The following is a 57,671-nucleotide window of genomic DNA, read 5'->3' as shown; positions in this document are numbered from 1 at the left end:
CCGTCCGTGGGGTGTCGTTCAGTGTTGACCGGGGGCAAACCCTCGGCATCGTCGGCGAGTCCGGCTCAGGTAAAAGCGTGTCCACCCAGACGCTCCTCGGGCTCACGGCCGGCGCACGGATCGAAGGACAGGCTCTGTTCGAAGGTCAAGATCTCTTGACCATGAGCGATGAGCAGCTCCGGCGGATCCGCGGCAAGGAGATCGCGGTGATCTTCCAGGATCCGCTGTCCAGCCTGCACCCGCTGTACAAGGTGGGTCGGCAGATCGTCGAGATGATCCGGAACCACGAGCCCGAGGTCACGAAGGCACAGGCCCGCAAGCGGGCGGTCGACCTCCTCGGCATGGTGGGCATTCCGCAGCCGGACCGGCGGGTGGACGACTACCCGCACCAGTTCTCCGGCGGTATGCGGCAGCGCGCGATGATCGCGATGGCGCTCGCACTGAATCCCAAGCTGATCGTCGCCGATGAGCCGACGACCGCGCTGGACGCGACCGTCCAGGCGCAGATCCTCGACCTCATGCTGCGCCTGCAGCGGGAGTTCGACAGCGCGCTGATCATGATCACGCACGACCTGGGGGTGATCGCCGACCTCGCCGATGACGTGCTGGTGATGTACGGCGGAAAGCCCGTGGAGTTCGCCGATCGGCGCACGCTCTACTACCGGCCGCACCACCCGTACACCAAGGGGCTGCTCGAGTCGATCCCCGGCTCCAGCGGAGCGAAGGACCGGCTCAAGCCGATTCCGGGTCAGCCGCCCTCCCTCATCAACCCCCCGACTGGCTGCACGTTCCATCCTCGCTGCGCGTACATCATGGACCGCTGCGTCACGGATGAGCCGCAGCTGAGGCCGGTGCTCGACGCGGACGGCGGCACCGATCCGAACCACCGGTCCGCGTGCTGGCTGCCCATCGAGGCCACGGGGCTGAAGCCCGAGGCGGAGGAGCTTCGCCGGCAGGCGGTCGCGACGGGACGTACCACGGCGGCCAACATCACCACCCAGGGCGTGGAGGCACAGTGAGCGAGAGCGGTGACGCCCTCGTCAAGCTCGAAGGCGTCTACAAGCACTTCCCCATCAAGCAGGGGGTCTTCTTCAAGAGGGAGGTCGGCCGCGTTCACGCGGTCGACGGTGTCGACCTGGAGGTACGGCGCGGGGAGACGCTGGGCATCGTCGGTGAGAGCGGCTGCGGCAAGTCGACGCTGGCCCGGTGCATCACCGGGCTGCACCCGATCACGAAGGGCCGCATCCTCTTCGAAGGCCAGGACATCGGCACGTCGCCGAACAAGGCGTTCCGGCGCGACGTGCAGATGATCTTCCAGGACCCGTACGGCTCGCTGAACCCGCGCCGCCGGGTGGGCTCGATCATCGGCGACCCGTTCGACATCCACGGCACCGCCTCCGGCGCCGAGCGGAAGCGGCGGGTGCAGGAGCTGATGGAGCTCGTGGGTCTCAACCCCGAGCACTACAACCGGTTCCCCGCGGAGTTCTCCGGCGGGCAGCGGCAGCGTATCGGCGTCGCACGTGCCCTTGCGCTCAAGCCCAAGCTCATCGTCTGCGACGAGCCGGTCTCGGCGCTCGACGTGTCGATCCAGGCGCAGGTCATCAACCTGCTGAAGGACCTGCAGGACGAGCTCGGCCTCACCTACATCTTCATCGCCCACGACCTGTCGGTGGTCCGTTACGTGTCCAACCGGGTCGCCGTGATGTACCTCGGCAAGATCGCTGAGGAGGCGGACGGTGAGGAGCTGTACGAGCGCCCCCGGCACCCGTACACCAACGCGCTGCTGTCGGCCGCGTCGGTGGCCGACCCGGACGCCGCCGAGCGGCGGGACCGCATCGTCCTCATCGGCGACGTCCCGTCGCCGATCAAGCCGCCGTCCGGCTGCCGGTTCCACCCGCGCTGCCCCAAGGCGCAGGAGGCGTGCGTCGGGGACGTCCCCGAGCTCATCGCGCGTGCGGGCGATCCCGCCGATCACCTCACCGCGTGTCACTTCCCGGTCGAGGCCGGGGAGCACCTCGCCCGTGAGACCGCGGGGATCGAGCAGCTGTCCACCGAGCCCACGCTCCCGAGTGCATAGGCGACGACAATGAGCCTCACTGATCTCGAAGCCGACGCATCGCTTCCGGCCGCGGGAGAAGCACAGCCGACCGGTCGCATCGAGGGTCGCAGCCCGTGGCAGCTCGCCTGGGCCCGACTACGCCGCGACAAGGCGGCGATGATATCCCTCGTGATCATCGTCCTGCTCGTCGTCATGGCGTTGGTCGCCCCGCTGATCTCCAAGTGGATCGGGTATGCCCCCGCGTTCGGCGACCGGAAACTCGGCGTCACCGTGGACGGCCTGCCAGTCGGCCCCAACGGGCATCACCCGCTCGGCACCGACCGTCTCGGGCGTGACCTGCTCGTCCGGGCCGTGTACGGCGCGCGCATCTCCCTCATCGTCGGCCTGGTCTCCACTGCCGCGGCCACCATCCTCGGTGTCGTCGTCGGCTCGGTGGCGGGCTACTTCGGCGGTGTCGTCGACACGGTCCTGGCCCGCTTCATGGACGTGACGCTGTCGTTCCCGTACCTGCTGTTCGCCATCGCCCTGGCGGCGGCGTTCGGGGCCAGCACGCCGCTGACGATCTTCGTCATCACCTTCTTCTCGTGGGCCTCCATCGGCCGGATCGTGCGCGGCCAGGTCATCTCGATCAAGCAACGGGAGTTCGTCGAGGCGGCACGGTCTCTCGGCGCGAGCAACATGCGGATCATCTTCATCGACGTGATCCCGAACCTGCTCGCCCCGCTGATCGTGCTGGCCACGATGACGATTCCGGTCGCGATCGTCTTCGAGGCGACGCTCTCGTTCCTGGGAGCCGGCATCGACCCCCGTACGTCGAGCTGGGGCAACATGCTCAGCGACGCCACCGAGACGTACCAGGTCGCCTGGTGGACGCTGTTCGTGCCCGCCGCCTTCCTGCTGATCACGACGCTGGCGTTCAACATCCTCGGCGACGCCGTCCGCGACGCCCTGGACCCGCGCTCCGAGCGTCTCTTCGCGGCCCAGAAGGCCGGCCGGAAAAACCGGAAAAAGAAGAAGTAAGGGACCACCGACATGCTTCGTTTCCTGATCCGGCGGATCGTCTTCGGTGTCGTGGTGCTGTGGATCGTCACCCTGGGCGTCTTCCTGCTGTTCTTCGCCACCTCGAAGGACCCAGCCGCCCGCTTCGCCGGCAAGTCGGCGACGGCGGACACGCTCGCCCTGGTGCGCCACAAGCTCAGCCTCGACCAGCCCCTGACCGTGCAGTACTGGCGCTTCCTGACGCGCCTGCTGAAGGGTGACCTGGGGCAGTCCTTCGTCACCCAGAGCCCGGTCACCGACATGATCAAGAGCGCTCTGCCCGCCAGCCTGTCCTTGATCCTCGGTGCCGCGGTCATCTGGCTCGTCACCGGCGTCGTCACCGGGGTGCTCAGCGCGACCAAGGCGCGGACGCTGCTCGACCGCGGCATCACCGCGGCGGTCCTCGTCGGCATCTCGATGCCCGCGTTCGTCGTCGCGCTGACGCTGGCGTTCCTGTTCGCCAACAAGATCCAGATCTTCCCGGCCTCGGGCTATATCCCGATCCAGCAGAACCCGGTCAGCTGGTTCCAGCACCTGGTGCTGCCGTGGCTGACGCTCGCCCTCCTGCAGTCGGCGATCTACACTCGGCTGACCCGGGGCTCGCTGCTCGACGTGCTCGGTGAGGACTACATCCGCACCGCGCGGGCGAAGGGCCTCCCGGAGAACAAGGTGATCTACCGGCACGGCCTGCGCTCCGCGCTGACCCCGGTGCTCACCCAGTTCGGCGTGGACATCGGCGTCCTGATCGGCGGCACGCTCGTCACCGAGACCGTGTTCGGCCTGCAAGGCATCGGCCAGCTGACCGTACGCTCACTGACCACCGGCGACCTGCCGGTGATCATGGCCGTCGTGCTGATCGCGTCGTTCTTCGTGGTCCTCGCGAACATCATCGTCGACGTCGTGTACTCCTTCCTCGACCCGCGCGTCCGTCTCGAGTAGCGGCCGCGTCGAAGCAGCACCGGAACGGCCGGTCGTCCCCTCAGGGACGACCGGCCGTTTCGCTGCCTTAGGCTTGGGCGGTGTCCTACGCCGCCGACCTGCGCCTGGTCATCCGGGGTCAGGACTTCCGCCGCCTGTTCACGACCCGCGTGATCTCGCAACTCTCCGACGGCGTGTTCCAGGTGGGCCTCGCGGGTTACGTCCTCTTCTCCCCGGAACAACAGGCCAGTGCCACCGAGGCGGCCGCCACCGCCGCGGTGCTGCTACTGCCGTACTCCGTGCTCGGCCCGTTCGCCGGCGTCTTCATCGACCGGTGGCGGCGCCGCCAGATCCTCGTCCACGCCCCGCTCATCCGCGCCGTCGCCGTGGTGGCGACCGCGCTGCTGCTGATGCGCGGCAACGACGGCCTGTTGTTCTTCCTCGCGGCGCTGATCGTGTTCGCCGTCAACCGGTTCTTCCTGTCCGCGCTGTCGGCGGCACTGCCCCGCGTGGTCGGAACGGCCGAGCTCATCACCGCCAACGCCGTGTCGGTGACCTCCGGGACGATGATGACCTTCGCCGGCGCCGGAGTGGGGTACGTCCTGCGGGTGCTGTTCGGCGCCGGCCGAGGCGGCACCGCCGGTGTCCTCCTCGCCGCCGCCGTCCTCTACGTCGCCACCGCGCTCGTCGCCACGCGCATGGGCCGCGACCGGCTCGGCCCGGACCAGAGCGAACTGCGGACCGACACCCGCGAGGCGCTCGGCCGGGTGCTGAACGGACTGCTCGATGGCGCCCGGCACGTACGGGACCGGCGCCCGGCCGCCGCAGCCCTCGGCGCGATCGGCGCCCACCGCTTCCTCTACGGCATCGCGACCATCATGACGGTGCTGCTGTTCCGGAACTACTTCTCGAGCAGCGCGGAGGCCGGCCTCGGCGGGTTCGCCGTCGTCCTCGTCGTCTCCGGCGTCGGATACTTCCTCGCCGCCGTGATCACCCCGGCTGTCACGGGGCGGATCCGCAAGGAGGCCTGGATCGCGATGCAACTGGCGTTCGCGGGCGTCGCCGAGGTGGTCCTCGCGGCGCCGTTCTCGCCGCTGCCGTTCATCCTGGGCGCCTTCGTGCTCGGGCTCGTCTCCCAGGGCGTGAAGCTCTGCGTGGACACGATCGTGCAGACGTCCATCGCCGACGCCTTCCGCGGCCGGGTCTTCTCCATCTACGACATGCTCTTCAACGGCCTGTACGTGGCCGGCTTCGCCGTCGCCGCCGCCCTGCTCCCCGCCAACGGCAAGTCCTACGGCGTCCTCGCCCTCATCGGCGGCGGCTACGCCCTGGCAGCACTGCTCTACTGGCTGTCCATGAAAAACGCGTCGAGGGTTGCCACCGCCGATAGCAACCTGGCCTAGCGGCGCCGACCCGCCGGCCCCGGAGGCGCTGGTTCTGCCGCCGCCCGGCCTTGACCCCCAGCACGCCGCCCTTCGGATCTCGCGCCGCTATGCCGCCTTCTCGGGCTCTGTCCCGTGAGTGGTTCGTCAGCCGGTCGTGGCGTGCTGCCGGGCGGCGGTGACCATCGCGGTCGTGACGCGTGCCAGGTCGGCCTCTGAGGTCACGTAGGGCGGCATCGTGTAGATCAGGTTGCGGAACGGCCGCAGCCACACGCCGTGGGCCATGACGGTGTCCTGGACGGCGGCGACGTCGACGGGGCCGGTCAGCTCGATCACGCCGATCGCGCCCAGCACCCGGACGTCCGCGACACCCGGCAGGTCTCGGGCGGGTTCGAGGCCGGCCGTGAGCAGCTTCTCGATCCCGGCGACCTCGGCCTGCCAGTCCCGCTCGCGGAGGAGTTCGAGGGATGCGGTGGCGACCGCGCAGGCGAGCGGGTTGGCCATGTACGTCGGGCCGTGCATGAGCACGCCGGCCTCGCCCTCGCTGATCCCCCGGGCCACCCGGTCGGTGCAGAGGGTCGCGGCCAGTGTCAGGTAGCCGCCGGTCAGCGCCTTGCCGACACACATGATGTCCGGGCTCACCCCGGCGTGCTCGCAGGCGAACAGGGCGCCGGTCCGGCCGAACCCGGTGGCGATCTCGTCGAGGATCAGCAGCACGTCGTGTTCGTCGGCCAGGTCGCGCAGCAGACGCACGTACGCCGGGTCGTAGAACCGCATGCCGCCCGCCCCTTGGACGACCGGCTCGACGATGATGGCGGCCAGTTCGTGGGCGTGGGCGGCGACGAGGCGTTCGAGGTCGGCGGCGTACGCCGGGTCATGCGCGGCCGGCGGCACAGGGGCGAACACGTGTCGCGGCAGCAGGTCGGTGAACAGGTGGTGCATGCCGCCGACCGGGTCACAGACCGCCATCGCGCCGAACGTGTCGCCGTGGTACCCGCCGCGGACGGTGAACAGCCGGGTCTTGTCCGTACGGCCGCGCGACCGCCAGTACTGCAGGGCCATCTTGATCGCGACCTCGACCGAGACCGATCCGGAGTCGGCGAAGAAGACCTTCGTGAGCGGCTCCGGCGTCGCGTCGATCAGCAGCTCGGCGAGGCGGACGGCGGTGGGATGGGTGAGGCCGCCGAACATCACGTGGGCCATGGCGCCGAGCTGACGGGTGACGGCCGCGTCGAGGACGGGGTGGGCGTACCCGTGGATCGCCGCCCACCACGACGACATCCCGTCGATCAGCTCCCGGCCGTCGGCGAGGGTCAGGCGTACGCCCGTGGCCGACACGACGGGGTGCACCGGCGTGGTCGCGGACATCGAGGCGTACGGATGCCAGATGTGCTCCCGGTCGAACGCGAGCAGCTCCTCAGAGGCCATGCGCCATCATGGCATCCCCGATCAGCCCGGGAGCGTCCGGTGGATCTCCGGCTCCCCTAGCCCAGCTCCTGCTCGCGTGCCCACTCGCGAAGCGCCTCGCTGGCGGCCTCCTTGCCGATCGGGCCGCGGTCCAGGCGCACGTCGAGCAGGAACTTGTACGCCTTGCCGACCGCCGGGCCGGGCTTGATGCCAAGGATCTGCTGGATCTCGTTGCCGTCCAGCTCGGGACGGATCTTGGCGAGCTCCTCCTCCTGCTGCAGCCGGGCGATCCGCTCCTCGAGCTGGTCGTACGTGCGGGCCAGCGCGGCGGCCTTGCGCCGGTTGCGGGTCGTGCAGTCGGCGCGGGTGAGCTTGTGGAGGCGGGGCAGCAGGTGCCCGGCGTCGCGGACGTAGCGGCGCACCGCCGCGTCGGTCCACTCGCCCGTGCCGTACCCGTGGAAGCGCAGGTGCAGCTCGACGAGGCGGGAGACGTCGGCGACGACGTCCTTGGGGTACCGCAGCGCGGTGAGGCGGCTCTTGGTCATCGACGCGCCCACGACCTCGTGGTGGTGGAAGGTGACGCGGCCGCCGTCGACGAAGGAGCGGGTCTTCGGCTTGCCGATGTCGTGCAGCAGGGCGGCCAGGCGCAGGACGAGGTCCGGGCCGTCCTCCTCTTGGGCGATCGCCTGCTCGAGCACGATCAGCGAGTGCTCGTAGACGTCCTTGTGCCGGTGGTGCTCGTCGATCTCGAGTTTGAGCTTCGGGACGTCGGGCAGCACCCGCTCGGCCAGGCCGGTGTCGACGAGCAGCGCGATGCCGGTACGGGGGTGCGCGCCCAGCAGCAGCTTGGACAGTTCGTCGCGGATCCGCTCGGCCGACACGATCTCGATGCGGTCGGCCATGGCCTTCATGGCGGCGACGGTCTCGGGGGCGACGCTGAATCCGAGCTGCGCGGCGAACCGCGCGGCGCGCAGCATCCGCAGCGGGTCGTCGCCGAAGGAGTCCTCGGGGCGCCCGGGGGTCCGGATGACCTTGAGCTTCAGGTCGTGCAGGCCGCCGAAGGGATCCACGAACTCGTGGCCGGGCAGGCGGGCCGCCATGGCGTTGACCGCGAAGTCGCGGCGGGCGAGGTCGCCTTCGAGGGAGGTGCCGTACGTCACCTCGGGCTTGCGCGAGTCGCGGTCGTACGACTCGCTCCGGTACGTGGTGATCTCGAGCTGGAGGTCGCCCTTGCGCAGCCCGATCGTGCCGTACTCGATGCCGATCGTCCAGACGGCGTCCGCCCAGCCCTTGACGATCTCCAGGACGCGGTCCGGGTGAGCGTCGGTGGCGAAGTCGATGTCATTCACCGGACGGCCGAGGAGGGCGTCCCGCACGGGACCGCCGACGAGGGCGAGTTCGTGGCCGGCGGCCGCGAAACGTCGGCCGATCTCGTCGGCGAGGGGTGTCACGCACCGTAGCAGATCGCTGACTGCTACCTGGTGGTCGGAGGTCACGTCGTGGTCGTTCGGCACGGCAATCGAGAGTAGGTCCTCGCACGTGGCGGGCAAAACGCGAATCACCACTTCCGTGATCCGCTAATGCCACGAAATCCGGGTAAATTGCCTGAACAAGGCACGGAGACCACGATGAAGGACGCACTCTCCATCCATCGGCTCTTGCTCGAGCGCCAGACGGCCCACGAGATCGTACGCCTGCCCAAGCACATCAGCGGCGCGGACGATCTTCCTGAGGTGCTCGGCCTGCCGCCGTTCCGCTGCCTGTGCACGCGCGTGTATCTTGCGCACGAACCGCACCGCGCGTACACAGAAGGTCACCACCTCGTCGCGGTGATCGTCACGGCGGGTGCCCGGCCCACGCCGGAGGTCATCGCCGACGCCCTCGGCGTGTCGGAGGTGCGTCCCGCCCCGGCCGACCTGGTCAACGAGGTCACCGACTACGCGGCCGACCTGGTCGCGCCCCTGCTCCTCCCGGCCGGCATGACCATGTTCGTGGACCAGCAGGCCGCCTGCGTCGACGACATCGTCTACACGACCACGGGCGAGGCCTGGACGGCCCTCGGAATCCACACCCTGGACCTGTTCGCGCTCTGTGACGCAAAGCCGACGCCGATCCCCTGCACACACGCCCCAGATGCCCCGCGTCCAACGGATCACTGACCGAGAACGTACGCGTGGCTACTACGATTGCGGCCGTGTCCCGCTCGCGCAGACCGAGTCGTCGTCGGCCCGCCGGCCCGCCGGGCCGTCACCATGAGGAGACGTCGGCGGGCGGTCTGGTCGTCGACCTGACGGCCTCCCCGCGGGCCGCGTTGATCGCCAGATACGACCGTGACGGCCGGCTCCTGTGGTCGCTGCCGAAAGGGCATGTCGAGGCCGACGAGACGATCGAGGAGGCGGCCGTGCGCGAGGTCGAGGAAGAGACCGGCATCCGCGGCCGGATCATCGCCCCACTCGGCACCGTCGACTACTGGTTCTCCGCCGACCGGAGACGCGTGCACAAGACCGTGCACCACCACCTGCTCGTCGCCGTAGGAGGGGATCTGTCCGACTGCGACGCGGAGGTCGCCGAGGTCGCCTGGGTGCCCCTCGACGAGGTGGCCGGGCGGCTCGCCCACGCCGACGAGAAGGCGCTGGTCGCCAAGGTGCCCGAACTGCTCACGGGCGCCGCATGAAGCGGGCGCTCGCCCTCGTGGTCCCACTGGTGCTGACCGGCGGGCCGGCGCTCGCCGCGACCCCGCACCCGCATCACGGCACGATCTCCTCCAGCCACGCCGCGCGCACCACGCGATCCTCCGGCGGGCTGGGTGCCACCCGGGCCTCCCGGGAGAGGCAGCCCACTGGGAAACTGCCCATCGGCGTCGTCATCGGCTCCGTGGCCCCTAATTACCTCGTACGGCCGTCGCAGACGCTCAAACTGAGCGGGGTGCTGCAGAACCAGTCCGACAGCGCGTACCAGCGGCTGTCGGTGCGCCTGCGCTTCTCCACAGCGTCGGTGCAGAGCCGCGGGGCGCTCCAGGCGTACTCCGACGGAAAGCTCAACGATCCGGTCGGAGTCGGGGTGACCCAGGTGGTGCCCGGCGCGGTGCAGCCGGGTGGCCAGCAGCCCTGGCTGCTGAAGATGCCCGTCAGCAAGATGGGCCTCATCAAATTCGGCGTCTACCCGATCTCCGTCGAGGTTCTCAGCGCCGGGGTGGTCGTCGGCCGGCAGCGCACGGTGATCACCTACTTCCCGAAGGGCACGTTCGGCGCCAAGACCAAGGTCTCGTGGGTCTGGCCGGTGGTCGACCAGCCGCACCGCGCCGACGACTCGACCTTCGTCGACGACAAGCTCGAGCGCATGCTCAACTCCGGAGGACGGCTCTCCGACCTGGTCACCGTGGCCGCTCGCTCGAAGGTCAGCTGGCTCGTCGACCCTGGGCTGGCGGACGACGCCGCGGCCATGGCGGGCAAGGACGGCTACGCCATCAAAACCGCCAAGGGCACCGCGCACCAGCCGCAGAGCGTCGCCGCGAACTCCTGGCTGACCAGCCTGAAGCAGGCGCTCGCCGGCAACAAGCGCGTCATCGCCACGCCGTACGCCGACCCCGACGTCATGGCCCTCTCCCGGGCCCGGATGTCCTCGCACATCAAGGCGGCCACCGGCGCGGTGTCCCAGGCGCTGACGCGGGCCAAGCTGCCCATGGAGAGCACATCGGTGGCGGTCCCTCCGGACGGCCTCGCCGACCAGCAGACCCTCAACAACCTCGTCAATGCGGGCGCCCGGACGATCCTACTGAACAGCACCGTCCTGCCTCACCAGGAACAGCGCTACACCGCCGACCCCCTCGCCAAGAAAAAGGTCGGCGGGCAGAACGTCAAGCTCGTCGCATACGACGACACGATCAACAAGGTCCTCGCGACCGAAACCGACGAGCCGGGCGGAGTCGCCCTGGCCGAGCAGCGCTTCCTCGCCGAGACCGCCATGGTCACCAGCGAGCGGCCGGCCATCTCCCGCACCGTGGTGATCGTGCCGCCACGCCGCTGGGACCCGGGCCCCACCTTCGCCGGTGACCTGTTGAAGTTCTCCGCCCATGCGCCCTGGATGCAGGAGATCCCCCTGAGCCAGGTCGAGCGGCAGCCGGCGCAGCCGCGGACCTTCCAGCCGCAGAAGAGCCAGAACGGGCTCTCGAAGCGCTACCTGGGGCAGGTGAAGGACCTCAGCGTGAACGTGGGGCGGTTCACCAGCGTCTTCGAGCCGCCGACCAGCGGGTTCACGCTCGGCGTGTCGCGGCTCGAGTCCTCGGCCTGGAACGACCAGACCCGGGCCGGGTCGAAGCTGCGGCAGACCCTGGACAACGAGCTGCGCAGCGCCCAAAGCAAGATCAAGGTGCTCAAACCCAGCCTCGACCTGGCCGGCAAGTCCGGGCAGGTGCCGATCACGGTCTCCAACGAGCTCGAACACGGCACGGTCAAGATACGGCTGCGCGCCACTTCGCAGAACGCCGCCAGGCTCCGCGTCGAAGGCCCCGGGCCGAAGCAGAGCGAGATCACGCTCGAAGCCGGCCACAAGGAGACCGTCAATCTGTACATGAAGGCCGCCGCCAACGGCCCCGCCTACGTCAACATCGATCTCCTGGGCCCCGACGGCGAGCCGATCACCCAGCCGCTCATGCTCCAGATCCGCGCGACCGCCTACGCGCAGACCGCGCTGCTCATCACCGGCATCTCACTTGCCGTACTCTTCGTCGGCGTCGGATATCGCGTGATCCGGCGTCGAGGTGAGGAAGCGGAGGATACGACCGGTGGCTGAGGCCGAACCCAATCCCGAGGTCGCCGTGACGGCGACCGATCTCCCGGCGATCTCCCTCGAGGAACCCAGCGAGGAGCCCGGCCGCGGCCGGGTGAGCGGGCTGCTCAAGTCCAGCGCCGTCATGGCCCTGGGCACCATCGCCTCCCGTCTCACCGGTTTCCTCCGCACCGCGGTGCTCGTCATGGCCATGGGCACTCTTGCGCTCGGCGACGTCTACAACACCGCGAACACCTTCCCCAACGTCATCTACGACCTGCTCCTCGGCGGCGTGCTCACCGCCGTGCACGTGCCGATGCTGGTCCGCGCGCTGGAGAAGGACCGCAAGTACGGCGAGGAGTACGAGGCGCGGCTGCTGACGCTCGTACTCGGCGCGCTGCTGGCCCTGACCGCGATCGCGATGCTGTGCGCGCCGCTGCTGGTCGACCTGTACGCCGGCTCGTACAGCAAACAGAAGCACGACCTGGCCGTCATCTTCGCGCTCTTCTTCCTGCCGCAGATCTTCTTCTACGGCGTCGGCGCGCTGGCCGGCGCGTCCCTCAACGCGCGCGGCAGCTTCGCCGCGCCCATGTGGACGCCGGTGCTCAACAACATCGTCGTGATCGCGGTCGGCGTCGCGTTCCTTTTCATGGCCGGTCCGGGAGTCAACCCGGCGAACATCACGCACACCGAGATCATCCTGCTCGCGGGCGGCACCACGCTCGGCATCGTGATCCAAACGATCGCCATGTGGCCGTCCCTGCGCAAGGTCGGATTCCGGTACCGGCCGCGGTTCGACTTCCGCCGTGAGGAGCTCGCGCCGGTCGGTGGCATGGCACTGTGGACGCTGCTGTACGTCGCGATCCAGCAGGTCGGCTTCGTCGTCAACACCAACATCGCCAACGGTGCCGGTGACCGGGGCGCACGCGAGGGCATCCGGTACGGCGTCGGGCTCACGCCGTGGACCAACGCGTACCTGCTGTTCCAGCTGCCATGGGCGATCGTCGGCGTCTCGGTGGTCACGGCGCTGCTGCCGCAGATGAGCCGGCACGCCTCCGACCGGCGGTACGACCTGGTCCGAGAGAACATGTCCTCCGCGCTGAACCTGTCGTCGGTGGTCATCGTCCCGTCCGCCGCGCTGCTGTTCGCGCTGGCGCCCGAGATGACCACGTTGTTCTTCGCGCACGGCGCCACTCACGTCTCGGACGCGCTCATGATCGCCAACGTGCTGCAGGCGTTCACGTTCGCGCTGGTGCCGTTCGCCATCTACCAGTTGCTGCTACGAGTCTTCTACGCGCTCGCCGACACACGGACGCCCGCCATCATGGCGATCTTCAACGTCGCGATCAGCATCAGCCTCGGGCTGGTCGGCTACTACACGCTGCCCACGGACAAGATCGTGGAGGGCATCTCGATCGCCCTGGGCATCTCCTGGACGTTCGGCTGCGTCGTGGCCGCCCTGATCCTGCGCCGTCGCCTGAACGGGCTGGGCACCCGCCAGATCGTCACGTCGCACCTGAAAATCGCGATCGCGACCATCCCGGCGTTCGCGTTCGCGTTCGGGGTGCACCTGGCGTCCTTCAAGTTCTTCTACTACCACGCGATCTCGTCGCTGGGCACACTCGTGATCGGTGGAGGAGGAGCGGTGGTCCTGTATGCGCTGGTCGCACGCATTTTGCGGGTCCCAGAGGTGGAGACACTGCAGCGAACCGTGATGGCCAGATTGCCCGGTCGTGGGGCGAGTTAGGATGCGCTGCCCGTAAGGTGGGAGAGCGCGACTCGCGCCGGGTAGTAATCCAACGACGCTCCTCGAGCGTCCTACCATCGGGCGGGAATGTGATGAAGTCTTCCTCTGCCTCCGCAGGAGTGAGGGAGGGTCGAAGGCGCAAGGGAGCCACGGCACTGAATATGGGATGCGACCACCTACGCCGGACGCCGCGTTGAGCACGTCCGTCATCGAACCTGGAACCCGCCTCGCCGGTCGATACCGCTTGGACGACCGCGTAAGCGAAGCGGGTGGTTCCACATTCTGGAAGGCAACGGACGAGATCCTCGCCCGTTCCGTCGCCGTGCTCACGTTCGCCCCGGGCTTCCCCCGGGTGAACGACGTGGTGACCGCGGCCCGCGCCGCGAGCCGGCTCACCGACCCGCGTCTCACCCAGGTCTTCGACGCCGACGACAGCGGCGAGCGCGCCTATGTCGTCAGCGAGTGGGTCACCGGGGAGACCCTCGAAGATCTCCTAGCCCAGGGACCGATGGCGGCCGACCGTGCTGCGGCCTTCCTGCTCGAGGCGGGCGAGGCGCTGACCTCCGCGCACGCCGCCGGCCTGGCCCACCTCTGCCTGACCCCGCACAACCTCGTCTGGACCAGCGGCGGCACCGTCAAAATCACGGGTCTCGGCGTCGAGGCCGTCCTGTCCGGCGCGAACTCCGACACTCCGGCGCTGGACGACGTCCAGGGGCTCGGCGCCATGCTCTACGCCGCGCTCACCGGCCACTGGCCGGGCGGAGAGGGCACCATCCTGCCGCCCGCGCCCACCGGGGCCGACGGCCGCCCGCTCACGCCCGCCCAGGTCCGCGCCGGCATCCCGCACAACCTCGACGCGATCGTCAGCCGGTCGCTGGGCCTCCCCGTCCACGGCGCTCCGGAGCGGTTCGACTCTCCCGCGGCCTTCGCGGACGCCCTCGCCAAGGTCCCCCGGTCACCTCTGCCGTTCGTGCCGCTCGTCGGCTCCACCCCGCCGTCGGTCGTCCCGCGGCCCGAGAGCACGGACCACCGTACGGCCGCCATGGCGTCCCAGCCGATCCCGCCGGTGCAGACCGTGCCGGACAGCGCCCGCATGCGCCCCCCACAGCCGCCCCAGCACACAGGCGGCGGTCACCGCGCCACTGGTGGCGGCGGCCAGGGCTCGGTCAACAAGCCCGTGATGGCCGCGATCGCCGCGATCGTGCTCGTCGTCGTCGCCATCGGCGGCTGGGGCCTGTCCCAGATGAACGACGATAACGCCGCCAAGAACACCAAGAGCCGCGTCCAGACGACGCCCACCCAGTCCAGCAAGCCGACGACCCGAGAGCTCAAGGTCTCCGACGTCCTTCTCGACAACCGGCCGCCGAACCCGGACTCGACCGCGCCGAAGGACCTCCGCAAGGCGGTCGACGGTAGCCCGTCGTCGTACTGGACCACGCAGTACTACTACGGTGCCGAGTTCGGTGGGCAGCGCAAGGGCATCGGCCTGGTCCTCGACATGGGCAAGAGCGTGACCGTCGACAAGGTCACCGTGGCGATGCCGTCCGGCTCACCTGGCCACGTCGAGCTGAGGGTCGGGGACTCCGCGACGCACGAGTCGGACACCAAGGTCACCACCGGTGACGCGGTCGACACCTTCGATATGAAGGCCACCACCCCGGCCAAGGGCCGCTACGTCATCCTGTGGTTCACCAAACTGCCGAACGTCGGGCAGTTCCAGATCAAGGTCAAGGACGTCAAGGTCTTCGGATCCGCGTGAGCCGTTTCCGTCTCGCTCGGCTGAGTTCCGGCCGGCGAGCCGGGGATGCGTACGGATCGTCACGATTCGGTCACGCCGGACGCAAACGTGGCGAGACGGCCATCTTCGTGCGCGCGTTGAGGCCCCTCTACTCGTAGCCGAGCTTTCTCATCGGTAGGGACGTGCCAGGTCGGTCGCGCAACCGAACAAACGAACATTTCCCGGGAGTAAAGAATCTGTCAACGCTTACCCCGCGGACCTGCGGATGCGTGCGGATCGGCATGATCCGGTCACGGCGGACGGGAGGGTACGGGGACGGCTACCATCATGAGCGTGTTGAGGCCCTCCCAATCCGTGCACTCACGTGCTCGCCGGTCGTGCGAACACGGCGGTGCGGCACGACGGGGACGGATGGAGGTCTTCGGGGGGCACGCTGGGCGAGAGCGGCACACCATCGGCGGGGTCGCCGGTTACGGAGCGGGCTGACGGATATGGCGGTCATGCGCGGGGGACGTTCGGTCGAGGCGATCCCGGACAAAGAGCTGCTGTCGCGGCATGCGAATGGGGATCCGTACGCGTTCGCGGAGCTGGTGCAAAGGCACCGTGATCGCATGTGGGCCGTCGCGCTGCGCACGCTCGGCGACCACGAGGAGGCCGCTGACGCACTGCAGGACGCCTTCCTGTCGGCGTACCGAGCGGCGGGCCGGTTCCGCGGTGACGCGGCCGTCACGACGTGGCTGCACCGCATCGTGGTCAACGCCTGCCTCGACCGGGTACGGCGCCGCTCGATCCGGCCGGTCGTGCCGATGGGCGACGACGCCACCCTCGACTCCGTCGCGCCGAAGAACTCCGATCCGACCGCCGCACACGAGCTGTCCCTTGACGTGAGCGAGGCGCTGCAGCGCATACCCTTCGAACAGCGGGCCGCGCTCGTACTGGTCGACATGATGGGATACGCCGTCGACGAGGCCGCCAAGGTCCTGGAGGTCCCACCGGGCACGATCAAGAGCCGGTGCGCCCGTGGCCGGGCCCGGCTCGCACCGCTTCTCGGGCACCTGCGGAACCAAGGACGCGGCTCGGGCGTCGAATCTGCGGAGGAAGGAGGTGGCACATCCGCGTGACTGCCGCACACCTTGACTACGATGCACTGGCCGACCTCGCCGAGGGGATTCTCGACGATGCCACGGCCACATCCGCAGAAGAACACCTGACCCAGTGCGCCCAATGTCGTGAACGGGCCACCGAGGTCGCGGAGGTGTCCCGCGCTCTCGCGGAGGCACCGACTCCGCCGATGCCCGCTCACCTGGTCGAGCGCCTCGACGCGGCGATCGCCGCTGAAGCGGCCTCGCATGTGCCGGGGCATCGGCACGCCCGGCGATTTCAGTTTCTCGCAGCGGCGGCGGCCGCGGTGGTGGTCGTCGGCGGCGGGTCCGTCGTGGCCCGCACCGTACTGGAGAACGGAGACTCCGACAGCGCGACGGTCTCCCAGCGTCCGGTGGAGGAGCCCTCTCGCCCACACGTCGAAGGCAGCCAGCCTCGGCCGCGGGGCGAGCAGACCGCTCCGTACACCGCTCTTCGGAGCGGGACGCGCTACACGTCGGCGGGGCTGGAGTCCCAGCTCGCCTCGGCGCTGTCCTCGGTGTCGGCCGCCGGACACCCTTCACTGAACGCGGCGACCGACGGCGCGCTTTCGGCCTGCGTCGGCCGGGTCAGTGGCGGGAAGGCCCCGCTGCTGGTCGACTCGGCCACGTACAACGGCCGGCCGGCGACGGTCATCGCCTTGGCGGGGGCCGACAGCGGGCATGCCGAGGTCTGGGTCGTCGGACCGAAGTGCTCGGCCGACGACACCGATCTGATCGTCCACCGGCAGATCGCTCGCTGATCTCCGAGTGTCGTACGGCCGTGCCGCTTCGAGCGGGATGGCCGTACGATGCGCGGTCGGCCTACCCGGGAATGCCCGCACCCTAGGATCGGTTTAGGGTCACTGCGAGCGAAGGTGACCGGCAATCGGGGCCGGGTTCGGCTTCGCGGATGCATGCAGAGAGAGGCACTGTGGTGAGCGACGTCCGGAACGTGATCATCATCGGTTCGGGGCCGGCGGGGTACTCAGCAGCGATCTACGCCGCCCGCGGGGACCTGCGGCCGCTGGTGTTCGAGGGTTCGGTGACGGCCGGTGGCGCTCTCATGAACACCACCGACGTGGAGAACTTCCCGGGCTGGCCCGACGGCATCATGGGCCCTGACCTGATGGACAACCTGCGCAAGCAGGCCGAGCGCTTCGGCGCCGAACTGGTCACCGACGACGTGACCGAGGTCGACCTGGCGGCGTCGCCGAAGGTCGTGAAGGTCGGCGAAGACACCTACCTCGCCAAGACGATCGTGATCGCCACCGGGTCGAAGTACCGCGAGCTCGGGCTGCCGACAGAGAAGCAGCTGTCCGGCCGCGGTGTCTCCTGGTGCGCCACCTGTGACGGGTTCTTCTTCCGCGACAAGGACATCGCGGTGGTCGGCGGCGGCGACTCGGCGATGGAAGAGGCGATCTTCCTGACGCGGTTCGCGCGGTCGGTCACCATCATCCACCGGCGGGACAAGCTGCGCGCCAGCAAGATCATGCAGGACCGGGCGTTCGCCAACGAGAAGATCCGCTTCGAGTGGAACAGCGAGGTCGCCGAGATCGTCGGTGACGACAAGCTGACCGGTGTCGTCCTCCGCGACATCAACACCGGCGAGCAGCGCACGCTGGAGATCTCCGGCCTGTTCATCGCGATCGGGCACGAGCCGCGTACGGAGCTGTTCGCCGACCAGCTGGACCTGGACGAGGAGGGCTACCTCAGCGTCAAGGCTCCGACGACCCACACCAACATCCCCGGCGTCTTCGGCGCGGGCGACGTGGTCGACCACCGCTACCGCCAGGCGATCACCGCGGCCGGCACCGGCGCGGCGGCGGCCATCGACGCCGAGCGCTGGCTCCAGGACGAAGGCATCGCCGAGCTGACGCCGCAGCAGGTCTGATCCGGCCCGTCAACCGCTCGATCCGGACTTTTTTCCCAGCCTCCCGCGGCTGGAATAGGACGGCCCCGCGTTCTCACGCGGGGCCGTCGCCATTTCACGCCTCTGGCCTGCAGAAACTCGTCAGAGCCGCAGTGTGCCGCGAACGCCGGTTCCCTGGTGTGATCGGATCAATCCGGGGGTCCGGCGGCTTCAGGAGCCTCTCAGGCCACAGAATGCCCTTACCCCACTCACGGCACATTACGACCCCTCCCGACGGGCGTCTCTCATCGGCGAATTCGCGATCTGACCGGTGTGTCGCCTTGCGTCAAACAGCATTCGGCGCACTCCGACGCTCATCACCATGATCACGGCAGTGGTTCCGCCGAGCAGCATGACGGTCGGCAGGGACGTGCGATCCACGATGACGCCGCCGACCAGAGCACCGGTTGAAAGCGTCGCCTGAAACGACGCCGTGAACAACACCGAGGCCGCCTCCCTCGCGTGCGGGGCCGCCTTGACGAACCACGCCTGCGAACAGACCGGGACGGCACCGTAGCCCACACCCCAGACGATGAGCAGTGCGACGGCACCCGGCTCCCACCGGCCGAAGGACGGGAGCGCCAACGTAGCCCCGGCGATCAGAGCTCCGGCGACCCCGAAGGCGGCGTACGGGTGACGGGCGACGACCGCGCCCGCCAGGAAGTTGCCCACGATGCCCGCGACGCCGTACGTCAGCAGGAATACCGTGATCAGGCTCGCGGGGACGTGTGTGCTCCGTTCCAGGAACGGCGTCACGTAGGTGTAGGTACCGAAGTGCGCGAGCACGACGAGCACCGTCACCAGTAGCGCGAACCGGGTGTCGACGCTGCGGATCATGCCGCGCAGGGCGGTGAGGCGCGTGACCTGCTCGGCGGGCAGCGGCGGCAGCAGGGTGGCGAGGGTGATGAGCACAGCGACGGACAGCAGGCCCAGCACCACGAAGGCGACCCGCCAGCCCTCGACATCTCCGATCAGCGTCCCCAACGGCACGCCGAGAACCGACCCCAGCGGAACGGCCGAGAAGATGACGGCCGTCGCCCGGCGCGTGGATCGCGCCGGGACCAGACGGTCGGCCAGGCCAGCGCCGATGGACCAGAAGCCGCCGATGACGACCCCCACGAGCACGCGCGAGATCAGCACCGCCCAGTACGCCGGCGCGCCTGCGGCGATGAAGTTCGCCGATGCCAGAAGGAACATGAAGGCGCACAGCATCAGCCGCCGGTCGAGCCGGGCGGTCGCGACGGTGACCGCGGGTGCGGAGACCGCCGCGAGATAACCGGGCATGGTCATCATCAGCCCGGCCGTTCCGTCGGAGATGGTGAAGCTGGAGCCGATGGACGTCAGCAGCCCGATCGGAAGGATCTCGGTGGTGACGATCGAGAAGATCCCCATCATCACCGTGAGCACCGCCGGCCAGCTGGTCGGTGCCGGCCTCGCCGACCTGGCGCCACCGGCCGAAGTGGTGAGCGTGGACATCGATCCCGTCCTGTTGGGTGGATGGCAGTGCCTTCCACCCAACAGGCGCCGTCGGCCGAGAACCGGCGGATTCACGACGTCACCGTGGCCACCGAAGGGTGTCGTCGGATTGTCGCTCGCCGGACGGGAGTGACTAAGAACTCGTCCGGTGGATGCTCGCGAGTCACCTACGACAGAGCCGACGGCACGACAAGCCGCGGAGTAGCGGGCCTGAGCGTCGCTTGACACCGGGTCCGGGCCCGGAGACGCCCTCAGACGGGTCGGAGAGCGCCCTCCGGGGACATGGAGCCCAGGAGGCGTTCCAAGGCGACCTCGACGTCCTCACGCCAGGAGATGGCGGACTTCAGCTCCAGCCGCAGGCGCGGGAACCGGTGGTGCGGCCGCACCGTCTTGAAACCGACCGCGAGCATGTACTCGGCGGGGAGAACGCAGGATGGCTTCTCCCACTTGAGATCGCCGAAGGCCTCGATCGCGCGGATGCCCCGCCGGGTGAGGTCCTTCGCGACACCCTGGACGAGCATCCGGCCGAGACCGCCGCCCTGGAACTCCGGGACGATGTGCGCGGTCATCAGCAGCGCGGCGTCGGCGCTCACCGGGCTCGTCGGAAACGCCACGGAGCGCGGGACGTAGAGCGGCGGTGCGAACAGGACGTACCCCGCGGGCACCCCGTCGACGTACACGATCTTGCCGCAGCTGCCCCACTCGAGGAGGGTGGCGGAGATCCAGGCTTCCTTCTCCAGCTCGGGATCGCCGCAGTCCTCGGCCCGCTGCATGCTGACCGGGTCGAGCTCCCAGAACACGCACCTGCGACACCGCGATGGCAGGTCCTCAAGATTGTCGAGCGTGATATTCACCAGACGACGCGACACCGGCCAGGCCCCCTTCTAGGGCGGAGCGCCTTCACTCTCAGGAACCTATTCCCGCTCCAGGAGGAGCTTAGAGCTTCCGCTTGAACTGTGGCTCGATGGCGGATGGCCGCTGTTTCACGTGAAACCATCCGCCCGATCCGAGCCGGGGGTGTCACCCTCGGGTCTGAATCAAAGCCCCCGTCCGTAGCGAGCGGCGTCCAGGTGCTGCCTCGCAAGGCCGAGGAGGGAGTCAGCCCGGTGTTGGCTGGCGACCGACGACAACGTGGCGAGGCGGCGCCTGGGCGCCGCGCAGTAGGGCAGCGGGGCTTTGAGACTGACCCTAGGAACGGCCGTCCGGCGTCATCGCGTCGACGATCCGCTCGAGGTCCTCGAGCGTGGCGAACTCGACCACGATCTTTCCCTTGCGCTGTCCGATGTCGACGCTCACCTTCGTTTCGTAGAGCTCTGACAGCTCCGAGGCGAGCTCCCTGATCCGTGGGTTCTCCGGCTTGCTGGGCGCCTTGCGTCGGGCGGCCTTCTTGGTCTCGCCGCCCTCGCCGAGCGCGATGAGCTCTTCGACCGCTCGGACCGAGAGGCCCTCCTCGACGATCCGCTTGGCGACATGCTCCTGGCGCTCGGGGCTCTCCAGTCCGAGTAGCGCGCGGGCGTGACCGGCGCTCAGCACCCCGGCGGCGACGCGCCGCTGCACGGCCGGCGGGAGGTTCAGCAGCCGCAGGGTGTTGGTGATGTGCGGGCGGGAACGGCCGATACGGGTGGCGAGCTCCTCGTGCGTCGCACCGAAGTCGTCCAGCAGTTGCTGGTACGCGGCGGCCTCCTCCAGCGCGTTGAGCTGCTGCCGGTGGAGGTTCTCCATGAGGGCGTCGCGCAGCATCTCGTCGTCGCCGGTGTCCCGGACGATCGCCGGGACCTTCTCCAGACCGGCCATCTTGGAAGCGCGCAGTCGCCGCTCGCCCATGATGAGCTCGTAGCCGTCCGGCCCGAGCTCGCGAACGACGATCGGCTGGAGCAGCCCGACGATCCCGATCGACGCGGCCAGCTCCTCCAGCGCCTCCTCGTCGAACGTCTGCCGCGGCTGTCGCGAATTGGGAGTGATCTCCGCGATGGGCACCTCGGCGAAATGCGCCCCGGCCACCGCCTGCGGCTGGTTCCCGCCGTCGGTCGACGCCGACGTGGGGGTGCCAGTGGGCGGCGACGCCGGCTGCGCGGGCGCCGTCGGGATCAACGCGCCCAGGCCCTTGCCCAGGCCTCGTCGTGGCTGACTCACTTGCGACCTTCCCTACGTCCTTCTGCGGTGTCGGCGGACCCGGTCGAGGCCCGCACCGCACGCCTCGGCGCGAATGATCCGGTCATGCGGCACCCTCCGCTCCCCGGTAGGCCATCTCGCGGGCGGCCTCCGTGTAGGCGAGCGCACCGCTGGAACTCGGGTCGTAGGTCAGCACGGACTCGCCGTAGCTCGGCGCTTCGGACACCCGGACGCTCCGGGGGATCACCGTGCCCAGGACCAGCTCGCCGAAGTGGCTCCGCACCTCGTCCGCGACCTGGGCGGCCAGGCGGGTTCGCGCGTCGTACATCGTGAGCAAGATGGTCGAGACGGCGAGGTTGGGGTTGAGGTGCTGCCGGACGAGGTCGACCGTGTGGAGGAGCTGGGTGAGACCCTCCAGGGCGTAGTACTCCGTCTGGATCGGGATCAGCAGTTCGTTCGCACCCGTCAGGGCGTTGACGGTGAGCAGGCCCAGGGACGGCGGGCAGTCGATGAGCACGAAGTCGAACTTCTCGGTGTCGTACGCCTCCAGCGCTCGCCGCAGGCGACCCTCGCGCGCGACCATCGGCACGAGGTCGACCTCCGCTCCGGCGAGGTGAAGGGTCGCCGGAGCACAGTAGAGATTCGTCAGCCCTTCGGCCGGCACGACGATCTCATCGAACGGCGCGCCTTCGAGGATCACGTGATAGACGGACGGGATGTCCGCGTGATGCTCCACACCCAACGCGGTGGAGGCGTTCCCCTGGGGATCCAGGTCGACCACGAGCACCCGGTTGCCGTGCATCGCCAACGCCGCCGCCAGGTTCACGGCGCTCGTCGTCTTGCCGACGCCGCCCTTCTGGTTGGCGATCGTCATGATGCGGCACTGAGGCGGCCTCGGCCACTCCTTCTCGTTCCGCTTCGCAACCGCCTTGAACGCGGCCGCCGTCGCTTGCACCATCGGCTGCGCTGTTTCACGTGAAACATCGGCCGACTTGAGCGCCTCACTTACCAACTTCGACTCCCCATGGACCGGGTCACGTTGCGACGTCTCATTGACAGGATCGACAGCGGGCGGGATCTCGGCGGCGAGATCTCCCGCCGGTTCTTCGTCGGGTCTTGCGGCCAGCGGGACCGCGGGCGGGGCCGCAGGCGGGGCCGATGCCTCCGCGGCAGGTGCGGGCGGCACGACCGGGGTGGCCGATGACGTCACCGGCGTCGAGGTGTGCGCCGTCGAGGGAGTCGCGGGCGGAGACGGGACCGCGGCTCTCGGCGCCGCGACCGTCGACGGGGACGAGGCCGCCGTCACACCCGGCCAACCGAGACCGGACGCGTCCTGCCGTGACGCTCCGGCGGTACGGTCCGGCCATCCCAAGCCCTCTGCTGTCGTCAAGGACCGTCACCTCTTCCGTTCGCCGCGCCGGTGCCCGCCGCGACGAGAACTCGTCCGTTTCCCCGAGGGTTGCGGAGCCTTGCCGGCGACGACACGGACGATCGTCGCCGGAGGCTCGACTTTACCGTGACCCACGTGGAGCACTTCTGCGGCGCGAACACCGAATTGCTTCAGAACGGGGCCCGCCTCCTCGAGCTCGGCCGCCGCTCGCTCCCCCTTCAACGCCAGGAGCTCACCGCCCGGCCGCAGCAGGGGCAGCGCCCACCTCGCCAGCCGCTCGAGCGGCGCGACCGCCCGAGCCGTGACGACATCGGCAGCGAATTCGCCGACGACCTCCTCCGCGCGGCCTCGCCGAACCTCGACGTTCGGCAATCCGAGCAGATCGACGCACTCCTGGAGGAAGACAGTGCGGCGAAGAAGCGGCTCGAGAAGCGTCACCGACAGGTCCGGACGGGCGATCGCCAACACCAGCCCGGGCAGCCCGGCGCCCGAGCCGATGTCGACGATGGACGCCTCTGCCGGGATCACTTCCGCCATCACGGCGCAGTTCAGCAGGTGGCGCTCCCACAGTCGCTCGACTTCGCGCGGCCCGATGAGGCCGCGTTCGACCCCGGGGCCGGCGAGGAACTCGGCGTACCTCTCAGCGGAAGGCAGTGCGTCGGTGAAGATCTCGCGGGCGATCGACGGTGCAGGAAGTAGTGGCATGGCTCAGCGGCTCAGAAACGTCGTATGGGTCCCCACAGTGTTGGAATGCTTCCACATCGCACGGCGTCCGGGAAACGCCGACCCGCACGGCCCGCCCCCGAGCGTGACATCGATGCCCCTGTTCCCTGCCCCTCGGTGACGCCCCTGAACGCCGCAGCCGGACGATCCGCGCGGCACCGACGTCGCCCTGGTCGTACGGGCTGATGGCGGTTCGTTCGGATTTCGACTCGGCTTCCCCGCCGGAAAATCCGGTCCTTTGCATATCTCTCGTGGACCGGGTAGGTCTTCGGCCGGCCGATCCATCCCCGGAAGGAGCCGTCTCAGATGGGGCATCGGAACGGGCCTGGCGTTCATCGCCATGGGAGCGATCCTCGCCTTCGCCCTCAACTTCCACGTCAGCGGGATCGACATCCAGATGATCGGATGGATCCTGATGTTCGTCGGCGCGGCATGGCTGGGGATCACATTCGCCTACACCCGACCGCGTCGCCGTCGGCAGGTCACGGAGATCGTTCAGGATGATCCGCTGTATGTCAGCGAGGAGGAGCGCCCCCAGACGATCATCGTCCGGGAGCCTCCCGCGGAGCGCGCGCCGGAATCGTCCGCCCGCCCGCGGTCCGTCTCGCAGGCCCGCCGTGATGTCACGAGGTACGAGCCGGAGTAATCGGAGAAGCCGCCACGACCAACCGCGGACCGGCCAGCCGACCTGTACCAAAAAGATACGGCCCCGCCACCGAGTGGCGGGGCCGTTCGTCTTCGGATGGTTCGGCGAGCGCGTTCGCGCAGGGCGCCGGCGGGTCAGGCGCGGGCGCCCGGCCGACTCACTCCGCGTAGACGACGACGTAGCGGTTGGGCTCTTCGCCCTCCGACTCGCTGCGCAGTCCCATGGCGGCGATCGCGTCGTGCACGACCTTGCGCTCGAACGGCGTCATGGGCGACAGGGCCTTCGGCTCGCCCGTGCGCTTGACGTCTTCGCCGATCTCGCTGCCGAGCTTGGACAGCTCTGACCGGCGGCGCTCCCGGAAGCCGCCCACGTCGAGCATGAGCCGGCTCCGTTCGCCGGTCTTGCGGTGCACCGCCAGGCGGGTGAGCTCCTGGAGCGCCTCCAGCACCTCGCCCTTACGACCGACGAGCTCGTCCAGCGTGGCGCCGACGACGGACACCAGGGCCCGCTCGCCCTCGACGTCCATGTCGATGTCGCCGTCGAGGTCGGCGATGTCCAGGAGGCCCTCGATGTAATCCGCCGCGATCTCGCCTTCCTGCTCGAGCGCCTTGATGTCGACCTTCACGGTCTCCGCGGTCTCGGCTTCGGCTTGGCTCACTCCGGACTCCTCATGCGTACTGCGACTCGACTGGGAAGTCACGCTATCGCTTCCTCTTGCTCCGCGGCTGGCGTGTCGGCTGTTGCCGTACGACCTTCGGCGTGTCGTCCACCGACTCCACCGGCTCCTCCGCCTCGGCCTTCTTCTTTGCCTTACCCGCTGAACCGTTCGCCGTCGCGGACTTGGTGAGCGCGGTCCGGGGGGTCGCCTTCGTGGCGGACTTCACGGCGCCGCCCTTGGCGGTGCCGGTCTTGCCGGTCGCGGACTTCGTGGTGCCCGTCTTGGCCGCGCCGGCGCCGTCGCCCTGGGCGGCGGGGGTGGCCATCGGGTACTTCTTGTAAACGTAGTGCGACTGGGCCAGGGTCCACGAGTTGGTGGTGACCCAGTAGATCAGGACGCCCAGCGGCAGGGTGAGACCGAAGAGGCCGAACAGCGGCGAGAGGTACACCAGGTACTTCTGCGACGCCATCATCGGGTTGTCGGCCGTCATCGTCTGCATGGACCGGCCGACGCTCGACTTCATCGTGAAGAAGGTCGTCGTCGAGCTGATCAGGACGGCGAGGCCGGTGACGACCATGGCGCCCGCGTGCCCACTGGAGAAGGCGTCCTTGAACGTCGACGGGATGTGCGCGCCGAAGATATCGGCGTTCTGGGCGCTCTGGATGAGGTGCGAAGAGATGCCGAACTTCGACTGGCCCTTCGGCGTCGTGGAGATCGCCCGGAGCACGTTGTACAGCGAGATGAAGATGGGGAACTGCACCACCAGCGGAAGGCACCCGGACAGAGGGTTGGCCCCGGCCTCCTGGTAGAGCTTCATCATCTCCTGGTTGAGGCGCTGCTTGTCCTTCTTGTACTTCTTACGCAGCGCCTGCACCTGCGGCTGCAGCTCCTGCATCTTCCGCGACGCGTGGATCTGCTTCACGAACAGCGGGAAGAGGATGAGCCGCATGAGGACGGTCAGCAGGAAGATCGACAGGCCCCACGCCCATCCGCTGTCCGCCGGGAAGATCAGGCTCAGGCCGGCATGGATCTGTACGATCACCCACGCGACGGCCTTGAACAGCGGATCGAGGAAACTGAGACTCACCGGCCGGCTCCTATGTGCTCTCCGAAACAGTGCCGCCGGGGGGCGGCGTTACGTCGTGTGGTTCGCCCTTCCGCGGCGGCACCGGGTCGTATCCGCCGGCGTGAAAGGGGTGACAGCGGGCGATACGCCGTACCGCGAGCCAGCCGCCGCGCAGGGCGCCGTAGGTGCGGAGCGCCTGCAGGGCGTAGGCGCTGCAGGTCGGCTGGTAGCGGCACACCGGGCCGAAGAGCGGGCTGATGAACCGACGGTAGAAGACGATGGGCACCGTCAGGGCCCGAGCCGCTAGCGTCGGCTTGTCCGTCATGTCCGCCTCTTGACCTGTCGCCGCAGGAGCCGGTCGAGTGCCGCGTCGAGATCCGCTGCGAGTTCGTCGTGGCGTGCGGCCGCCGCCTTGGCGTTGGCCCGCACGACAAGCAGGCTACCTGGTGCGAGCCGATGCAGGTGTTCCCGGACGATATGCCGGAGCCTGCGACGCACGCGGTTGCGGACGACCGCGTCACCGACCTGACGGCCGACGGTGAAGCCGACCCGGGCGGGTTCGTCGACGTCATCCCGGAATTGCAGGTGAAGAACGAGATGAGGCCGTCCGGCACGATCGCCGCGCCGGACGGCCGAAGTGAACTCTTCTCGCCGCCGCATCCGGTGTCCGGACGGCAGCATGGATCGCCGCTGCTCAGACCGCGATCTGCGCGCGTCCCTTGCGGCGGCGCGACGACATGATCGCGCGCCCCGCTCGGGTGCGCATGCGGAGCCGGAAGCCGTGCTTCTTGTGACGGCGGCGGTTGTTCGGCTGGTACGTGCGCTTGCTCACTCGAGACTCCAGTGGGGTGCTGCGGTCAATGTGCTCATGTCGCATCGGGCACCTGAGCCCGTACGGGACGGGACCCGGCGTCCTGCGGGCGCGCAGCACCGCCGTCGATGCGACTCGACCGTCGTACGTTACGGTCTGCGCCGCCCTCCGGTCAAACCGAGCACGCGTATCCCCAATAACCCCGGGGGTTGTGCACAAGTTGTGGACAACCCTGTGGATGACGCGTGAGAGAGTGTTCGTCTGACGTTGTGCGGGAGGACAACGCCCATTAGTGGGGCGCCGGCCGCTTCGAGGGAGGGGAACCAGGATATGGACGGGCTGGATCTTGCGCTCGTGTGGACGAGGGCCCTGGAGGCGCTCCCCACCGATCTGCCCCCGCAGCATCGCGCCTGGCTCTCCATGACCCGGCCGCTGGCCCTGGTCGAGGACACCGCGCTCCTCGCGACGCCGAACGAGTTCGCCAAAGAGGTCCTCGAGAACCGCCTCCACCCGTTCATCACCGAGGTGCTGTCCGCGCAGCTCGGACGCGACATCCGTGTCGTGGTCACCGTGCAGCCCGACCCGGCGCCGCCCGCCGAGCGCCAGATCCCGGCGGAGCCGGAGACCGATCACGAACAGTCCGCCCACGGCTCCGGCGGCTACCGGCTGGAGGGCCCGCGGTTCCCCACCGCGCCGCACCGCGGTCCGTCCGCCGACCCCGGCCCCGGGTCGTACGGCGACCCGAACGCCGGGAACTACGGCGAACGCGGACCCGCGCCGTACGGCGACCCGAACACCACGGGTCCGAACACCGGGGGTTACGGGGAGCCCGGCCCCGCCTCCTATAAGAACGACCAGTACGGCGGCGGCGAGCGGTTCAGCTCCGAGCGGTACCGCGCGGAGCACCAGTACGGCGGTGACCCCTATCGCGGGGAGGGCTACCGCGACCAGTACGGCGCGCCGTACCAGCCTGAGCCGCCCTACCAGCCTGAGCCGCCGCGCCGCCTCGAGCAGCCGGGCATGCCGCCCGTCCCGGGGAACCAGCGGGACCCGTTCGTGCCGACGCCCGGCGCGGCGCCGGGCGGAGGCTGGCAGTCCCGCCCGCCCTCGGACTCGGGTGCGAAGGCGAGCGCGGAGCCCGCTCGGCTGAACCCGAAGTACACCTTCGACACGTTCGTCATCGGCTCGTCCAACCGGTTCGCGCACGCGGCGGCCGTAGCGGTCGCGGAGGCGCCGGCCAAGGCGTACAACCCGCTCTTCATCTACGGCGACTCCGGGCTCGGCAAGACGCACATGCTGCACGCCATCGGCCACTACGCCCAGAGCCTGTTCAACGCGGCCCGGGTGCGATACGTGAGCTCGGAGGAGTTCACCAACGACTTCATCAACGCGATCCGCGACGGCAAGGCCGACAACTTCCGCCGCCGCTACCGGGATGTGGACATCCTCCTCGTCGACGACATCCAGTTCCTGGAGAACAAGGAGCAGACGCAGGAGGAGTTCTTCCACACCTTCAACACCCTCCACAACGCCAACAAGCAGATCGTGATCTCCAGCGACCGCGCGCCGAAGCAGTTGGTGACGCTGGAGGACCGGCTCCGTAACCGGTTCGAGTGGGGCTTGATCACGGACGTTCAGCCGCCGGAGTTGGAGACCCGCATCGCGATCCTGCGCAAGAAGGCGGTGCAGGAGGGTCTGGTCGCGCCGCCGGAGGTGCTGGAGTACATCGCCTCGAAGATCTCCACGAACATCCGTGAGCTGGAGGGCGCGCTGATCCGCGTCACGGCGTTCGCGAGCCTGAACCGCCAGTCGGTGGATCTTCAGCTCGCCGAGATCGTGCTGAAGGATCTCATCCCCAACGACAGCGGCCCGGAGATCACCGCCGCGACGATCATGGCGCAGACCGCGACGTACTTCGGTATCGACATGGAACAGCTGTGCGGACCGTCGCGCTCGCGGGTGCTGGTGACCGCCCGCCAGATCGCGATGTACCTGTGCCGGGAGCTGACGGACCTGTCGCTGCCGAAGATCGGGCAGCAGTTCGGCGGCCGGGACCACACGACGGTCATGCACGCCGAGAAGAAGATCCGCAAGCTGATGGCGGAGAAGCGGCCGATCTACAACCAGGTCACCGAGCTGACGAACCGCATCAAGCAGCAGGCCCGCAACGGCGGTGCGTGACGTGGCCTTCCCGGATCGGCCGGCCACGGATCTGTCGGTGCGGGTGGGCAGGCTGTCCCCAGGAGCCGGTCCGTACGTGCCGGGTCGTCCACAGCGGTCCACAGACGTCCACAGGACATGCACAGTGGTTATCCCGAAGTCGTGGATTACACAGGGTGGGGATAACTCTGTGGATGAATCACCGTGGACAACCCTGTGGAACGACGGGGAAAAACGGTGGACGACGTGGGGACGGACGGTGGACACCCGGTGGACAGATTCTCGTCATCCCCAGGCATCCACCGGATCCACAGGGTCGATGCACACCGGGGGTGGATACTGAAACACGGTCTGAGCTGCGAAGACTAGGCTTCTCCACAGTATCCACGGTCCCTATGACGATGACTCTCCTTGTATCTACAAAGAAAGAAAGTCAAAACGTAGAGGGGCATGCGGGCTCACGAGCCCGACCCGTACGGTTTCTTAAGTTCCACCACACAAGGTGATCAAAACCTCAGGAGACGGTCCAAAGTGAAGTTCCGCATCGAGAGAGACGTTCTCGCCGACGCCGTTGCCTGGACCGCGCGCTCGTTGCCGGTCCGTCCGCCCGTCCCGGTGCTGGCCGGGATGCTCATCGAAGCCGGCGACCAGCTGAAGCTGTCGTCGTTCGACTACGAGGTCTCGGCGCAGGTGACCATGGACATCGACGCCGACGAGGCGGGCACCGCGCTCGTGTCGGGCCGGCTGCTGTCCGAGATCTGCCGCAGCCTCCCCGCCGCTCCCGTCGAGATCACCACCGACGGCGCCAAGGTGACGCTGAAGTGCGGGTCGGCGAAGTTCACACTGCTGACCATGCCTGTGGAGGACTACCCGAGCCTCCCGGAGATGCCTCCGGCCGCGGGCACGATCGGCAGCGACGCGTTCGCCGCGGCCGTCTCCCAGGTGGCGATCGCCGCGGGCCGGGACGACACCCTCCCGATGCTCACCGGCGTCCGCGTGGAGATCGAGGGCGACACCGTGACCCTGGCCTCCACCGACCGCTACCGTCTCGCGGTCCGTACGCTCCGCTGGCAGCCGGAGCAGGCCGACATCTCCGCGATCGCTCTCGTGCCCGCCAAGACGCTCTCCGACACCGCCAAGTCCCTCACGTCGGGGGCGGAGGTCTCGATCGCCCTGGCGGCCAAGGGCAGCGGCGAGGGCATGATCGGCTTCGAGGGCGGCGGCCGCCGTACGACGACGCGTCTGCTCGACGCGGAGTTCGTGAAGTACCAGTCGCTGTGGCCCAAGGAGACCTCCGCCGTGGCGGAGATCCAGACGGGTCCGTTCGCCGAGGCCGTGAAGCGCGTCGGCCTGGTCGCCGAGAAGAACACTCCCGTCCGCCTGTCGTTCCGGCAGGACGAGGTCGTGCTCGAGGCGGGCAGCGGCGATGATGCACAGGCTGTGGAAGTTCTCGGCGCGTCCCTCGACGGTCAGGACATCGACATCGCCTTCAACCCGAACTTCCTGCTCGACGGCCTCAGCGCCATCGGCTCGGACGTCGCCCGGCTGGCCATGACGACGTCGACGAAGCCCGCGGTGATCACCGGGAAACCCGCCGACGAGGCCGACCCGGACTACCGCTACCTGATCATGCCGATCCGGCTGTCAAGCTGATTCTCCGGGGTAACTAGGCTCAGACGGACACGGGAGCGCCATCTGAGGAGATGTTCATGGAACTGGGGATGATCGGGCTCGGCCGCATGGGCGGCAACATGGCCAAACGCATTCGGCAGGCCGGGCACACGGTCGTCGGCTACGACCGTGACCCGGCCGTTACCGACGTCGGCTCCCTGGAGGAGCTCATCCAGCGGCTGAACGCGCCGCGGGCGATCTGGGTCATGGTGCCCGCCGGCGACCCGACGCGGGCCACGGTCGACCGGCTCGGCGAGCTGCTGGACGCGGGCGACACCGTCGTCGACGGCGGCAACTCGCACTACCAGGACGACCAGAAGCACGCCGGGCTGCTGGCCCAGCACGGCATCGGCTTCGTCGACGCGGGCGTCAGCGGCGGCGTCTGGGGCCTGCAGAACGGCTACGCGCTGATGGTCGGCGGCGACGACGAGCACGTCAAACACCTCATGCCGATCTTCGAGGCGCTCAAGCCCGAGGGCGAGTTCGGGTTCGTCCACGCCGGCGCGGTCGGGGCCGGGCACTTCGCGAAGATGGTCCACAACGGCATCGAGTACGGCATGATGCAGGCCTTCGCGGAGGGCTGGGAGCTGCTCGAGGCCAGTGGCGTCGTCAACAACGTCCCCGAGACCTTCCGCAGCTGGCGCGAGGGCACGGTCATCCGTTCCTGGCTCCTCGACCTGGCCGACCGCGCGCTGGAAGAGGACCCGGAGCTGGCCCAGCTGAAGGGTTATGCACAGGACTCCGGCGAGGGCCGGTGGACGGTGCAGGCCGCTGTGGACCTCGCGGTGCCCCTGCCCGTCATCACCGCGTCCCTGTTCGCGCGGTTCGCCTCGCGGCAGGACGACTCCCCGGCCATGAAGATGATCGCCGCGCTGCGCAACCAGTTCGGCGGCCACGCTGTGGAGACGCTGAAGGGCGCCGACTCGCCGGGCGCCGACGTCACCCCGCCGCAGCCCTGATCGCCGGTGCGCCGGGGTCGCGGCGCACTCGGTAATCCACAGGATTGTGGAAAAGCGCGCCCGATCTGGGGACGAGCCGAGAGGCGTCGGCCGCCTACGTGTCCGGCCGTGTATCTCCCGGCCTCGTGGTCTCCACGGCCGCACCCGCCGCTCTGCGAAGGGCCGGTGTGCGGCCGGGCAGCGCGGATCGTCCACAGGCCCTACCCTCGTCTGGGTGTACGTCGCCCACCTCACGCTGCAGGACTTCCGGTCGTACGAGTCGGCGGAGATCGCCCTCGACTCCGGGATCAGCGCCTTCCTCGGCCCGAACGGCCAAGGGAAGACCAACCTCGTCGAGGCCATCGGGTACGTCGCACTGCACGGCAGCCACCGCGTGTCCACAGACGCGCCGCTGGTCCGGCACGGCGCGCAGCGGGCGATCGTGCGGGCCGGGATCGTCCGGGACGAGCGCAAGGCGCTGATCGAGCTGGAGATCAACCCGGGGCGGGCCAACCGCGCCCGGCTGAACCGGTCGCCGGTGCAGCGGCCCCGTGAGGTCCTGGGGATGCTGCGGACCGTGCTGTTCGCCCCGGAGGACCTGGTCCTGGTGAAGGGCGACCCAGGGGAGCGCCGCCGGTTCCTCGACGAACTGCTGACCGTCCGCGCCCCGCGGTTCGCGGGCGTCCGGTCCGACTACGACCGTGTCCTCAAGCAGCGCAACGCCCTGTTGAAATCCGCGGCCGCGCACCGGCGGGCACCCGGTCCGGAGGTGCTGAGCACGCTCGACGTGTGGGACACCCACCTCGCCCGTACGGGGGCGGAGCTGCTGGGCGCCCGCCTGGAGCTCGTCGCCCTGCTCGAGCCGCTCGTCGCCAAGGCGTACGCCGCGCTCGCCCCCAGCGGGGTCGCCGCCCTTGAGTATCGGTCCTCTATAGAGACCGGGTTGTCCACAGACCGTGCACAGCTTGCCGAGGCCCTGTTGAAAGGCATGGCGGAGACGCGGCGCAATGAACTGGAGCGGGGCGTCAGCCTCGTCGGCCCGCACCGGGACGAGCTGTTGCTCAAGCTCGGTGACCTGCCGGCGCGCGGGTACGCCAGCCACGGCGAGTCCTGGTCGTTCGCGCTCGCGCTGCGCCTCGCGTCGTACGAGCTGCTGCGCTCCGACGGCGACGACCCGGTCCTGATCCTGGACGACGTGTTCGCCGAGCTCGACACCGGACGGCGCAACCGCCTCGCCGAGCTGGTGGCCCAGGCCGAGCAGGTGCTGATCACCGCGGCGGTCCCCGAGGACGTACCCGAACGGCTGAGCGGCGCGACGTACGAGGTCGCGAATGGGGAGGTCACACGTGTCCGATGACCAGGGCGATCCACAGCCTGTGGAAAAGCCGAAGTCGGGGATCGAGCTGGCCCGAGAGGCCCTCGCCCAGGCCAAGGCCGACGCGAAGCGGCGCGGTGCTCAGCCGGGACAGACTCGGAAGAAGCGGTCTCGGGGCGGCGGCCGCGAGCCGGGGCGCGGGGGCGATCCGACGGCCTTCGGGCCCGCCATCCGGGAGCTGCTCGCGGCCCGGGGCTGGGAGGAGCGCGTCGCGGTCGGCGGCGTGTTCGGCCGCTGGCCGGAGATCGTCGGGCCTGAGCTGGCCGAACACACCGAGCCGCAGACGTTCGAGGACGGCATCCTCGTCGTGGCCGCCGACTCGAACGCCTGGGCGGCGCAGCTGCGCCTGCTGGCCGCGACGCTGGTGAAGCGGCTCAACGAGGAGCTCGGCCACGGGAGCGTGCAGCGCGTCAAGGTCATCGGACCGTCGTCGGCGTCGCGCAGCCCGGGGCGGCTGCGGGTGACCGGCGGTCGGCGCCGTACGTGAGGAATCGTTTTCCACAGGGTGTGGGAGACGGCTTGCGCAGTCCGGCCCGATTCGTTTTCGTCGTCCGTAGGCCTTGTCACCCCCCTGGACCGGTAGGGGGACTTCCGGGCGACTCTGTTCGTCGCTTATACGCCTTGAGAACGCCCTACATGGCCCAAGAAGGGGTCCGGGACGGATAGAATGGAGGCCGGATACAGGACACGATCGCCGTTGCGGGCCGCCCGTGGATCGGGCGCCCTGCTTGTGTGTTACGGGGTGCTGCGCGGCGCGTGTCCTCCGGCAGGAGGATCTCCACTTGGCGTACGACGCTAGCTCGATCACTGTCCTAGAAGGCCTCGAGGCGGTTCGCAAGCGCCCGGGCATGTACATCGGTTCTACGGGAGAGCGTGGTCTTCACCACCTGGTCTACGAGATCGTCGATAACTCCGTCGACGAGGCGCTGGCCGGATACGCCGACACCATCGAGGTGACGCTGCTGGCCGACGGCGGCGTCCGGGTCCGGGACAACGGCCGTGGCATTCCGGTCGGGGAGCACCCGGTGGAGAAGCGACCGGCCATTGAGCTGGTCCTCACCACGCTGCACGCCGGCGGCAAGTTCGACAGCAAGTCCTACGCCGTCTCCGGGGGTCTGCACGGCGTCGGCTCCGCGGTGGTGAACGCCCTGTCCACCCGGCTCGAGGCCGAGGTGCGGACCGACGGCCACGTCTGGCGGCAGTCCTACACCTGGCAGGGCGCCGAAGGGCCCCTGCAGAAGGGCGAGCCGACCGACGAGACCGGCACCGTCATCACCTTCTGGCCGGACGGGTCGATCTTCGAGACGCTCGACTGGAACTTCGAGACGCTCAGCCGCCGCATGCAGGAGATGGCCTTCCTCAACCGCGGGCTGACGATCACTCTGCGCGACGAGCGGCCGGACCACATCAACGGCGAGCCGCGTGTGGTCACGTACCACTACGAGGGCGGCATCGAGGACTTCGTCCGCTACATCAACGCCAAGAAGGACTCCGTCCACAACTCGGTCATCGCGTTCAGCGAGGAGACCGAGGGCATGTCGGTCGAGGTCGCCATGCAGTGGAGCGGGTCCTACTCCGAGTCCGTCCACACCTTCGCCAACACCATCAACACGGCGGAGGGCGGCACGCACGAAGAGGGCTTCCGCGCGGCGCTGACGACCGTCGTCAACAAGTACGCGCGCGAGCAGAAGCTGCTGCGCGAAGGCAAGGACGACAACCTGGCCGGTGAGGACGTCCGCGAGGGCCTCACCGCGATCATCTCGATCAAGATGGCCGACCCCCAGTTCGAGGGGCAGACCAAGACCAAGCTCGGCAACACCGAGGCACGGTCCTTCGTCCAGCGCGCGATGTACGAGAGCCTTCGCGACTGGCTGGACCGTAACCCCGGCGAGGCCAAGGAGATCATCAGCAAGGCCACGCAGGCGGCCCGCGCCCGCATCGCCGCCCGCCAGGCGCGCGACCTCACCCGGCGCAAGAGCCTGCTGGAGTCGACGTCACTGCCGGGCAAGCTGTCGGACTGCCAGTCCACCGACCCGAGCAAGTGCGAGATCTACGTCGTGGAGGGCGACTCGGCGGGCGGCTCGGCCAAGGGTGGCCGTAACCCGCAGTACCAGGCGATCCTCCCGATCCGCGGCAAGATCCTCAACGTGGAGAAGGCCCGCATCGACCGGGTCCTGAAGAACAACGAGGTCCAGGCGATGATCACCGCCCTGGGCACCGGCATCCACGACGAGTTCGACATCGAGAAGCTGCGGTACCACAAGATCATCCTGATGGCCGACGCCGACGTCGACGGCCAGCACATCCGCACGCTGCTGCTGACCCTGCTGTTCCGCTTCATGAAGCCGCTCGTCGAGGCCGGCCACGTCTACCTCGCCCAGCCCCCGCTCTACAAGATCAAGTGGGACGCGCGGGGCAACGAGTCCGACTACGCCTACTCCGACCGCGAGCGCGACGCGGTCATCGAGGCGGGGATGGCCAACGGCAAGCGCGACCCCCGGCCGCGCGACGGCGTGCAGCGCTTCAAGGGTCTCGGCGAGATGAACGCCAGCGAGCTGTGGGACACCACCATGGACCCGGAGCACCGCATCCTCCTCCAGGTCACGCTCGACGACGCCGCCCAGGCCGACGAGTTGTTCACCGTTCTCATGGGTGAGGACGTCGAGGCGCGGCGCTCGTTCATCCAGCGCAACGCCAAGGACGTGCGCTTCCTCGACATCTAGCCAGTGCGCGGGCACCGGGGTTCCGGTGCCGCCCGGCCACTGACTCAACAGCGGAAGAGGTTTACAGGTGACGGACGTTACCTTGCCGCCGGAAGGCCCGGCAGACCGGATCGAGCCGGTCGACATCCAGGTCGAGATGCAGCGCAGCTATCTCGACTACGCGATGTCGGTCATCGTCGCGCGGGCGCTGCCCGAGGTGCGCGACGGTCTCAAGCCGGTGCACCGGCGCGTGCTCTACGCGATGTACGACGGCGGCTACCGCCCCGACCGCGGCTACTTCAAGTGCGCCCGCGTCGTCGGTGACGTCATGGGTAACTACCACCCCCACGGGGACAGCTCGATCTACGACACCGTCGTACGCCTGGCGCAGCCGTGGGCGATGCGCTACCCGCTCGTCGACGGCAACGGCAACTTCGGCTCCCCGGGCAACGACCCGGCCGCGGCCATGCGGTACACCGAGTGCCGGATGGCGCCGCTGGCCATGGAGATGCTGCGGGACATCGAGAAGGAGACCGTCGACTTCTCGCCGAACTACGACGGGCGCTCCCAGGAGCCCGACGTCCTGCCCAGCCGCTTTCCCAACCTGCTGGTCAACGGCTCGGCCGGCATCGCGGTCGGCATGGCCACCAACATCCCGCCGCACAACCTGCGCGAAGTGGCGGCCGGCGTCGAGTGGTACCTCGACAACTACGGGGCGAGCGACGAGGAGCTCCTCGACGCGCTCATCGAGCGGATCAAGGGCCCGGACTTCCCCACCCACGGCCTCATCGTCGGCCGCCGGGGAATCGACGAGGCCTACCGTACGGGCCGCGGCCTGATCACCATGCGCGCGGTCGTCGAGGTCGAGGAGATCCAGGGCCGCACCTGCCTCGTCGTCAGCGAGCTGCCGTACCAGGTCAACCCCGACAACCTCGCTCTGAAGATCGCGGAGCAGGTGAAGGAAGGGAAGATCAACGGCGTCGCCGACGTACGGGACGAGACCTCCGGCCGTACCGGCCAGCGCCTCGTCATCGTCCTGAAGCGGGACGCGGTCGCCAAGGTCGTCCTCAACAACCTGTACAAGCACACCCAGCTGCAGGAGACCTTCGGCGCGAACATGCTCGCCCTGGTCGACGGCGTGCCCCGTACGCTCCGCCTCGACCAGTTCGTCCGCCACTGGGTCGACCACCAGATCGACGTCGTCATCCGGCGCACGCGCTTCCTGCTGCGCAAGGCCGAGGAGCGCGCCCACATCCTGCGCGGTCTGCTCAAGGCCCTCGACCGGATCGACGAGGTCATCGCGCTGATCCGGCGCTCGCCGTCCGCGGCTGAGGCGCAGACCGGCCTGATGCAGCTGCTGGAGATCGACGAGGTCCAGGCGCAGGCCATCCTCGACATGCAGCTGCGCAAGCTGGCCGCCCTGGAGCGTCAGCAGATCACCGATGAGTACGACAAGCTCATGGCGGAGATCGCCGACTACAACGACATCCTCGCCTCGCCGGAGCGGCAGCGCGCGATCGTCGGTGACGAGCTGAAGGCCATCGTCGACAAGTTCGGAGACGACCGCCGTACGCAGATCATCCCCTTCGAGGGCGATGTGTCGATGGAAGACCTCATCGCCGAAGAGGACGTCGTCGTCACCATCACCCGCGGCGGCTACGCCAAGCGCACCAAGACCGACATGTACCGCGCGCAGAAGCGCGGCGGCAAGGGCGTACGCGGCGCTCAGCTCAAACAGGACGACATCGTCGACCACTTCTTCGTGACGACGACCCATCATTGGATTCTGTTCTTCACGAATAAGGGTCGGGTATATCGGGCAAAAGCGTACGAACTGCCCGAGGCTGGCCGGGACAGCCGTGGTCAGCATGTGGCCAATCTGCTGGCATTCCAGCCCGACGAGCGCATCGCCGAGGTTCTCGACCTGCGCGACTACGGCGTCTCCCCGTACCTCGTGCTCGCCACCAAGCAGGGCCGCGTCAAGAAGACCGATCTGTCGGCGTACGACTCGCCGCGTTCCGCCGGCCTCATCGCGATCAACCTCGATGAGGGCGACGAGGTCATCGCCGCCCGCCTGGTCTCACCCGAGGATGACCTGCTCATGGTCAGCAGCGGTGCGCAGGCCATTCGCTTCCCCGCCCGCGACGACGTCCTGCGTCCGATGGGACGCGCCACCGCGGGTGTTATCGGCATGCGTTTCGACGATGGCCAGGAAGTCCTCGACATGCACGTCGTCCTCGAAGGCGAAGACGTCCTGGTCGCGACCGAGGGCGGGTACGCCAAACGCACCCCCGCCGACCAATACCCGATCCACGGTCGTGGGGGAAAGGGCGTACTGACCGCTAAGATCGTGGAGAATCGCGGCAGGCTGGTCGGTGCCCTCATGGTCAGGCCCGAAGATGAGGTGTACGCCATCACTGCCAGCGGTGGCGTGATCCGTACGCGAGCGGCCGAGATCAAGCAGTCTGGGCGCTCCACGATGGGGGTACGCCTAATGAATCTCGCCGATGGGGACAGCGTGGTCGCCATCGCGAGGAACGTGGAGTCCATCGAGGACACCGACGCTGAGCCGGACACAGAGTCCGGGGAAGGGAGCGACGCGTGAGACGCCTGATGGCGCGTCGCCTCCCCGGGGAGGTTATATGACGGCCAACGCCGGAAAGGACGCCGACGGGAAGTCGGGGCGTTCCACCGGGGCAGGCGACAAGGGCGGTACGGGGAAGAAGACCAGCGCCGCGAACAAACCACCGACCGACGAGGTCACGGTCAAGAAGACCGACGACAAGGAGAAGGGTGTCGAGTCGGCCGACAAGGCCGATAAGCCTGACAAGGCCGAGGACACCGTCGTCGACCTCGCGGCCAAGAAGGACGGCACCGAGGACACCGTCATGGACCTCAAACTGCCGTCCAAGAAACCCGACCCCACGGGCGACGCCGCCGGAAGCAAGGACCGGCTCGTCTCCCGTGGATCGGCGAGCGATGGGTCGGCCAAGGAAAAGTCGAACACCGGAGAACCAGGCTCCGCCTCGGGTAGGACGACGTCCATGGACATTCCGAAGACGAGTCCAGGCTTCGGCGGAACCGGCTCCACGGCCGGCTCCACGCCGTCGTACGGATCCGCCTCCACGTCGTACGGGTCCGGCTCCACGACGGCCATCGAGCCCGCCCGGCGGCCGGCGGGCACCCCTCCGCCGCCCGACAAGACGGCCGGCCGCAAGGCCCCGCGCAAGGCCCACCTTCAGGTCGCGCGGTTCGAGCCGTGGTCGGTGATGAAGTTCAGCTTCATCATGTCGCTGGTGTGCTTCCTCGTGCTCTTCGTCGCGGTCACCGTGCTCTACCTGATCCTGTCGGCGCTCGGCGTCTTCGACGCGCTCACGCACACGATCCAGGACCTGCAGGGCAAGACCAACGGCAAGGACAGCCTGAACCCCGCCAGTTGGTTCTCCGCGGCTCGCATCCTCGGCTACACCGCCCTGATCGGCACCCTCAACGTCCTCCTCATCACCGCACTCGCGACCGTCTGGTCGGTCATCTACAACATGGCCGCCGACCTCGTCGGCGGCGTGGAGGTCACGCTGAAGGAGGCCGACCAGTAATCCCGCGGCCGCCCCAGGACGGAAGACCGGATTCGATTTCCTGTTGGGGCCGACGATCGGGTACTGTTTCTCGACGTCGCCTCCTGGTCGTCCGAGCCGGGAGCAGCTGCACGGGCCTATAGCTCAGTCGGTTAGAGCGCATCCCTGATAAGGATGAGGCCGGTGGTTCAAGTCCACCTAGGCCCACCCAGGTCAAAGCCCCCATCGGTTCGCCGGTGGGGGCTTTTGACGGCAACGGTGACGGCAACGGCTAGCTTTCCGAGTCTCCGAACAGCTCCCCTGCCACTTTCCCGAGTCCTTCGCGGTGACTGGCGTTGTCGCCGTGGGTGTAGATCTCCAGCGTCACCGCGATACGGGCATGACCAAGGATCTCCTTGGCGTCGCTTGGCGGAACGCCGAGCCTCTTGAGCAGTGACGCGGTGGTGTGCCGGAGGTCGTGCAGCCGGATCCGGCGCAGGCCCGCTTTGGCGGTGTTGCGCTCGAAAGCGCGGGCGAGGTTACGAGGCTCGACCGGCCGCCACGTCTTGGTCGTGAAGACGAGCCCGGTTTCCTGCCAGTCGGCACCGGCCCGACGTCGCGCGAATAGCTGCCGTTCGGCCAGTTCGATGAAGCCGTCTCGGATGATCGGGAGCAGGGGAAGGTCCCGCTTGCCCGCCTCCGTCTTGACCTCGGTCCGGGTCAGCTTGCCGTCCACCCGCTGAAGCTGCCACAGCACCCGGATGACATCGTCGTCCAGGTCGACGTCATCCCAGCCGAGCCCGAGCACCTCACCACGGCGCAGCCCGTAGACGAGAAGGAGCACGAACGCCGGGTAGAGCGGTTCGTTGCGGGCAGCGGAGAGGAAGGCCCGCGCCTCGTCCGCCGTCCACGGCTTGACGTTCTTGGAGGGAGGAGCGGGCAAGGTGGTCAGCCGGGCGACGTTCACGGCGATCAGTTCTTCCCGCATCGCCCGCGTCAGCGCGGCACCCAGCACCATCCGCATGATGTGGACCTTGGCCACCGAGTGACCGGCCGCGATCTGCGAATTGAGGAAAGACTGAACCTTGGCGACCCGCAGCCGCTCCAACCGCTGATTGCCGAGACCCGGCTTGAGGTAGAGCCGTACCGTCTGCTCGTACTTCTTGTAGGTGTTCCAGCGCTTGGCCGGACGCACGACGTGCTCAAGCCAGTAGTCCAGGTACTCGCCGAGCTTCCAGGGCTTGTCCGCGACGGGGATGCCCCGGTTCGACTTCCCCTGAGCGTCCACCAGCTTCTTGTGAACCTCATCGCGGGTCTTGCCGTACATGCGAACGCTGGTGCCACCAACGTACTGCCCGACCTGACAGACACAGCCGCGCTGGCGGCGGCCATCACCGAGCAGCATCAACGCTGACGCGACGCGAGCCACGTTTTTTGCCGAATTTCGCTGTATTAGATCAAGGCGGCGGCGCAAGCGCCGCCGCAGGCCGCCCGCTCCGGCACGCCCTACGGGCGTGCGGCGCGGGCGCCGGTCCCTCCAGCCGTGCCGATCGGGCGGCCGATCGGACGAAGACCTCACCGCGGATTCTCTCCAGCGTCATCTGGTCGGATCGTTTGCGCGGGACGGGCGCACGGCCGCCGGCAGACTCGCTCCGCTCGCCCTACGGGTGGCCTACGGCCATCGGACGGCAGCCCCGCTTACGTCGTCCCGAGAGAGTTGGTTGATCGAGAGCCCCTGGGGGCTCCTCCGCCCCCAGACCCCCGCGAACCGGAGCACTCGTCCGCGCGAATAGGTCTGTCACAACGTCCCGCCGTTCGCGCGGACGAGCACTCCGGACCGGTGCGACGAGGTTGCGGATATACGCGGAATGGCCCCCAGGGAGCAGGCCCTCAGCTATCCGCCGGGTCGCTGGTCAGGGCGTCGCCGTTCTACCGACACGTCGGGAACTCGTGGAATCCTGCGGCGCGGATGGGCACTCCGGGCCGAAGCGCGAACATCGGCCAATGCGCACCCAACGGATGAGCCCACGAGTTGATCTCGGACCGGTCGCGGTCCGGCGGCAAGACGCGGTTACGAATGTGGTGTTGAATCCTCGGGCTCCGTCAATCGCCCAGTGCCGGAACAGATCCTGCGGAGCTCTGCGGATGCAGGTGACCACTGATGGCCGCTCAGCACGTGCAGGTCAAGGGTGGCTGGTCTGCGGCGGCTCAGGTCGGGTTACCCAGAAACGGACGACAGAGCGCTTGCCCTCACAAGGTTCATCGGAACGGTAACCAGCGCAAAGGCATGCACGCAAACTAGATCGCTACCCGAAAGGACTTCGCCATGAGCGAGATCCAGTCCCCCGACCTGACCTGGTCGGCGGATGTGAAGCTGAACGGCACCGCGCTCACCGACATCCGCTACCTCCTCGAACGGGTGCTGAACGAGGCGAGCAAGGCCGCCCTCCTCGGCTCCGAGGAGGCGTCCCGGTTCGTCATCTGGGTGATCGCCACGATGGCGGGCGCCGAGACGGCCAACATCAAGCAGCACCTCGGCGAGCCGGGAATCGAGCTGAGCATCAGCTTCGCACGCAACCCCTGGTCGAAGGTCTGGCTCACGGGCGGCCGGACCAAGCGCTACACGGTGCACATCGTCGCGTCGGCCAAGCCGCAGCTCCCGCAGAGCTGAGGCCAACCACGGCTGGCATCTCCCACTCCACTGTGGGAGGTGCCAGCTACTTTTCCTATGAGCAGCCCGGAATTGTCCGGCGGCACGTCCGGAGCCGACGCCCTCGGGTTCTATGACGGCAGTGACGGCAACGCTGACGGCAACACCAGCAGACGCCGCCCGCCGACCGAGGACACCGGCACACAAGCGACGTTGGGGCGTCTACTGATCACCTCGGGCGTGATCGAACTGATAAGGATGAGGCCGGTGGTTCAAGTCCACCTAGGCCCACGAGTCGGGCCATCGCGGTCGGCGCTTCGCGCCTTCCCCGGTGGCCCGCAATGCTTTTCGGGGGACGACCGCCTGCCGGGGCCGGCCAGATCCTGGGGGCTCGGGTCGGCGACGACCACGCACCGAACGGAAGGATGCATCGGCTCGGCCGGTTCAATGCCGACGAGACGCCGGATGCCCGCGATCACTTCTCGGCCCCGGCAGGCTCGGCGACGTGCAGGACGTCCGCCAGACGGCGGGCCGCCTCGTCGACGTTCTCGACGGCCACCATCGGCTCGTACTCCGGCGGCGCGTCGCGGGTCGGCCCCGACCAGACCCACCACCACCAGAGCACGCCCTGGTGTTCGCGTACGACGATCGGTTGCGTCATCCGTGTGTCGCCGGGGTTCTGGACCTCGACGACGCCGTCTCGGCGAATGGCGACGTTTAAGCCGTCGCGCAGTAGCAGCGGTGCGAGCTTGAGCACCAGGGCCCTGACGGTGTCGACCGGTGGTGAGGGATTCGTGTCCGGTGCGTGCACTTGATGCCTCCTAGCGTCCGCGTGGTCCGGTAACGACAGGTCACGCTAGGTAGGCGAGAGGCCAACAATGCACACGAGTTGTGCGCATCGGAGTCCTTGACGGGCCGCTCAGGACAGCGACATATGCTCCTGAATCGCGCGTAGCGGTTCGGGCAGCGCTCGATAGTGGTCGACCAGGCGGCCGACCGTTTCGCGGGCCATGGGGTGATACCAGGTCATCTGGGGGGCTGTCTTCTCGGCGGACTGGATACGACGGAGCGCGCGGTCGTACTGGCCAGTCGAGACGAGGGCACGGCTCACGTCGATCTCATGGTGAGCACGCCGCTCCGCCGGCAGAGAGGATGGCAGCGATAGGCGGGAGTCCCGCCGGACCGCCTCGTCGAAGTCCGTGAGCTCGACCGCGACGGCCACACCGTGAATGTAAACGTTCGGGGCCGTGAGCTGGACCCCGTACTCGTCACGTACGCGCGAGCCGATGCGCCGGGCCGCGTCGTCGGCAATGGCGTGGTGCTCCCACGCCTCCGTTTCCCGGCCGGAGCGTGCGGCGACGATCGCGGCGCGCAGATGCAGAGCGCCGAACACCGTGACCGACTCCGGGCGATCCTGCTCGACGTGGTCGGCAGCGCGGTCGAGCAGTGTGAGCGCAGGGTCCCACGCGCCGATCGTCAGGAGCAGCAAAGCGCGCGACAGAGTAACGAGTTGCGGGAGGTTCGGGTCGTCGGACCGCTCGGCGGACCGCGCCGCACGCTCCATCGCCAGTTGCGCGAGGTCGGTGTATCCGAGGCGGCGCGAGAGCGAGTTGGCGAGGCTGTGTGTCTGGTTGAGCAGCCGCCAGACACGAGGCGAGTCGGTGTCGTGGGCGTGCACGGTCAGCTCGTCGATCAGCGCGGGCAGCCGCGCGCCGAGCTGTTCGTGACGGGCCTGCTGCTGCAGCCGCTTGGCCTCGGTGACTGCCTTAGCCAGTTCGGCGAGCGGTCGAGGTGGTGTGTCGAGCGTCGGGGCCAGATCGACGTACGTCAGCGCCTTGCGGATGTCGGGGATCGCCGCGTGGACGCGATCCTTGCGCATCGTGGAGCCTCGGTACGGCTGTCCGTACAGCGTGACCGGGTCGATGTGAAGCGCCGAGGCTACCGCCGTGACGAGTGAGGGGGTCGCTGGCTTCCGGCCGGTCTCGACCTGTTGGATCAAACTCCGGCTGACGAACGCGCGGTCGGCGAGATCCTGCTGTGTCAGGCCGCGGGCGCTACGTTTCCGGGCAATTCGACGGCCGATGCCCTCGTCAGGGTCCGGTGTCGTGTTAGCGGCAGACACAAGCCCTGCACCTCCTGAAGTCCGCAAACGACAGGCTACGGTGCAGGGCCTTGCGTTGTGTAGATAAGCAGGCACAACAGAGCGCGCCGCCAGGTCCAGCCCGGCGGGGCGTCTCTGTCGTACGGGTTACTCGCTGCGGACGAGGCGCAGGTGCCGCGCGGGTGCCCCGTCGCGGTCCTGACGGGCGCTCAGCAACGCGTACTGACCTCACCTCATCCAGATCCACCCACGCGGCCATCAGCGTGTCCGATATCGTCTCCTGCGTCTTGAACTGCTGCCGGAGACCGGCGACCAGGAGCTCATCAGCGGTCTTCACTCACCGGCCTCCTTGCCGCGTCCGATCCTCACCAGGCGTCTTAGGTGCTCAGCCAGTTCCTCCGCCTCGAGCGTGAGGTGGCCGCCCTGGTTCGTGCCGGTGCGGCTCAGCCAGATGCGCGGCTCGCGTTCGCAGTGGTGCTGGAGGAGGTACAGCCGTATCTCCTCCAGCTCGCCGTCGAGGTCGCGCCGGTCGGCGGGCGGCCCCGGAATGCATTACCGCCCGCAGTCCGGCGTGGGCTGGCTGCCCTCATCGGGGGTCCAGACGTACGCGTGAGGCATCAGGTCCTTGACCGTCACCCGGCGGATCCCGTCCACGGTGGGGATGAGAACGGCGATGCCCGGGTGGTAGTCGAGGAGAACCTGGCAGTCGCGGCCGCATGGCGGGATCACGCCGCGCCCTCGGTCCGCGTACGCGACGATCGCGGTGAGCTCACGGGCGCCGGAGGCGCGAGCGTGGCCGAGCGCCACGAGTTCGGCGCACGGACCGCCGGTGAAGTGGTAGAGGTTGATGCCGCCGAAGATTCGGCCCTGGACGTCCCGTACGGCGGCGCCGACGGTGTGCACCTCATCGTCGCCGTGGGCCTCGACGATCCGCCGAGCGTGCTCGATGAGTTCCAGGTCGTCCCCTCGCAGGTCTTCCATCAAAAGATCGTATCGATCGCCTCGGGACCGAACGCGCCGTGTCTAGAGGTGCGAAGGGTTCTACGGGCGTCGGCGTTGCCGCTTTTCGGGCCATTCCAGAACCAGCTCATCACCAGGAACGAGCGCGGCCCAGCGCCGGGCGGTGTCCTCGAGCACCTTTGCAGCCGTGATGGCCTTCGACTCATCGACTTTCGCATCAGGAAGCGTGGACAGTGCGTCCCGAGCCGCCTTGGCGACGGCGTCGGTGGAGGTGAGTCGTTCCGCTGCGATGCGCTTGACGAGGCCGGCCATCAGCTCCGCACGCTGCAACCGATCGGACCGGGCGCGTATCGCCCGTTCAGAGCGTTCCTTGGCGTGCGGCGGACGACGGCCGTCGATGTGCTCCATGCTGGCGAACACCGCTCCTGCGGCGACCGCTCCCCAAAAGCCCCCGTCGTCCTCCATCTCGCGCTCGACGATGAAGTGGACCGCATCGTGCGGAAGGTCGGGACCGGCCACTCCCTCATGAACGCGATACCGGACACCGTCCGAACGCTCCACCACGCTGTACGAGCGCTTGCCGTCCGGCAGCCGAGGAAATCTCACCCGCATGCATCCATGATCACATTGCCCTGCAACGGATTTTCGGACTCGCGCTCACCACCTTTCGCGGCAGCGGCCCGAGTGGGGAGCAGAGCGCGGCGATGCTCGCGGCGTCCGTGGCCGAGTACGACGTCGCGGAGCGCCGCGTACTGACCTGAATGCCCGCTGTCTCGCGGGCACCCGGATAACGCCCTTGGCGGGGCGCTCAGGACTCCCCAGGGGCCCCCTGGGGCCGCGAGGGCGGAGCCGCAGGTTACTCGTCGAGGAAGCCGGCGATCGCCGTGCCGAGGTCCGGTTTGGTGACCGCGCTCATGTGGTCGCCGGGCACGACGGCGTGCCGGGCGTTCGACAGTGCCTCGGTCAGCGCCTCGGCGGATCCGTTGTCGCGGTCCTTGTCGCCCATGACGACGAGGGTCGGCACCTCGATCCGGCCGAGCTCCTCGCGTGGCGTGTCGACGAACGTGTCGAGGACGTGGAGCAGCGCCACCGGGTCGCCGCCGACCGTCTTCAGGAAGGCCTCCGCCATCCACTCTGACGTGCCGCGTTCGAACGTGCCGAGGCCGGTGAGGATTCGACGGAAGTGATCGCCGCGCTGGCCGGTGTCGACGATGCCCTCCAGCCCCATCCCCGCCAGGATCGCCCGGCGAGGTGCCGCACCGCGGGTCAGCATCCGTACGGTCGTCCGGGCGCCCAGCGAATAACCGCCGAGGTCGTAGTCGGTGAGCCCGAGGTGGTCGATGAGTGCGAAGCCGTCGTCGGCCAGCACGTCGGGCGGATAGGCGGAGGAGTCGTGCGGCTTGCCGCTGTCGCCGTGCCCGCGCAGGTCCGGCATGATCACGCGATGGCCGCGCGCCGCGATCGCGGCGGCGTGGCCGTAGCGGACCCAGTTGACCGTCGCGGTGGAGAAGTAGCCGTGGATCAGCACCACGGGCCGGCCATGTCCCAGCTCGCGATAGGCGAGCTTGGTGCCGTCGTAGCTCTCGAACCATTGGGCGGGAAGGTCGGTCATGCCACGGCTTTCCTCTGGGGGACGCAGTCGTCGCCGACTATCTCATGAGCGTCACACGTCTCATCCATCAGGGTCGTTCGGGGCTTGTCCATCAAGATCACGGGACGGGTGTGCTCGCCACTTCTTCGTAATTGACCGTTGATTTTCAATGCTTTCCGAAGAAGCGAAATGCCGGCACCGTTCAGCGTGCCGCGACGTACGGAAAACCTGTTGCCCGGCCCGCATTTCGGCGACCGCCCGCTCCGATGGAGAGGCGGTCGTCGGAGGTCAGGAGGGGGAGGTCGGGGTCACCATCGATACCAGCGACGGCGCGGGCCGCCGGCCGCCTCGGAGCCGTGGAGGACGAAGCCCAGTAGCCACAGCACCAGGACGGCGAGCGCGATGTACCAGAGTACGTGGACGGCGAAGCCGGCGCCGCCGAGGATAAGCGCGAGGATCAGAACCGCGATCACGATGCCCATTTCATTCTCCTTTCGGGATGGCGCTTTCTTCATCACCATTAGGAATCGGGCTAAACATGAACGCTGCCGGATCAGGGGGAATGCAGCTGAGAACAACGATTTGTGCGGGCGTGAACTCAGGGCGTGAACTCAGGGCGCGAACCGGCCCGCGGAACGCCGGTGTCGTCGGGGATCAGAAGGCGAAGCCGCCGGGCCGTCCGTTGCGGTCGGCGAGGAGCCCGGCCAGTGTGGCGACGGCGATCTCCGGTGGCGTACGAGAGCCGATGTTGAGCCCGACCGGCCGGTGCACGCGGGCGATGTCCTCCGCCGGAACGCCCAGGTCGGTGAGCAGGCGTACGTGCGGTCCGGGATGGCGCGGGTTGCCCATCACGCCGATCCACCGGACCCGCCGGGTCAGCAGGTCGCGCAGGATGAGTCCGAGTTCGGGCCGGTGATGGTCGGTGACGACGACGTCCGCCGTACCGTCGAGGTCGGACGGTGGGGCGGTGACCACCTCCGCCGAGTCAGGGGCCACGACCGCCGCCCGCTCCGCGTCGGGCTCCAGCAGCAGGCACCGGAATCCGAGCTCCGAGCCGAACCGCACCAGGAAGTCGGCCACCGGAGAGGCGAACACGGCGATGAGCGTACGGTCGTCCGCTCCGCCGGGCGCCTGACCGTGCGCGGCGGCACAAGCGGGGTCGTGCTCGTGGTCGTCGGCCATGTCGCCAGTCTCGCACCGTTCGGCCCGCTCGGTCAGCGGTGCGTTGACCTGAATCATGGTTGAGGTTGCAGGGTGGACGCGCACGTACCGACCGAATGAGGAGAACCCTGTGCACGCCATCCGTCAGCAAGAGTTCGGGCCGCCGGAGAACCTGCGGTACGAGGAGGTCCCCGATCCACGGCCCACCGCCGGTCAGGTCGGGATCGCCGTACGGGTGTGCGGGGTGCACCTGGTCGACACGATGCTCCGCAGGGGCTCGTACGAGGGGCCCTTCGGGCTCCCGGAGCTGCCGATGACGCCCGGGCGCGAGGTGGCCGGCATCGTCGACGAGCTCGGCGACGGTGTCGAGGAGTCCTGGCTCGGCCGGCGCGTGGTGGTCCACCTCGGCATGGCGAGCGGCGGATACGCCGAACGTGCCGTCGCGAACGTCGCCGACCTGCACCCCCTCCCCGACGGGCTCGATTACGGCGCCGCCGTGGCGATGGTCGGGACCGGCCGGATGACGATCGGCATCCTCGACGTCGCACGGCCGACGGCGGACGACGTGGTGCTCGTGACGGCGGCCGCCGGGGGGATCGGCACACTGCTCGTCCAGGCCGCGCGGAACATCGGCGCCACGGTCGTCGGTGTGGCCGGCGGCGAGGCCAAAGTCGCGCGGGTACGGGAGTCGGGGGCGACGGTCGCGGCCGACTACACGGCGCCCGACTGGACCGACCGGGTCCGGGAGTCCCTAAACGGCCGCGGGGTCACCCTGGCGCTGGACGGGGTCGGCGGCGAGGCGGGCCAGGCCGCGTTCGACCTGCTGGCGCCCGGTGGACGGCTCGTCCTCTTCGGCTGGTCCGCGGGCGAACCCGTCCGGTTCACCGCGGCCGACCTGTTCAAGCGCAGCCTGTCGGCCTCCGTGGCGCTCGGTCCGGGGATCTTCCGCCGCCCAGGCGGCCTGCGCGGCCTTCAGGAGAGGGCACTGGCGGAGGCGGCGGAAGGGCGCCTGGTGCCCGCCGTGCAGACGTTCCCGTTGAAGGACGCCCCAGCGGCGCATCGGGCACTGGAGGCGCGCGCCACCGTCGGCAAGGTGGTGCTGGTGCCGTGAGGGGGACCGCCCGCCCTGAGCAGGGCGGGCGGTCCAGAGGTGTGCGTGTACGGGCGGCCGCCCGTCAGGGCGGGCCCGTACGGCCTCAGCAGTGCTTGAGGACCGCGCTGATCGCTTTCTTCTCGGCCGAGTCCACGGACAGGCCCCAGACGTACTTGACGTTGACGTAGGCCCGGATGTACGTGCAACGGAAGGCTTGGCGAGGCGGCAGCCAGCGTGCCGGGTCCTTGCCGCCCTTCTGCCGGTTGATGGGGTCGTCGGCGGTCCACAGCTCCGGATGCCTCAGGTCGTTGGCGAAGGCACGGCGCTTCGCGGTGGTCCAGTAGCGCGCTCCGGAGCGCCAGGCCTCCGCGAGCGCCACGAGGTGCTCGATGTCGACCTTGTGGGGGTTGGTGAGGTACTTCCCGTCGTACGGGCTGTACCAGCGGCCCTTGGTCGGGTAGCAGTCGGAGCCGACCCGGACCTTCGCGCCGTCGCGCTTCAGCACGACCTCGCGGGTGTTGCAGTTGTGGCCCTGGTCGATCCACTGGGGGAACTTCGCCCGGCTGTACCCGGACAGCGAGCCTTCTCGCCGGACCTTCAGCTTGGCGAGTTCCTTCTTGACGGTCGTCGTGCTCGGCGGGGGTGGCGGTGCGGCGGAGGCGGGGGTGGCGAGGACGACGGACAGGAGGGGCAGTGCGGGCAGGAGGGCGGTGACGGCGATCGCGCGCTTCACGGGCAATCTCCTCTCTGGGGCTTCCCACGCGCGAGAGTCGCTCCCCAGAGCCACGCCGGAGCAAGCGGTAAGTGAATCCAAAATGGCAATATGTGAGGAAAACAGCTAACAAACTTCATTTGCGGAGCTTTGCGAGCTGTGTCAGTGCTCGGAATGTGCTGCCTGACCTGGACGAACGGCTCTGGGGCACCGGCGAGACGCCCGCACGGCCACAGGGGACGGTGGGACGGCGGCAGGGGGCGGCCGGAGGGTGACGGGGATGAGACGTCCGTACGGCGGGCGGAAGGGCGACGGGGACGAGACGTCCGTACGGCGGGCCGGAGGGGCGAGCCGTGTCAGCCCGGCCCCGTCCAGTCGAGGGTGGGCGGCAGGACGCCTTCCAATGTCAGCAGCCAGCGCTTGACGTCGAGACCGGCCGATCCGAACCCGCCGAGCCCGTCGGCGGCGACGACCCGGTGACACGGCACGAGCAAGGAGATCGGGTTGGTCGACATGATCGTGCCGACCGTACGGGCGGCGTATCCCGGCTCGGCCGGCTCCTCGAACACACCGCTGCGTTCGGCGAGCGCCCCGTACGTGATGGTCTTGCCGTAGCCGACCGTCCGCTGGAGCGTCCGCAGGACGGCCGACTGGATCCCCGAGGTCGACCGCCAGTCGATCGGCAGGTCGAGTTCCCGGCACCGGCCGGCGAAGTATTCGGTGATCCGGCTCACCACGGCCGCGGCCCGGCGGTCGTCGGACGGATTCGGGATCTCCGGCCCGGCGGGGAGCCCGGCGACCCCCTCGGCGGTGTAGCCCGCCGCGACCACTCCCCGGTCCGTCACGGCGACCCGCAGGTCGCCCGTGGGAAGAGGGGTTCGCACGGTGACCCACGCCAGGGACCTGTCGACGTGCATGCGGTGACACTACTCGTGATGATCACCACGCGACCATCGACAAGTTATCCACAGGGGCTGTGGACAACTTAGTGGGCGCACGGGTGGATACCGGGCGCGCTGGGTGATGAGGCGGCGAGTTTTCCACAGGCAGTGGAGAATCGGTCGTCGCTCAGTACGCCAGGAAGGTGAGGCCTGCCACCGTCGACCCGGACACCGTGATGGGCAACGGGTTCGGATTGTGGACGCGGAGGCGGAACCGCACGTCACCGGCGATCCCCACCTGACCTGAGTGCGAGACCGTGAGGCCGCCCGTGGGGTCGGCGCGGTAGGTCACGCGCCACGCGTCATCCTTCACCGCGGTGCCGTCCCGCGTCATCCGTGTCCACATGATGTCCACCGGATCGTCGGGGCGCAGCCCGGACACCCGTACGAGGGCATCCCCCACGACCCAGCACGGTGCGTCGACGATCACCGAGGAGTCGTCGGCGGCGTGCACGCCGTGCCGGTCGGTGTACTCGGTGTGCCACTCGATCGACTCCGTCGCCCCGGGCGCGACGCTCTGGTCCCGGCCCGCTCCGAGACTGACGACGATGGCCGTCTCGTCCCGCCCGCCGATCCCGTACGCGCGAAGCGCCGCGGCCGTGGAGACGTTCGCCACATCGGTGTCGATCGGGTCGACGTCGTACTGGTGTAGCAACCAGTGCTTCCACGGCGCCGGAACTCGCGGCTTGCCCGCGGGACGGGACGGTTCGGCGATCCACAGGGGGTGGCCGCCGAGTCCGGCGCAGTTCCCGTCCTGGGCGAAGGACAGGAACGTGTAGACGATGGGGTCGCAGCCGACCGCCTTCGCCACTCGTGCGCACCACGTTCGCGCCCACGAGGAGACGTGCGCGGCGGACTTCCCGTCGGTCCGCTCGAGGTCCAGCACCAGGAGATCGCCGGCCTCCAGTCCCCGCGCCCGTACGGTGCTGAGGAAGAAGTCCGCCTCGGCGCTCGCGTCGTTGCCCGGGTGCGCGAAGTGGTAGGCGCCGCGGACCAGGCCGATTCGCCGCAGTTCACTCCAGTTCCGGGCGAACTTCGAATCCCGGATCGTACGGCCCTCGGTCGCCTTCGCGACGGCGAACGCCAGGCCCTTGCGCTTCCATGCGTCCCAGTCGACCGTGCCCTCATAGCTGGAGACGTCGATGCCCTTCAGCATGCTCTCCTCCGCCGGATATCGGGAGTTTGAATCAAATGCCCGGTGTGGCGCGGAACAACCGCGCCATCCAGATGATCCGCGACTCGCCGGGGGAATCGGCGCGGCCGTATCCGGGCGGTCGGCCGAGGTCGCCTTCGCGTTGCCGCGTACGGCGTGCCGGGAGAGCACGGTGGCTTGAGCGGACAGCGAGGGGGGTAAGTCATGAGTTGTTGCAGGTCGTGCGGATATGCGGGGGTGTTTCGCCGGCGGCCGCGTCTTCCTGTGCTGTCAGTGTCTGCTTCCTCCGCTGGCCGCCGCCGTCGGTTGGTCCATCGGCATCGGCCGGCCCTCGCATCCCGCGGGGAACGGATTCACGCCGAAGAGGCCGCTCCGTGACGGCGGTGATCCGCTCCCGGAGAGGAGACGCGATCGGCCATGGCGACTGTGGGAGAGGCTCGACGTCCCAGCGACATCCCGTTCGGGCGGCTACGGGCCCGGCTCGGCGGAGAACTCCTCGCCGAGTTCTTCGGCACCTTCATCCTGATCCTCTTCGGTGACGGCTCGGTCGCACTCGCCGTCGCAGGGCTTCCCGGCTCCGGCCGGCAGAACCTCGCCCTCGCTCCCTTCGGCCCCGCCAACTGGCTCATCATCATCTGGGGCTGGGCGTTCGGCGTCGCCTTCGCGGTGTACGCCGCCGGCGGGGTGAGCGGAGCGCACATCAACCCGGCGGTCACCCTGAGCTTCGCGTTGCGCCGCGGCTTCCCCTGGCGAAAGGTCGTCCCGTACTGGTTCGCGCAGGTCACCGGTGCGTTCTGCGGTGCTGCCCTCGTCTACGCGGTGTACTGGGGCGCCATCGACTGGTTCAACAGCACACACCACACCACGAGGGGTCAGTCGCTCGACACGTTTGCGATATTCGCGACCTTCCCCGCGAAATATTGGAACGGGTCCTGGGGCGGTCCGTTCGTCGACCAGATCGTCGGCACCGCGATCCTCGTCGCGCTCGTCGCAGCGTTGATCGACAACCGGAACCTCGCACCGAAAGGCAACACTTCGCCGCTGCTGATCGGGCTGGTCGTCGCGGGGATCGGGCTGACCTATGGCGTCAACGCCGGATACGCCATCAACCCGGCCCGCGATTTCGGCCCGCGCCTCTTCAGCTATGCGCTGGGGTGGGGACCGATCGCGTTGCCCGGGCGTTTCCAATGGTTCGATAACTACTGGTGGATACCGATCGCAGGCCCCCTGATCGGAGGCATCCTCGGAATCCTCTTCTACGACTTCTTCATCGGGCAGGTGCTCACCGCCCGCGCGGCGTTCCCGGTGGAGCCCGAGCCGGGACGGGTCCCCGAACCCGAGCCGGAGGAGGCCCGAGGCCGGCCAACGGAACGCACCGGTGACCGCACCTCCGAACGCCCGGCGGGAACCAGAAGGTCCCGTCATGCGCGGTAGACCCACGGCGTGCGAGATGATCGATGACGCGCTGGGGGAAGCGGCGCGGGTCATCTGGACGATTGCTAGGCTGCGAGGGCAGTGCTAGTCGAGGTTTGAAGGGGTTCCCATCGTGAAGAAGCTCATCGTTCTCGCGCTGGTCGCCCTCGGTGGATTCGCGGTTTGGCGCCGGCTTCAGCAGGACCGGGCCGAGCTGGACCTGTGGACCGAGGCGACGTCGTCCGACAGCTGAGAGATGTTTTCAACGTGCCGGCGAGGTAAAACGGGGGGCGGGCGTGGGCGACGAGTCGCGAATCACGCTCGCCTGTCTTGACCTCGCCGGTACGACGGTCACAGACGACGGGATAGGCGAGCGTGCCTTCAGCGAGGCACTGGCCACCCAGGGCATCGTCTCCGGCACCGACACCTACAACCGGGCCATGACCCGCGTGCACGCCGCACGAGGCAGGTCCAAACTCGACATCTTCCGCGAAGTCTTCGCCGACGAAGACCGCGCCCAGGCGGCCAACCACGCGTTCGAGCAGGCGTACGACTCGATCATCGACCGCGTCGGCCTTTCTCCGATACCCGGCGCCGAGATGGCGATCGACGCCCTCGCCGCGTCCGGCGTGCGCATCTGCCTGATGACCGGCTTCAGCAGCCGGACACTCGGCCACATCATCGACACCCTCGGCTGGTGGAAACGAGCCGACCTGCTCCTCTGCCCCGCCGACGCGGGCGGCCGCGGCCGCCCGTACCCCGACATGATCCTCACCGCCGCGCTGAACGTGAAGGTCGACGACGTCCGCCACATCGCCGTCTGCGGCGACACCGAGAGCGACATGCGCAGCGGCCGCCGCTCCGGCGCCTCAATCGTCGCCGGCACCCTCACCGGCGCCCACGACCGCACCCGCCTGGAGACCGCCGGCGCCACCCACGTGATCGGCAGCATCGCCGAGCTCCCCATGATCGTCGAGGGTTTCCGGGGGCCTGCCCATGACGATCCACGGCGATCACATGGCACCATGGCGAGCGGGCACTCCTCCTCCCCCGGTAGGCTGTAGGACGATCTCCAGGGGCCATAGCTCAGTTGGCAGAGCGCCTGCTTTGCAAGCAGGAAGTCCGGGGTTCGAATCCCCGTGGCTCCACCAGCGAAAACACCCCCGTCCCGATCATGGGACGGGGGTGTCGTGCAACTAACGTGCAATTAGGCCACCGGGACCAGCGCACCGGCCGGGCCATCGTCGTCATCCTCCGGCAGGTCCGCCGCGATCTGGGCGTCGAGCGCGTCAGCGATCCGGCGGTCAGCCACGGGTCGCATGCTGGTAGATCAGCGCGGCACGGTCGCTGTCCTGGCCCATCCGAGCCTTGAGGTCCGCCAGGCTCGCCCCACTCTGGGCAGCGAGGGTGTTGCGCGTGTGGCGTAGGTCGTGGAAGTGCAGGCCGGACAACCCCATCTCGGCGAGCGCCCAGTTCCAGCTTGCGGCGCGGCGGAAGCTACTGCCCCGAAGGAACCCGCCCTTGGCCCCGAGGAAGACGAACGCATCCGGGTCGTCTCCGACGTAGGCGTCCAGGTGCTCAGCCAGCGCGGGGACGATCACGGCCGGGAAACTCACGACCCGCTTGCCCGCGCGGGACTTGGGAGGCCCGAGGACCATCTGCCCGCCATCGAGTTCGATGAGCTGTTCCCGGACACGCAGGGTCCGGGCCTCAAGGTCAAGGCGACGGCGCAAGCGCCGCCGCAGGCCGCCCGCTCCGGCACGCCCTACGGGCGTGCGGCGTGGGCGCCGGTCCCTCCGGCCGCGCCGATCGGGCGGCCGAGCGGACGAAGAACCAACCGCGGATTTCCCTCCAGCATCATCTGGCCGAATCGTGCTCACGGGACGGGCGCAGGGCCGCCGGCAGACGCCACACCCTGGCCTGCTCGTCCCCGCCAGAGGGTGGATCAAGGCGTCCAGAACTGGCTGCCCGGTCGAACACCCGGCGAGACGGCGAAACCCCGATCCGTTAGAACGGACCGGGGCGAGATACCTGAGTGATGTGCGCCGATCCCGGTCAGAACGGCAATGAGAGCAGGAGGAACAACGCGACGCCCAGGGACGTCACCGCACCGAGGCCGACAAGCCCAGCGTGTTCGTCTCCCGTCTGGCCCAGGACCATGGCCAGGACGCCCATCATGATGAAGGCGCCGAATGACACGAGTCCCACCGGCAGCAGAACCCACCACGGGAGCGCCTGAACCCACCCCGCGAACGACCCGATGAGGCCGAACCCGGTGTGCGCCTTGGCCGCCAGTTCGCCGTTGCCCGTGGCGACGAGCATCGGAAGCTTCATGGTTTCTCCTCTGGTCAGATGACTCACCCTTATGGCGAGGCCATCGCTCACAACAGTCCGCGCCCGGCAGCGTCCCGCAATGACTCCAGCGGTCAGACCAGCCCAGCGGCTCCCCGGCGCCAGAGAGGATCCGTTCGAACGCCTCCGGCGGGGGCGCTCAGGCTCGGGGATGGACCCCACGCCGACACGGTGCAACGGTGGTCAGTGGTTGAGGTGGAAGCCGGGTCATCCCCTCTGCCTCCGTCCCAGGCAAAGCCCAGCAGACCAGGCCCTACGGGGTGGGACGAAGGCAGAGGGGATGACCCGGCGGGTGGGTTGGTGCGCGAGGTCGCGTCAGTCACCATGCCCCGAGCGGCATGACGTCCCATGAGAGGCGGATGATCGGCCGAGTCTCCAGCCGTAGCGGATCAAAACCACGCGCGAACCGGAGAACCAGACCCTCACGTTCTCCGTGCTTCTCGACGGTGAGACCTTCGAGCGACCGGAGCCTGCCGAGCGAGACGACATCCTCGCCACCGTCTGAGATCCTCAGGTACACCTCGCCGGATGTGGGGTCCAACGAGAAGATCACTTCACGAGCTCCGCGCCGGAGCCGGAATGAGTGAAGGCCGACAGGCCAAGTCATGTCTTCGTACTCTGGCGTCGGTTCGTCCTCGAAGAGCCAAACCAGATCCGCCAGCTCGGGCAGCTCCATGGTCGGGACGCTAGCGGTAGGAGCGATCGCGCTCCCGACGACGGTGATGGCAGCGGCGTCCAGCGCGCCAGCCGCGTGCAATTAGCGTGCAATTAGCCACGGTGATCAAGGGTCTGCAGCGGTCACTGGCGGACACATGACCGCCCAGGTCAGCGGTCGTATGGGGCAAGATCGGCATGATTTGCAAGCAGGAAGTCCGGGGTTCGAATCCCCGTGGCTCCACCAGCCAGAACGCCCCGTCTCGGCGACGCGAGACGGGGCGCGAGTGTCTAACTGGGTGACTAAGCCTCCCTCGTGCCTGCCGGGAAGATGTCGTTCATGGCGGTGGCTCCCTCCTGGATGACGGGGCGGAGCTGCTTCCGGTAGACCGTCTCCGTGACGACGGTGTTGGTCTGCCCGACCAGTTGCGAATCGAGTACGCCGTTTTAGCCTCGTTGACCCAGGTGACGCAGGAGCCTTGAGCAGGTGGCGCGCTCATACCCGGCAGTGTGTAGAGACCGGGCACGAGCGCGAAGTCGGGTTTCCGACTATCTCAGCAGGCACACCGCCCCGGCCGCGACGGCTACCGCTGCCAAGAGGAGCGCGCCCGGCTGAAGGCCGACGACGGCCACGAGTGCGCCCGCTACCGGCATGCTCAGGCTCTCCGTTGTGGATTCGGCCGTGGAGATCACACCCGAGACCCGGCCCAATTTCGCCGCGGGGGCGAGCCGCTGCAAGGTTGTGGCCGCGACCGCGTAGAACACGGTGCCGCAGACACCCCAGACGAACGCACCGAGGTAGGCAACGAGAACCCACTCCGTGCCCGTGAACAGCGCCGCCGCCAGCCCGCAGCTGACCGCTCCTGCCGTCAGGAGCCACATTGGCGACCGGGTCCCCGGTACTCGGCGGCGAATGACCGGGAGCAGCAGCCCAGTCACGACCGCTCCGATCCCGGTCGCTGCCTCGAACCGTGCGAACTGGGACGACGGCTGGTGCAGCACGTGCCGTGTGTAAAGCGGCTCGATGACCAGGAACGCCCCGGACGTGAAGATCACCCCCATCCGGGCCAACGCGATAGCGCGCAGTCCCGGCTCCCGGGCTACTGCGACCGCGCCCGCCGTGGCGGTGCGGAACCACGACAGCCCATACGCCGGACGCCTGGTGGCCATTGCCCCGGCATTCCGAGGCTCCTCCGGCAGCGGGAGAACCGGAAGCGGGATGAGGACCAGAGCGCCCACCAGGTACATGGTGGCGTCGGCGATGAACGCGATCCGGAATCCCGTGGCGGCCATGAGGACGCTGGCCGCTAGCGGCCCTGCTACCTGCCCGATCGAGGCGGTGACGCCGAGGAGGGAGTTAGCGGCGAGCAAGTCATCGGACTCGACGATTCGTGTCGGGAGCGCACTGCTCGCGGGGCTGCACAGTGACCGGGCGGCACCGCAGGCGAGTGCCATGATGTCCAGGGACGTCAGCGATCCCGAGACGGACATCCCCAGCGACGTGGCGGCGGAGCATGTGTAG

At 68.6% G+C, this 57,671-nt stretch carries 54 protein-coding genes and 2 tRNA genes (2 of these 56 cut by a window edge); 29 read left to right on the top strand and 27 right to left on the bottom strand.

The window, feature by feature from the left end:
• The 5 genes from AB0I04_RS11305 to AB0I04_RS11285 form a co-directional block, all read left to right on the top strand.
• Positions 1-1,019: the 3' portion of an ABC transporter ATP-binding protein gene (locus tag AB0I04_RS11305; RefSeq protein ID WP_360882164.1), read on the top strand. The gene continues 64 nt to the left of window position 1, outside the view; the window shows 1,019 of its 1,083 coding nt (coding positions 65-1,083); its start codon lies beyond the left edge, outside the window; it ends in the stop codon at positions 1,017-1,019.
• Positions 1,016-2,077: an oligopeptide/dipeptide ABC transporter ATP-binding protein gene (locus AB0I04_RS11300; protein ID WP_360882162.1), complete on the top strand. Its 1,062-nt coding sequence runs from the start codon at positions 1,016-1,018 to the stop codon at positions 2,075-2,077. The genes AB0I04_RS11305 and AB0I04_RS11300 overlap by 4 nt, the downstream gene beginning before the upstream one ends.
• A 9-nt stretch (positions 2,078-2,086) precedes the next feature.
• Positions 2,087-3,079, top strand: coding sequence for an ABC transporter permease (locus AB0I04_RS11295; protein WP_360882160.1), 993 nt, complete (start codon positions 2,087-2,089; stop codon positions 3,077-3,079).
• A 12-nt stretch (positions 3,080-3,091) separates the two neighbouring features.
• Entirely contained in the window at positions 3,092-4,036 is a 945-nt protein-coding gene (locus tag AB0I04_RS11290; RefSeq protein ID WP_360882158.1) for an ABC transporter permease, read from the top strand.
• Positions 4,037-4,116: 80 nt separating this feature from the next.
• Positions 4,117-5,418 carry an MFS transporter gene (locus tag AB0I04_RS11285; RefSeq protein WP_360882156.1) on the top strand — a complete coding sequence of 434 codons (1,302 nt, stop codon included), beginning with the start codon at positions 4,117-4,119 and terminating at the stop codon, positions 5,416-5,418.
• A gap of 126 nt (positions 5,419-5,544) precedes the next feature.
• Here AB0I04_RS11285 and bioA read toward each other — a convergent pair whose 3' ends face one another.
• Positions 5,545-6,825, bottom strand: a complete 1,281-nt coding sequence (gene bioA / locus AB0I04_RS11280) for an adenosylmethionine--8-amino-7-oxononanoate transaminase (protein WP_360882154.1) — start codon at positions 6,823-6,825, stop codon at positions 5,545-5,547.
• 56 nt (positions 6,826-6,881) lie between these two features.
• Positions 6,882-8,300 (bottom strand): CCA tRNA nucleotidyltransferase, encoded by a 1,419-nt coding sequence (locus AB0I04_RS11275; RefSeq protein WP_360882413.1) that lies wholly within the window; start codon positions 8,298-8,300, stop codon positions 6,882-6,884.
• A 132-nt stretch (positions 8,301-8,432) separates the two neighbouring features.
• On the opposite strand from AB0I04_RS11275, the gene AB0I04_RS11270 reads away from it, so the two are divergent.
• The 8 genes from AB0I04_RS11270 to trxB all read left to right on the top strand — a co-directional run bounded on the left by AB0I04_RS11270 (position 8,433) and on the right by trxB (position 18,068).
• Positions 8,433-8,963, top strand: a complete 531-nt coding sequence (locus tag AB0I04_RS11270) for a YbaK/EbsC family protein (protein WP_360882152.1) — start codon at positions 8,433-8,435, stop codon at positions 8,961-8,963.
• Between the two features lie 35 nt (positions 8,964-8,998).
• Positions 8,999-9,478, top strand: a complete 480-nt coding sequence (locus AB0I04_RS11265) for an NUDIX domain-containing protein (RefSeq protein WP_360882150.1) — start codon at positions 8,999-9,001, stop codon at positions 9,476-9,478.
• A complete protein-coding gene (locus AB0I04_RS11260) occupies positions 9,475-11,595 on the top strand; it encodes a DUF6049 family protein (protein WP_360882148.1) in 2,121 nt (706 codons plus the stop codon). Before AB0I04_RS11265 ends, AB0I04_RS11260 begins: the two co-directional genes overlap by 4 nt.
• On the top strand, positions 11,588-13,318 hold the full coding sequence (gene murJ, locus AB0I04_RS11255; RefSeq protein ID WP_360882146.1) for a murein biosynthesis integral membrane protein MurJ: 1,731 nt from the start codon (positions 11,588-11,590) through the stop codon (positions 13,316-13,318). Before AB0I04_RS11260 ends, murJ begins: the two co-directional genes overlap by 8 nt.
• Before the next feature lie 244 nt (positions 13,319-13,562).
• On the top strand, positions 13,563-15,077 hold the full coding sequence (locus AB0I04_RS11250; RefSeq protein ID WP_360882144.1) for a protein kinase family protein: 1,515 nt from the start codon (positions 13,563-13,565) through the stop codon (positions 15,075-15,077).
• Between the two features lie 479 nt (positions 15,078-15,556).
• The gene (gene sigM, locus AB0I04_RS11245) at positions 15,557-16,177 is read left to right on the top strand and encodes an RNA polymerase sigma factor SigM (RefSeq protein WP_360882142.1); all 621 of its coding nucleotides are present in this window, start codon (positions 15,557-15,559) and stop codon (positions 16,175-16,177) included.
• On the top strand, positions 16,174-16,938 hold the full coding sequence (locus tag AB0I04_RS11240; protein ID WP_360882140.1) for a hypothetical protein: 765 nt from the start codon (positions 16,174-16,176) through the stop codon (positions 16,936-16,938). Before sigM ends, AB0I04_RS11240 begins: the two co-directional genes overlap by 4 nt.
• Before the next feature lie 173 nt (positions 16,939-17,111).
• Complete coding sequence (gene trxB, locus AB0I04_RS11235) at positions 17,112-18,068, top strand: thioredoxin-disulfide reductase (protein WP_360882138.1); 957 nt, start codon at positions 17,112-17,114, stop codon at positions 18,066-18,068.
• Between the two features lie 237 nt (positions 18,069-18,305).
• Here trxB and AB0I04_RS11230 read toward each other — a convergent pair whose 3' ends face one another.
• The 5 genes from AB0I04_RS11230 to rsmG all read right to left on the bottom strand — a co-directional run bounded on the left by AB0I04_RS11230 (position 18,306) and on the right by rsmG (position 23,769).
• Entirely contained in the window at positions 18,306-19,562 is a 1,257-nt protein-coding gene (locus AB0I04_RS11230) for an MFS transporter (protein ID WP_360882136.1), read from the bottom strand.
• 251 nt (positions 19,563-19,813) lie between these two features.
• Positions 19,814-20,431 (bottom strand): GNAT family N-acetyltransferase, encoded by a 618-nt coding sequence (locus tag AB0I04_RS11225; RefSeq protein ID WP_360882134.1) that lies wholly within the window; start codon positions 20,429-20,431, stop codon positions 19,814-19,816.
• 319 nt (positions 20,432-20,750) lie between these two features.
• Positions 20,751-21,695, bottom strand: coding sequence for a ParB/RepB/Spo0J family partition protein (locus tag AB0I04_RS11220; RefSeq protein WP_360882132.1), 945 nt, complete (start codon positions 21,693-21,695; stop codon positions 20,751-20,753).
• A gap of 82 nt (positions 21,696-21,777) precedes the next feature.
• Positions 21,778-22,632, bottom strand: a complete 855-nt coding sequence (locus AB0I04_RS11215) for an AAA family ATPase (protein ID WP_360882130.1) — start codon at positions 22,630-22,632, stop codon at positions 21,778-21,780.
• A 438-nt stretch (positions 22,633-23,070) separates the two neighbouring features.
• Entirely contained in the window at positions 23,071-23,769 is a 699-nt protein-coding gene (rsmG, locus tag AB0I04_RS11210; RefSeq protein WP_360882128.1) for a 16S rRNA (guanine(527)-N(7))-methyltransferase RsmG, read from the bottom strand.
• A gap of 256 nt (positions 23,770-24,025) precedes the next feature.
• Between rsmG and AB0I04_RS11205 the strand changes: the two genes are divergently transcribed.
• A complete protein-coding gene (locus AB0I04_RS11205) occupies positions 24,026-24,433 on the top strand; it encodes a DUF6458 family protein (protein ID WP_360882126.1) in 408 nt (135 codons plus the stop codon).
• A gap of 157 nt (positions 24,434-24,590) precedes the next feature.
• Here the strand turns inward: AB0I04_RS11205 and AB0I04_RS11200 are convergent, their stop codons facing one another.
• The 5 genes from AB0I04_RS11200 to rpmH are packed head-to-tail and all read right to left on the bottom strand — an operon-like array spanning position 24,591 to position 26,989.
• Positions 24,591-25,091, bottom strand: coding sequence for a R3H domain-containing nucleic acid-binding protein (locus tag AB0I04_RS11200; protein ID WP_360882124.1), 501 nt, complete (start codon positions 25,089-25,091; stop codon positions 24,591-24,593).
• A 43-nt stretch (positions 25,092-25,134) separates the two neighbouring features.
• Entirely contained in the window at positions 25,135-26,178 is a 1,044-nt protein-coding gene (gene yidC, locus AB0I04_RS11195; RefSeq protein WP_360882122.1) for a membrane protein insertase YidC, read from the bottom strand.
• Between the two features lie 10 nt (positions 26,179-26,188).
• Positions 26,189-26,482: a membrane protein insertion efficiency factor YidD gene (gene yidD, locus AB0I04_RS11190; RefSeq protein WP_360882120.1), complete on the bottom strand. Its 294-nt coding sequence runs from the start codon at positions 26,480-26,482 to the stop codon at positions 26,189-26,191.
• Positions 26,479-26,817, bottom strand: coding sequence for a ribonuclease P protein component (rnpA, locus tag AB0I04_RS11185; protein ID WP_360882411.1), 339 nt, complete (start codon positions 26,815-26,817; stop codon positions 26,479-26,481). Before rnpA ends, yidD begins: the two co-directional genes overlap by 4 nt.
• 34 nt (positions 26,818-26,851) lie before the next feature.
• Positions 26,852-26,989 carry a 50S ribosomal protein L34 gene (rpmH, locus tag AB0I04_RS11180; protein WP_360882118.1) on the bottom strand — a complete coding sequence of 46 codons (138 nt, stop codon included), beginning with the start codon at positions 26,987-26,989 and terminating at the stop codon, positions 26,852-26,854.
• Between the two features lie 309 nt (positions 26,990-27,298).
• On the opposite strand from rpmH, the gene dnaA reads away from it, so the two are divergent.
• The 9 genes from dnaA (at position 27,299) to AB0I04_RS11135 (ending at position 39,596) form a co-directional block, all read left to right on the top strand.
• Positions 27,299-29,149, top strand: coding sequence for a chromosomal replication initiator protein DnaA (gene dnaA, locus AB0I04_RS11175; protein WP_360882116.1), 1,851 nt, complete (start codon positions 27,299-27,301; stop codon positions 29,147-29,149).
• Between the two features lie 510 nt (positions 29,150-29,659).
• A complete protein-coding gene (gene dnaN / locus AB0I04_RS11170; RefSeq protein WP_360882114.1) occupies positions 29,660-30,781 on the top strand; it encodes a DNA polymerase III subunit beta in 1,122 nt (373 codons plus the stop codon).
• Between the two features lie 56 nt (positions 30,782-30,837).
• Entirely contained in the window at positions 30,838-31,758 is a 921-nt protein-coding gene (gene gnd, locus AB0I04_RS11165; protein WP_360882112.1) for a phosphogluconate dehydrogenase (NAD(+)-dependent, decarboxylating), read from the top strand.
• Between the two features lie 214 nt (positions 31,759-31,972).
• The gene (recF, locus tag AB0I04_RS11160) at positions 31,973-33,094 is read left to right on the top strand and encodes a DNA replication/repair protein RecF (RefSeq protein ID WP_360882110.1); all 1,122 of its coding nucleotides are present in this window, start codon (positions 31,973-31,975) and stop codon (positions 33,092-33,094) included.
• Positions 33,084-33,599 carry a DciA family protein gene (locus AB0I04_RS11155; RefSeq protein WP_360882108.1) on the top strand — a complete coding sequence of 172 codons (516 nt, stop codon included), beginning with the start codon at positions 33,084-33,086 and terminating at the stop codon, positions 33,597-33,599. Before recF ends, AB0I04_RS11155 begins: the two co-directional genes overlap by 11 nt.
• 295 nt (positions 33,600-33,894) lie before the next feature.
• Positions 33,895-35,835, top strand: a complete 1,941-nt coding sequence (gyrB, locus tag AB0I04_RS11150) for a DNA topoisomerase (ATP-hydrolyzing) subunit B (protein WP_360882106.1) — start codon at positions 33,895-33,897, stop codon at positions 35,833-35,835.
• Positions 35,836-35,902: 67 nt separating this feature from the next.
• Complete coding sequence (gene gyrA / locus AB0I04_RS11145; RefSeq protein ID WP_360882104.1) at positions 35,903-38,419, top strand: DNA gyrase subunit A; 2,517 nt, start codon at positions 35,903-35,905, stop codon at positions 38,417-38,419.
• Between the two features lie 37 nt (positions 38,420-38,456).
• Positions 38,457-39,410 (top strand): DUF3566 domain-containing protein, encoded by a 954-nt coding sequence (locus AB0I04_RS11140; protein WP_360882102.1) that lies wholly within the window; start codon positions 38,457-38,459, stop codon positions 39,408-39,410.
• 112 nt (positions 39,411-39,522) lie between these two features.
• Positions 39,523-39,596 (top strand) — tRNA-Ile (locus AB0I04_RS11135).
• A 64-nt stretch (positions 39,597-39,660) separates the two neighbouring features.
• Here AB0I04_RS11135 and AB0I04_RS11130 read toward each other — a convergent pair.
• Positions 39,661-40,773: a tyrosine-type recombinase/integrase gene (locus AB0I04_RS11130; protein WP_360882100.1), complete on the bottom strand. Its 1,113-nt coding sequence runs from the start codon at positions 40,771-40,773 to the stop codon at positions 39,661-39,663.
• A gap of 921 nt (positions 40,774-41,694) precedes the next feature.
• Between AB0I04_RS11130 and AB0I04_RS11125 the strand changes: the two genes are divergently transcribed.
• Positions 41,695-42,039: a hypothetical protein gene (locus AB0I04_RS11125; RefSeq protein WP_360882098.1), complete on the top strand. Its 345-nt coding sequence runs from the start codon at positions 41,695-41,697 to the stop codon at positions 42,037-42,039.
• Positions 42,040-42,493: 454 nt separating this feature from the next.
• Here AB0I04_RS11125 and AB0I04_RS11120 read toward each other — a convergent pair whose 3' ends face one another.
• The 7 genes from AB0I04_RS11120 to AB0I04_RS11090 all read right to left on the bottom strand — a co-directional run bounded on the left by AB0I04_RS11120 (position 42,494) and on the right by AB0I04_RS11090 (position 47,852).
• Complete coding sequence (locus tag AB0I04_RS11120) at positions 42,494-42,829, bottom strand: hypothetical protein (RefSeq protein WP_360882096.1); 336 nt, start codon at positions 42,827-42,829, stop codon at positions 42,494-42,496.
• Positions 42,830-42,937: 108 nt separating this feature from the next.
• Positions 42,938-44,140, bottom strand: coding sequence for a helix-turn-helix transcriptional regulator (locus tag AB0I04_RS11115; RefSeq protein ID WP_360882409.1), 1,203 nt, complete (start codon positions 44,138-44,140; stop codon positions 42,938-42,940).
• A gap of 531 nt (positions 44,141-44,671) precedes the next feature.
• Positions 44,672-45,100, bottom strand: a complete 429-nt coding sequence (locus AB0I04_RS11110) for a hypothetical protein (protein ID WP_360882094.1) — start codon at positions 45,098-45,100, stop codon at positions 44,672-44,674.
• Positions 45,101-45,160: 60 nt separating this feature from the next.
• The gene (locus tag AB0I04_RS11105; protein ID WP_360882092.1) at positions 45,161-45,598 is read right to left on the bottom strand and encodes a hypothetical protein; all 438 of its coding nucleotides are present in this window, start codon (positions 45,596-45,598) and stop codon (positions 45,161-45,163) included.
• Between the two features lie 337 nt (positions 45,599-45,935).
• Positions 45,936-46,691 (bottom strand): alpha/beta fold hydrolase, encoded by a 756-nt coding sequence (locus AB0I04_RS11100; RefSeq protein ID WP_360882090.1) that lies wholly within the window; start codon positions 46,689-46,691, stop codon positions 45,936-45,938.
• 287 nt (positions 46,692-46,978) lie between these two features.
• Positions 46,979-47,152 (bottom strand): hydrophobic protein, encoded by a 174-nt coding sequence (locus AB0I04_RS11095; protein WP_360882088.1) that lies wholly within the window; start codon positions 47,150-47,152, stop codon positions 46,979-46,981.
• Positions 47,153-47,324: 172 nt separating this feature from the next.
• Positions 47,325-47,852 carry an XdhC family protein gene (locus tag AB0I04_RS11090; RefSeq protein ID WP_360882086.1) on the bottom strand — a complete coding sequence of 176 codons (528 nt, stop codon included), beginning with the start codon at positions 47,850-47,852 and terminating at the stop codon, positions 47,325-47,327.
• 109 nt (positions 47,853-47,961) lie between these two features.
• On the opposite strand from AB0I04_RS11090, the gene AB0I04_RS11085 reads away from it, so the two are divergent.
• Positions 47,962-48,942, top strand: a complete 981-nt coding sequence (locus tag AB0I04_RS11085) for a zinc-binding dehydrogenase (protein WP_360882084.1) — start codon at positions 47,962-47,964, stop codon at positions 48,940-48,942.
• Positions 48,943-49,027: 85 nt separating this feature from the next.
• On the opposite strand, the gene AB0I04_RS11080 is transcribed toward AB0I04_RS11085, so the two are convergent.
• The 3 genes from AB0I04_RS11080 to AB0I04_RS11070 form a co-directional block, all read right to left on the bottom strand.
• Complete coding sequence (locus AB0I04_RS11080) at positions 49,028-49,657, bottom strand: HNH endonuclease family protein (protein WP_360882082.1); 630 nt, start codon at positions 49,655-49,657, stop codon at positions 49,028-49,030.
• A gap of 335 nt (positions 49,658-49,992) precedes the next feature.
• The gene (locus AB0I04_RS11075) at positions 49,993-50,553 is read right to left on the bottom strand and encodes a methylated-DNA--[protein]-cysteine S-methyltransferase (protein WP_360882080.1); all 561 of its coding nucleotides are present in this window, start codon (positions 50,551-50,553) and stop codon (positions 49,993-49,995) included.
• 151 nt (positions 50,554-50,704) lie between these two features.
• On the bottom strand, positions 50,705-51,733 hold the full coding sequence (locus tag AB0I04_RS11070; protein WP_360882078.1) for a GH25 family lysozyme: 1,029 nt from the start codon (positions 51,731-51,733) through the stop codon (positions 50,705-50,707).
• Positions 51,734-52,147: 414 nt separating this feature from the next.
• On the opposite strand from AB0I04_RS11070, the gene AB0I04_RS11065 reads away from it, so the two are divergent.
• From AB0I04_RS11065 to AB0I04_RS11050, 4 genes are all read left to right on the top strand, one after another.
• Positions 52,148-53,164, top strand: a complete 1,017-nt coding sequence (locus AB0I04_RS11065; RefSeq protein WP_360882076.1) for an MIP/aquaporin family protein — start codon at positions 52,148-52,150, stop codon at positions 53,162-53,164.
• Between the two features lie 112 nt (positions 53,165-53,276).
• Complete coding sequence (locus AB0I04_RS11060) at positions 53,277-53,396, top strand: DLW-39 family protein (RefSeq protein ID WP_252785262.1); 120 nt, start codon at positions 53,277-53,279, stop codon at positions 53,394-53,396.
• A 43-nt stretch (positions 53,397-53,439) separates the two neighbouring features.
• Positions 53,440-54,207, top strand: a complete 768-nt coding sequence (locus AB0I04_RS11055; RefSeq protein ID WP_360882073.1) for an HAD family hydrolase — start codon at positions 53,440-53,442, stop codon at positions 54,205-54,207.
• Between the two features lie 11 nt (positions 54,208-54,218).
• Positions 54,219-54,294, top strand: a tRNA-Ala gene (locus AB0I04_RS11050).
• Positions 54,295-54,447: 153 nt separating this feature from the next.
• On the opposite strand, the gene AB0I04_RS11045 is transcribed toward AB0I04_RS11050, so the two are convergent.
• From AB0I04_RS11045 to AB0I04_RS11030, 4 genes are all read right to left on the bottom strand, one after another.
• Complete coding sequence (locus tag AB0I04_RS11045) at positions 54,448-54,876, bottom strand: tyrosine-type recombinase/integrase (protein WP_360882071.1); 429 nt, start codon at positions 54,874-54,876, stop codon at positions 54,448-54,450.
• 322 nt (positions 54,877-55,198) lie between these two features.
• Entirely contained in the window at positions 55,199-55,477 is a 279-nt protein-coding gene (locus AB0I04_RS11040; protein WP_360882069.1) for a hypothetical protein, read from the bottom strand.
• A 337-nt stretch (positions 55,478-55,814) separates the two neighbouring features.
• Positions 55,815-56,171: a hypothetical protein gene (locus tag AB0I04_RS11035; RefSeq protein WP_360882067.1), complete on the bottom strand. Its 357-nt coding sequence runs from the start codon at positions 56,169-56,171 to the stop codon at positions 55,815-55,817.
• 527 nt (positions 56,172-56,698) lie between these two features.
• Positions 56,699-57,671, bottom strand: the 3' portion of a protein-coding gene (locus AB0I04_RS11030) for an MFS transporter (RefSeq protein ID WP_360882065.1). Its footprint extends 281 nt past the window's final position; only the last 973 of its 1,254 coding nucleotides appear in the window; its start codon lies off the right edge, out of view; its stop codon occupies positions 56,699-56,701.

This window comes from Actinoallomurus sp. NPDC050550, assembly GCF_040655075.1.
In the GTDB taxonomy this organism is placed as follows: domain Bacteria; phylum Actinomycetota; class Actinomycetes; order Streptosporangiales; family Streptosporangiaceae; genus Actinoallomurus.
This window is presented reverse-complemented; position numbering and strand designations above follow the sequence as displayed.

Coding starts and splice junctions, on each gene's coding strand:
- AB0I04_RS11065 (WP_360882076.1), top strand. CDS start 52,148: ATGGCGACTGTGGGAGAGGCTCGACGTCCCAGCGACATCCCGTTCGGG.
- AB0I04_RS11215 (WP_360882130.1), bottom strand. CDS start 22,632: ATGGTGCAAGCGACGGCGGCCGCGTTCAAGGCGGTTGCGAAGCGGAAC.
- AB0I04_RS11090 (WP_360882086.1), bottom strand. CDS start 47,852: ATGGCCGACGACCACGAGCACGACCCCGCTTGTGCCGCCGCGCACGGT.
- AB0I04_RS11230 (WP_360882136.1), bottom strand. CDS start 19,562: ATGTCCACGCTCACCACTTCGGCCGGTGGCGCCAGGTCGGCGAGGCCG.
- AB0I04_RS11130 (WP_360882100.1), bottom strand. CDS start 40,773: ATGCTGCTCGGTGATGGCCGCCGCCAGCGCGGCTGTGTCTGTCAGGTC.
- AB0I04_RS11295 (WP_360882160.1), top strand. CDS start 2,087: ATGAGCCTCACTGATCTCGAAGCCGACGCATCGCTTCCGGCCGCGGGA.
- bioA (WP_360882154.1), bottom strand. CDS start 6,825: ATGGCCTCTGAGGAGCTGCTCGCGTTCGACCGGGAGCACATCTGGCAT.
- AB0I04_RS11290 (WP_360882158.1), top strand. CDS start 3,092: ATGCTTCGTTTCCTGATCCGGCGGATCGTCTTCGGTGTCGTGGTGCTG.
- AB0I04_RS11140 (WP_360882102.1), top strand. CDS start 38,457: ATGACGGCCAACGCCGGAAAGGACGCCGACGGGAAGTCGGGGCGTTCC.
- AB0I04_RS11075 (WP_360882080.1), bottom strand. CDS start 50,553: ATGCACGTCGACAGGTCCCTGGCGTGGGTCACCGTGCGAACCCCTCTT.
- AB0I04_RS11040 (WP_360882069.1), bottom strand. CDS start 55,477: ATGAAGCTTCCGATGCTCGTCGCCACGGGCAACGGCGAACTGGCGGCC.
- rsmG (WP_360882128.1), bottom strand. CDS start 23,769: ATGCCACTACTTCCTGCACCGTCGATCGCCCGCGAGATCTTCACCGAC.
- dnaA (WP_360882116.1), top strand. CDS start 27,299: ATGGACGGGCTGGATCTTGCGCTCGTGTGGACGAGGGCCCTGGAGGCG.
- AB0I04_RS11110 (WP_360882094.1), bottom strand. CDS start 45,100: ATGGAAGACCTGCGAGGGGACGACCTGGAACTCATCGAGCACGCTCGG.
- gnd (WP_360882112.1), top strand. CDS start 30,838: ATGGAACTGGGGATGATCGGGCTCGGCCGCATGGGCGGCAACATGGCC.
- AB0I04_RS11100 (WP_360882090.1), bottom strand. CDS start 46,691: ATGACCGACCTTCCCGCCCAATGGTTCGAGAGCTACGACGGCACCAAG.
- yidD (WP_360882120.1), bottom strand. CDS start 26,482: ATGACGGACAAGCCGACGCTAGCGGCTCGGGCCCTGACGGTGCCCATC.
- sigM (WP_360882142.1), top strand. CDS start 15,557: ATGCGCGGGGGACGTTCGGTCGAGGCGATCCCGGACAAAGAGCTGCTG.
- AB0I04_RS11095 (WP_360882088.1), bottom strand. CDS start 47,152: ATGGGCATCGTGATCGCGGTTCTGATCCTCGCGCTTATCCTCGGCGGC.
- rnpA (WP_360882411.1), bottom strand. CDS start 26,817: ATGCGGCGGCGAGAAGAGTTCACTTCGGCCGTCCGGCGCGGCGATCGT.
- AB0I04_RS11070 (WP_360882078.1), bottom strand. CDS start 51,733: ATGCTGAAGGGCATCGACGTCTCCAGCTATGAGGGCACGGTCGACTGG.
- AB0I04_RS11125 (WP_360882098.1), top strand. CDS start 41,695: ATGAGCGAGATCCAGTCCCCCGACCTGACCTGGTCGGCGGATGTGAAG.
- AB0I04_RS11270 (WP_360882152.1), top strand. CDS start 8,433: ATGAAGGACGCACTCTCCATCCATCGGCTCTTGCTCGAGCGCCAGACG.
- AB0I04_RS11260 (WP_360882148.1), top strand. CDS start 9,475: ATGAAGCGGGCGCTCGCCCTCGTGGTCCCACTGGTGCTGACCGGCGGG.
- AB0I04_RS11035 (WP_360882067.1), bottom strand. CDS start 56,171: ATGGAGCTGCCCGAGCTGGCGGATCTGGTTTGGCTCTTCGAGGACGAA.